At 59.7% G+C, this 53,825-nt stretch carries 64 protein-coding genes and 2 tRNA genes (2 of these 66 running past the window's edge); 34 read left to right on the top strand and 32 right to left on the bottom strand.

The features are described from left to right. The 7 genes from P3C29_RS02715 to P3C29_RS02685 form a co-directional block, all read left to right on the top strand. Window positions 1-416, top strand: partial view of an XRE family transcriptional regulator gene (locus P3C29_RS02715; protein ID WP_275963856.1) — the 3' portion only. It extends 349 nt beyond the left edge of the window; only the last 416 of its 765 coding nucleotides appear in the window; the start codon falls outside the window, past its left edge; it ends in the stop codon at window positions 414-416. A gap of 81 nt (window positions 417-497) precedes the next feature. Next, window positions 498-803, top strand: a complete 306-nt coding sequence (locus P3C29_RS02710) for a helix-turn-helix transcriptional regulator (protein ID WP_275963855.1) — start codon at window positions 498-500, stop codon at window positions 801-803. 65 nt (window positions 804-868) lie between these two features. After that, window positions 869-1,219 carry a hypothetical protein gene (locus P3C29_RS02705; protein WP_275963854.1) on the top strand — a complete coding sequence of 117 codons (351 nt, stop codon included), beginning with the start codon at window positions 869-871 and terminating at the stop codon, window positions 1,217-1,219. Continuing rightward, window positions 1,216-1,383 carry a hypothetical protein gene (locus tag P3C29_RS02700; RefSeq protein ID WP_275963853.1) on the top strand — a complete coding sequence of 56 codons (168 nt, stop codon included), beginning with the start codon at window positions 1,216-1,218 and terminating at the stop codon, window positions 1,381-1,383. The genes P3C29_RS02705 and P3C29_RS02700 overlap by 4 nt, the downstream gene beginning before the upstream one ends. Continuing rightward, window positions 1,376-1,906 carry a hypothetical protein gene (locus P3C29_RS02695; protein ID WP_275963852.1) on the top strand — a complete coding sequence of 177 codons (531 nt, stop codon included), beginning with the start codon at window positions 1,376-1,378 and terminating at the stop codon, window positions 1,904-1,906. The genes P3C29_RS02700 and P3C29_RS02695 overlap by 8 nt, the downstream gene beginning before the upstream one ends. 2 nt (window positions 1,907-1,908) lie before the next feature. After that, complete coding sequence (locus P3C29_RS02690; protein WP_275963851.1) at window positions 1,909-2,121, top strand: hypothetical protein; 213 nt, start codon at window positions 1,909-1,911, stop codon at window positions 2,119-2,121. Further along, entirely contained in the window at window positions 2,121-3,233 is a 1,113-nt protein-coding gene (locus tag P3C29_RS02685) for a phage integrase Arm DNA-binding domain-containing protein (RefSeq protein WP_275963869.1), read from the top strand. Before P3C29_RS02690 ends, P3C29_RS02685 begins: the two co-directional genes overlap by 1 nt. 89 nt (window positions 3,234-3,322) lie before the next feature. Here the strand turns inward: P3C29_RS02685 and P3C29_RS02680 are convergent. The 9 genes from P3C29_RS02680 to thrS form a co-directional block, all read right to left on the bottom strand. Continuing rightward, window positions 3,323-3,399 (bottom strand) — tRNA-Pro (locus P3C29_RS02680). 90 nt (window positions 3,400-3,489) lie between these two features. Further along, window positions 3,490-3,846: a MerR family transcriptional regulator gene (locus P3C29_RS02675; protein ID WP_003219935.1), complete on the bottom strand. Its 357-nt coding sequence runs from the start codon at window positions 3,844-3,846 to the stop codon at window positions 3,490-3,492. Next, on the bottom strand, window positions 3,827-4,129 hold the full coding sequence (gene ihfA, locus P3C29_RS02670) for an integration host factor subunit alpha (RefSeq protein ID WP_002553164.1): 303 nt from the start codon (window positions 4,127-4,129) through the stop codon (window positions 3,827-3,829). Before ihfA ends, P3C29_RS02675 begins: the two co-directional genes overlap by 20 nt. A 3-nt stretch (window positions 4,130-4,132) precedes the next feature. Then, entirely contained in the window at window positions 4,133-6,511 is a 2,379-nt protein-coding gene (pheT, locus tag P3C29_RS02665) for a phenylalanine--tRNA ligase subunit beta (protein ID WP_275963850.1), read from the bottom strand. A gap of 26 nt (window positions 6,512-6,537) precedes the next feature. Beyond that, window positions 6,538-7,554: a phenylalanine--tRNA ligase subunit alpha gene (gene pheS, locus P3C29_RS02660; RefSeq protein ID WP_003219939.1), complete on the bottom strand. Its 1,017-nt coding sequence runs from the start codon at window positions 7,552-7,554 to the stop codon at window positions 6,538-6,540. A gap of 109 nt (window positions 7,555-7,663) precedes the next feature. Further along, a complete protein-coding gene (gene rplT, locus P3C29_RS02655) occupies window positions 7,664-8,020 on the bottom strand; it encodes a 50S ribosomal protein L20 (RefSeq protein WP_003219940.1) in 357 nt (118 codons plus the stop codon). 28 nt (window positions 8,021-8,048) lie between these two features. Beyond that, window positions 8,049-8,243 (bottom strand): 50S ribosomal protein L35, encoded by a 195-nt coding sequence (gene rpmI, locus P3C29_RS02650; protein WP_002553160.1) that lies wholly within the window; start codon window positions 8,241-8,243, stop codon window positions 8,049-8,051. 59 nt (window positions 8,244-8,302) lie between these two features. Beyond that, window positions 8,303-8,854 (bottom strand): translation initiation factor IF-3, encoded by a 552-nt coding sequence (gene infC, locus P3C29_RS02645; RefSeq protein WP_169875357.1) that lies wholly within the window; start codon window positions 8,852-8,854, stop codon window positions 8,303-8,305. Then, complete coding sequence (gene thrS / locus P3C29_RS02640; protein WP_010175631.1) at window positions 8,854-10,776, bottom strand: threonine--tRNA ligase; 1,923 nt, start codon at window positions 10,774-10,776, stop codon at window positions 8,854-8,856. The genes infC and thrS overlap by 1 nt, the downstream gene beginning before the upstream one ends. Before the next feature lie 364 nt (window positions 10,777-11,140). Between thrS and P3C29_RS02635 the strand changes: the two genes are divergently transcribed. Together P3C29_RS02635 and P3C29_RS02630 are read left to right on the top strand one after the other, a co-directional pair. Next, window positions 11,141-11,455 carry a hypothetical protein gene (locus P3C29_RS02635; RefSeq protein WP_201126144.1) on the top strand — a complete coding sequence of 105 codons (315 nt, stop codon included), beginning with the start codon at window positions 11,141-11,143 and terminating at the stop codon, window positions 11,453-11,455. Between the two features lie 289 nt (window positions 11,456-11,744). Next, complete coding sequence (locus P3C29_RS02630; protein ID WP_003179963.1) at window positions 11,745-11,957, top strand: cold-shock protein; 213 nt, start codon at window positions 11,745-11,747, stop codon at window positions 11,955-11,957. Between the two features lie 73 nt (window positions 11,958-12,030). Here the strand turns inward: P3C29_RS02630 and P3C29_RS02625 are convergent, their stop codons facing one another. Then, window positions 12,031-12,351 carry an I78 family peptidase inhibitor gene (locus P3C29_RS02625; RefSeq protein WP_010175633.1) on the bottom strand — a complete coding sequence of 107 codons (321 nt, stop codon included), beginning with the start codon at window positions 12,349-12,351 and terminating at the stop codon, window positions 12,031-12,033. Window positions 12,352-12,498: 147 nt separating this feature from the next. Further along, entirely contained in the window at window positions 12,499-12,804 is a 306-nt protein-coding gene (locus P3C29_RS02620; protein WP_275963849.1) for a hypothetical protein, read from the bottom strand. Between the two features lie 146 nt (window positions 12,805-12,950). Between P3C29_RS02620 and P3C29_RS02615 the strand changes: the two genes are divergently transcribed. Beyond that, on the top strand, window positions 12,951-13,163 hold the full coding sequence (locus P3C29_RS02615; protein ID WP_010175634.1) for a hypothetical protein: 213 nt from the start codon (window positions 12,951-12,953) through the stop codon (window positions 13,161-13,163). A gap of 33 nt (window positions 13,164-13,196) precedes the next feature. On the opposite strand, the gene P3C29_RS02610 is transcribed toward P3C29_RS02615, so the two are convergent. Genes P3C29_RS02610 through P3C29_RS02580 form a run of 7 tightly spaced genes read right to left on the bottom strand, consistent with a single transcriptional unit; the run spans window position 13,197 to window position 20,165 of the window. After that, window positions 13,197-14,225: a nucleoside hydrolase gene (locus P3C29_RS02610; RefSeq protein WP_275963848.1), complete on the bottom strand. Its 1,029-nt coding sequence runs from the start codon at window positions 14,223-14,225 to the stop codon at window positions 13,197-13,199. 26 nt (window positions 14,226-14,251) lie between these two features. Continuing rightward, window positions 14,252-14,656, bottom strand: coding sequence for a D-ribose pyranase (gene rbsD / locus P3C29_RS02605; protein ID WP_010175637.1), 405 nt, complete (start codon window positions 14,654-14,656; stop codon window positions 14,252-14,254). After that, a complete protein-coding gene (rbsK, locus tag P3C29_RS02600) occupies window positions 14,653-15,570 on the bottom strand; it encodes a ribokinase (protein WP_201122798.1) in 918 nt (305 codons plus the stop codon). The genes rbsD and rbsK overlap by 4 nt, the downstream gene beginning before the upstream one ends. A 23-nt stretch (window positions 15,571-15,593) precedes the next feature. After that, a complete protein-coding gene (locus P3C29_RS02595; protein ID WP_275963847.1) occupies window positions 15,594-16,616 on the bottom strand; it encodes a LacI family DNA-binding transcriptional regulator in 1,023 nt (340 codons plus the stop codon). A gap of 3 nt (window positions 16,617-16,619) precedes the next feature. Further along, the gene (locus P3C29_RS02590) at window positions 16,620-17,597 is read right to left on the bottom strand and encodes an ABC transporter permease (protein WP_003219960.1); all 978 of its coding nucleotides are present in this window, start codon (window positions 17,595-17,597) and stop codon (window positions 16,620-16,622) included. Next, window positions 17,594-19,147: a sugar ABC transporter ATP-binding protein gene (locus P3C29_RS02585; protein ID WP_275963846.1), complete on the bottom strand. Its 1,554-nt coding sequence runs from the start codon at window positions 19,145-19,147 to the stop codon at window positions 17,594-17,596. Before P3C29_RS02585 ends, P3C29_RS02590 begins: the two co-directional genes overlap by 4 nt. A gap of 58 nt (window positions 19,148-19,205) precedes the next feature. Then, on the bottom strand, window positions 19,206-20,165 hold the full coding sequence (locus P3C29_RS02580) for a sugar ABC transporter substrate-binding protein (protein WP_201122794.1): 960 nt from the start codon (window positions 20,163-20,165) through the stop codon (window positions 19,206-19,208). 568 nt (window positions 20,166-20,733) lie between these two features. Between P3C29_RS02580 and P3C29_RS02575 the strand changes: the two genes are divergently transcribed. The 3 genes from P3C29_RS02575 (at window position 20,734) to P3C29_RS02565 (ending at window position 22,997) form a co-directional block, all read left to right on the top strand. Continuing rightward, on the top strand, window positions 20,734-21,822 hold the full coding sequence (locus P3C29_RS02575; protein WP_010175648.1) for an asparaginase: 1,089 nt from the start codon (window positions 20,734-20,736) through the stop codon (window positions 21,820-21,822). A 229-nt stretch (window positions 21,823-22,051) separates the two neighbouring features. Next, entirely contained in the window at window positions 22,052-22,303 is a 252-nt protein-coding gene (locus P3C29_RS02570; protein WP_010175649.1) for a DUF1654 domain-containing protein, read from the top strand. A gap of 4 nt (window positions 22,304-22,307) precedes the next feature. Next, window positions 22,308-22,997, top strand: coding sequence for an endonuclease I family protein (locus tag P3C29_RS02565; protein WP_201122792.1), 690 nt, complete (start codon window positions 22,308-22,310; stop codon window positions 22,995-22,997). 42 nt (window positions 22,998-23,039) lie between these two features. On the opposite strand, the gene P3C29_RS02560 is transcribed toward P3C29_RS02565, so the two are convergent. Next, window positions 23,040-23,432: a hypothetical protein gene (locus tag P3C29_RS02560; RefSeq protein WP_010175653.1), complete on the bottom strand. Its 393-nt coding sequence runs from the start codon at window positions 23,430-23,432 to the stop codon at window positions 23,040-23,042. 247 nt (window positions 23,433-23,679) lie between these two features. On the opposite strand from P3C29_RS02560, the gene csrA reads away from it, so the two are divergent. Further along, the gene (csrA, locus tag P3C29_RS02555) at window positions 23,680-23,874 is read left to right on the top strand and encodes a carbon storage regulator CsrA (protein WP_003192511.1); all 195 of its coding nucleotides are present in this window, start codon (window positions 23,680-23,682) and stop codon (window positions 23,872-23,874) included. Window positions 23,875-23,993: 119 nt separating this feature from the next. Here csrA and P3C29_RS02550 read toward each other — a convergent pair whose 3' ends face one another. After that, entirely contained in the window at window positions 23,994-24,452 is a 459-nt protein-coding gene (locus P3C29_RS02550; RefSeq protein ID WP_201122790.1) for a DUF2214 family protein, read from the bottom strand. Window positions 24,453-24,622: 170 nt separating this feature from the next. Here P3C29_RS02550 and P3C29_RS02545 point away from each other — a divergent pair, with 170 nt between their 5' ends. Further along, window positions 24,623-24,880 carry a hypothetical protein gene (locus tag P3C29_RS02545; RefSeq protein ID WP_275963845.1) on the top strand — a complete coding sequence of 86 codons (258 nt, stop codon included), beginning with the start codon at window positions 24,623-24,625 and terminating at the stop codon, window positions 24,878-24,880. Between the two features lie 116 nt (window positions 24,881-24,996). Next, window positions 24,997-25,311 (top strand): hypothetical protein, encoded by a 315-nt coding sequence (locus P3C29_RS02540; RefSeq protein ID WP_275963844.1) that lies wholly within the window; start codon window positions 24,997-24,999, stop codon window positions 25,309-25,311. Between the two features lie 16 nt (window positions 25,312-25,327). Here P3C29_RS02540 and P3C29_RS02535 read toward each other — a convergent pair whose 3' ends face one another. Continuing rightward, window positions 25,328-26,002, bottom strand: coding sequence for an HAD-IA family hydrolase (locus P3C29_RS02535; protein WP_275963843.1), 675 nt, complete (start codon window positions 26,000-26,002; stop codon window positions 25,328-25,330). 244 nt (window positions 26,003-26,246) lie between these two features. Here P3C29_RS02535 and P3C29_RS02530 point away from each other — a divergent pair, with 244 nt between their 5' ends. From P3C29_RS02530 to P3C29_RS02500, 7 genes are all read left to right on the top strand, one after another. Continuing rightward, a complete protein-coding gene (locus P3C29_RS02530) occupies window positions 26,247-26,498 on the top strand; it encodes a hypothetical protein (protein WP_010175664.1) in 252 nt (83 codons plus the stop codon). Window positions 26,499-26,667: 169 nt separating this feature from the next. Then, window positions 26,668-27,438, top strand: coding sequence for an alpha/beta hydrolase (locus P3C29_RS02525; protein WP_010175667.1), 771 nt, complete (start codon window positions 26,668-26,670; stop codon window positions 27,436-27,438). A gap of 111 nt (window positions 27,439-27,549) precedes the next feature. Next, window positions 27,550-27,807, top strand: coding sequence for a DUF2790 domain-containing protein (locus P3C29_RS02520; RefSeq protein WP_275963842.1), 258 nt, complete (start codon window positions 27,550-27,552; stop codon window positions 27,805-27,807). Window positions 27,808-27,858: 51 nt separating this feature from the next. Next, a complete protein-coding gene (locus P3C29_RS02515; RefSeq protein WP_010175671.1) occupies window positions 27,859-28,530 on the top strand; it encodes a heavy metal response regulator transcription factor in 672 nt (223 codons plus the stop codon). Further along, the gene (locus tag P3C29_RS02510) at window positions 28,527-29,927 is read left to right on the top strand and encodes a heavy metal sensor histidine kinase (protein WP_010175673.1); all 1,401 of its coding nucleotides are present in this window, start codon (window positions 28,527-28,529) and stop codon (window positions 29,925-29,927) included. Before P3C29_RS02515 ends, P3C29_RS02510 begins: the two co-directional genes overlap by 4 nt. 94 nt (window positions 29,928-30,021) lie before the next feature. Next, the gene (locus P3C29_RS02505; RefSeq protein ID WP_201122778.1) at window positions 30,022-30,567 is read left to right on the top strand and encodes a DUF4410 domain-containing protein; all 546 of its coding nucleotides are present in this window, start codon (window positions 30,022-30,024) and stop codon (window positions 30,565-30,567) included. 103 nt (window positions 30,568-30,670) lie between these two features. Next, on the top strand, window positions 30,671-31,174 hold the full coding sequence (locus P3C29_RS02500) for a zinc ribbon domain-containing protein (protein WP_201122776.1): 504 nt from the start codon (window positions 30,671-30,673) through the stop codon (window positions 31,172-31,174). 3 nt (window positions 31,175-31,177) lie between these two features. On the opposite strand, the gene P3C29_RS02495 is transcribed toward P3C29_RS02500, so the two are convergent. From P3C29_RS02495 to P3C29_RS02475, 5 genes are all read right to left on the bottom strand, one after another. After that, window positions 31,178-31,603, bottom strand: a complete 426-nt coding sequence (locus tag P3C29_RS02495) for a GNAT family N-acetyltransferase (RefSeq protein ID WP_201122774.1) — start codon at window positions 31,601-31,603, stop codon at window positions 31,178-31,180. 51 nt (window positions 31,604-31,654) lie between these two features. Further along, window positions 31,655-32,419, bottom strand: a complete 765-nt coding sequence (locus tag P3C29_RS02490) for an IclR family transcriptional regulator (RefSeq protein ID WP_201122772.1) — start codon at window positions 32,417-32,419, stop codon at window positions 31,655-31,657. A 117-nt stretch (window positions 32,420-32,536) separates the two neighbouring features. Continuing rightward, window positions 32,537-33,856 carry an MFS transporter gene (locus tag P3C29_RS02485; RefSeq protein ID WP_275963841.1) on the bottom strand — a complete coding sequence of 440 codons (1,320 nt, stop codon included), beginning with the start codon at window positions 33,854-33,856 and terminating at the stop codon, window positions 32,537-32,539. Window positions 33,857-33,903: 47 nt separating this feature from the next. Further along, window positions 33,904-35,103 (bottom strand): CaiB/BaiF CoA-transferase family protein, encoded by a 1,200-nt coding sequence (locus P3C29_RS02480; RefSeq protein ID WP_169387659.1) that lies wholly within the window; start codon window positions 35,101-35,103, stop codon window positions 33,904-33,906. Then, window positions 35,100-36,041 carry a hydroxymethylglutaryl-CoA lyase gene (locus P3C29_RS02475; protein WP_201122768.1) on the bottom strand — a complete coding sequence of 314 codons (942 nt, stop codon included), beginning with the start codon at window positions 36,039-36,041 and terminating at the stop codon, window positions 35,100-35,102. Before P3C29_RS02475 ends, P3C29_RS02480 begins: the two co-directional genes overlap by 4 nt. Window positions 36,042-36,361: 320 nt before the next feature. Between P3C29_RS02475 and P3C29_RS02470 the strand changes: the two genes are divergently transcribed. The 3 genes from P3C29_RS02470 (at window position 36,362) to P3C29_RS02460 (ending at window position 39,723) form a co-directional block, all read left to right on the top strand. Continuing rightward, the gene (locus P3C29_RS02470) at window positions 36,362-37,288 is read left to right on the top strand and encodes an SMP-30/gluconolactonase/LRE family protein (RefSeq protein WP_275963840.1); all 927 of its coding nucleotides are present in this window, start codon (window positions 36,362-36,364) and stop codon (window positions 37,286-37,288) included. A 110-nt stretch (window positions 37,289-37,398) separates the two neighbouring features. Next, complete coding sequence (locus tag P3C29_RS02465) at window positions 37,399-38,685, top strand: citrate:proton symporter (RefSeq protein WP_275963839.1); 1,287 nt, start codon at window positions 37,399-37,401, stop codon at window positions 38,683-38,685. A gap of 117 nt (window positions 38,686-38,802) precedes the next feature. Then, window positions 38,803-39,723, top strand: coding sequence for an SGNH/GDSL hydrolase family protein (locus tag P3C29_RS02460; RefSeq protein WP_275963838.1), 921 nt, complete (start codon window positions 38,803-38,805; stop codon window positions 39,721-39,723). A gap of 24 nt (window positions 39,724-39,747) precedes the next feature. Here P3C29_RS02460 and P3C29_RS02455 read toward each other — a convergent pair whose 3' ends face one another. Together P3C29_RS02455 and P3C29_RS02450 are read right to left on the bottom strand one after the other, a co-directional pair. Further along, window positions 39,748-40,224 (bottom strand): hypothetical protein, encoded by a 477-nt coding sequence (locus P3C29_RS02455; RefSeq protein WP_275963837.1) that lies wholly within the window; start codon window positions 40,222-40,224, stop codon window positions 39,748-39,750. Between the two features lie 74 nt (window positions 40,225-40,298). Continuing rightward, window positions 40,299-41,075 carry an AraC family transcriptional regulator gene (locus tag P3C29_RS02450; protein ID WP_010175685.1) on the bottom strand — a complete coding sequence of 259 codons (777 nt, stop codon included), beginning with the start codon at window positions 41,073-41,075 and terminating at the stop codon, window positions 40,299-40,301. A gap of 210 nt (window positions 41,076-41,285) precedes the next feature. Here P3C29_RS02450 and P3C29_RS02445 point away from each other — a divergent pair, with 210 nt between their 5' ends. From P3C29_RS02445 to P3C29_RS02425, 5 genes are all read left to right on the top strand, one after another. Further along, window positions 41,286-42,902, top strand: a complete 1,617-nt coding sequence (locus tag P3C29_RS02445; RefSeq protein ID WP_169387653.1) for an APC family permease — start codon at window positions 41,286-41,288, stop codon at window positions 42,900-42,902. 30 nt (window positions 42,903-42,932) lie between these two features. Further along, window positions 42,933-43,859, top strand: a complete 927-nt coding sequence (locus P3C29_RS02440; protein ID WP_275963836.1) for a 4-hydroxyproline epimerase — start codon at window positions 42,933-42,935, stop codon at window positions 43,857-43,859. A gap of 38 nt (window positions 43,860-43,897) precedes the next feature. Further along, the gene (locus P3C29_RS02435; RefSeq protein WP_275963835.1) at window positions 43,898-44,845 is read left to right on the top strand and encodes a dihydrodipicolinate synthase family protein; all 948 of its coding nucleotides are present in this window, start codon (window positions 43,898-43,900) and stop codon (window positions 44,843-44,845) included. A gap of 178 nt (window positions 44,846-45,023) precedes the next feature. Beyond that, entirely contained in the window at window positions 45,024-46,595 is a 1,572-nt protein-coding gene (locus tag P3C29_RS02430) for an aldehyde dehydrogenase (NADP(+)) (protein ID WP_275963834.1), read from the top strand. A 3-nt stretch (window positions 46,596-46,598) separates the two neighbouring features. Beyond that, window positions 46,599-47,858, top strand: a complete 1,260-nt coding sequence (locus P3C29_RS02425; RefSeq protein ID WP_275963833.1) for an FAD-dependent oxidoreductase — start codon at window positions 46,599-46,601, stop codon at window positions 47,856-47,858. Window positions 47,859-47,903: 45 nt separating this feature from the next. Here the strand turns inward: P3C29_RS02425 and P3C29_RS02420 are convergent, their stop codons facing one another. Next, window positions 47,904-48,995 carry an NADH:flavin oxidoreductase/NADH oxidase gene (locus P3C29_RS02420; RefSeq protein ID WP_275963832.1) on the bottom strand — a complete coding sequence of 364 codons (1,092 nt, stop codon included), beginning with the start codon at window positions 48,993-48,995 and terminating at the stop codon, window positions 47,904-47,906. Window positions 48,996-49,052: 57 nt separating this feature from the next. Between P3C29_RS02420 and P3C29_RS02415 the strand changes: the two genes are divergently transcribed. Together P3C29_RS02415 and P3C29_RS02410 are read left to right on the top strand one after the other, a co-directional pair. Beyond that, entirely contained in the window at window positions 49,053-49,388 is a 336-nt protein-coding gene (locus tag P3C29_RS02415) for a helix-turn-helix domain-containing protein (RefSeq protein ID WP_201126142.1), read from the top strand. A gap of 244 nt (window positions 49,389-49,632) precedes the next feature. After that, window positions 49,633-50,736: an alpha/beta fold hydrolase gene (locus tag P3C29_RS02410; protein ID WP_275963868.1), complete on the top strand. Its 1,104-nt coding sequence runs from the start codon at window positions 49,633-49,635 to the stop codon at window positions 50,734-50,736. 251 nt (window positions 50,737-50,987) lie between these two features. Here the strand turns inward: P3C29_RS02410 and P3C29_RS02405 are convergent, their stop codons facing one another. The 3 genes from P3C29_RS02405 to P3C29_RS02395 all read right to left on the bottom strand — a co-directional run bounded on the left by P3C29_RS02405 (window position 50,988) and on the right by P3C29_RS02395 (window position 53,183). Beyond that, window positions 50,988-52,451: a hypothetical protein gene (locus tag P3C29_RS02405; protein ID WP_275963831.1), complete on the bottom strand. Its 1,464-nt coding sequence runs from the start codon at window positions 52,449-52,451 to the stop codon at window positions 50,988-50,990. A gap of 1 nt (window position 52,452) precedes the next feature. Further along, complete coding sequence (locus tag P3C29_RS02400; protein WP_275963830.1) at window positions 52,453-52,785, bottom strand: hypothetical protein; 333 nt, start codon at window positions 52,783-52,785, stop codon at window positions 52,453-52,455. 321 nt (window positions 52,786-53,106) lie between these two features. Continuing rightward, window positions 53,107-53,183 (bottom strand) — tRNA-Val (locus P3C29_RS02395). Window positions 53,184-53,367: 184 nt separating this feature from the next. Here P3C29_RS02395 and P3C29_RS02390 point away from each other — a divergent pair. Continuing rightward, window positions 53,368-53,825, top strand: partial view of an FAD-binding oxidoreductase gene (locus tag P3C29_RS02390; protein WP_275963829.1) — the 5' portion only. 826 nt of this gene lie beyond the right edge of the window; 458 of the gene's 1,284 nt are visible here — the first part of the coding sequence; the start codon lies at window positions 53,368-53,370; its stop codon lies off the right edge, out of view.

Genomic DNA, 53,825 nt, shown 5'->3' with positions numbered 1-53,825 from the left:
AAGTACACGTCACTGCATCGGCCTACCCCTTAACGTCCTGGGGAGGTCACCGCATGAGGGATCCTTCTAGCGATCAAATTGAAGGCGAGAACGACCCAAACTTTATTGGCAGTACGGAACAGGCCGGAGCCAATGGTTACTGGGTTGCTATGCAAGGGACTTCGATGTCGAGAGCTATCGCCCCCTGCTTCCCTCCAGGAACATACGTACTCATAAATCCAGACGTTTATGAGTTTCAAAGCGGTAAGTTTTACCTTGCGCGCCACTCGGATGGCGACTACGCGATCCGCCAATACATGAGGGAAGCAGGTGCAGATTACCTCGTAGCTCTCAATCCCGCCTTCCCTACAATAGCCCTCAGTCCTGAGTGGTCAATAGTTGGGTTAATCGTCGACGCACGCATGCCCGACTTATAAAAATAGTCCCGCAGGGATTGACAGACAAAAATCCCGCTAGCATTATAGCTCCATCTTCTACGAGATCTGGAGCTTCACATCATGGAAATTGTCACCTGCGGTTCTCTCTTCGGAAAGCTCGGAAGCGTACTCGCCGAGCGTGAGCTTCGGTGCCTTCTCGCAATCGCAAATGGCGGCACTGATAAAGAGATCGCCAAGCGCGATGGCGTCTCTCCTCGCTCAGTCAAAGGTCGCATCGAATCGGTCATGTACAAGCTCGGCGTTTTCAAGCGTCCATCTCTTGTTGCCGAAGCTATACGACTTGGCTTGATTGGCTTCTGCTGCAACATGAATCCCGCGCCCCAGCATCACAACCAACCCCCTCATGACGGTGTCTTCCTCGCCTAACTGCTAAGGCATAGGCAAGGTGTGCCTAAGCGAGGGATCAGGTCAGTACCTACTAAAGCTTAGCGATGTTTTCCGAAAGTCAAATTATCGGCCGGGATTCGTTCGGCCTGGAGAAAGTGAAGCCAATGAATCGACGCCAGTTAAGCCGTACGGCGCTACAAGCAGTAGCCCTATCCCTGATCGCCGGCCAAGCCTTCGCCATTGAGCAAATCATAAACGTCCAGCACGACAGCGTGCGCAGCGTCACCTGCTGGATCTTGAACGACACCGGGATCAGTTGCTTGCCGGACAGTTCGCTCCTACAACAGGCCACCTCCTCAAGTGAGGCGGGACGAGCTTCTCAGGCCAGCTCAGTGCCGGAAAACGGGTTACAGCAGGCCTCCCCGCTCCCACAGAAAAAGGGGTTCCAGCTATGAGCCGCCGCAACGGTACCAAGGGCCAGCGCCTGATCGAGCTGTTCAACGCCCTGCAGCGCCGGGAGACCACGTTCGGCCAGATCTACGCAATGTCGGCGTCGTGCGGTATCGATGCACGCCGGGTGCTGGTTGATCACTTTCAGCGTGGAGCAAGCCATGAGTAAACAAGGTGACTCGATCCTTATGAGTGGCCAAACGCCAGAAGTCGCGTCTGCATTCCGCGCCCTGCTGGCCGAACGCAATTCGCTGGCCTTCCTGCTTAAGCGTTTCGTGGATGGAGAGCACGACCAAGGCGAGAATCAAGGCGAGCGCCACATGTACCACGACGAAGCCGAGGCTCTACTGGCTTACCTGGGCGGCGAGGTACAGGGGCACACCCTGGTTCCGGACGACCTGCTTCGCGCTGAACATGAGAGGAAGAAGGCGTTGGTCGCTGATTCCGATAGGTACCAGTTCATCGCTGACAGCGCTTGCGACGTGAGCTTCTACGTGGACAACACAGATCTTGGCGATGGCGACACTGCGCCTGGCCCGCGCGTCGGGCTCACTCCGGACCAGTACCCCGTGGAAATGTTCGGTAGCAGCAAGGCGAAGCTGGACTTCGCGGTTGACGTGCTGATGGCGTCCAAAAATTTCGCGACACCATCCACGGATAACGAAAACGTGTCGCGACACGAAGGGAGGTAACTATGCGAAAAGAACTCATCAAGATCAGCGAATTCCAGCGACGGCGCTGGGGTGAAAACGGCACCCCGCCCTGCTCCCAGGCAATTCGCAATCACATCCGCAACGGCATGGTGCCTGGCGAGCAGATCGGGAAACTCTGGTACGTTGACTGGATCGCCTTCACCCGCTCGGACGGCAACGACCTGGTGGCGATGGTATTGAAAGGAGCTGCATGATGGCGCCTCGGCCGCGGAACAAGGCGAATAAGAGCCTCCCGCAGAACCTGTACTTCGATGCAAGACGGTCGACATACCGCTACCGTCGGCCAACTGATGGAAAGTGGTTCCAGTTCGGTGGCGACCGCATCAAAGCGATCGATGCTGCCAAGCAGTTGAATCTGGAGTTTATGCGCGGTGCCGACTTGGTCGGCGCCGTGCTCTCTGTCTCGTCAGAATCGTTCGCCACATTCCTCGATACCTACGAGCGTGACGTACTTCCCCCGCGCGAGCTGGCAAAAGGGACCCTGGGCCTTTATGCCGTGCACTTCCGCCGCTTCCGGAAGCAGTTCGAAGGCAAAGCGGTCGACCAAATCACGATCCGCATGATCGCAGAGATGCTGGACGCTATTACACCGCGATCGGCCAACCAGTGCCGGGCGCTGCTGATCGACATTTTTAACCATGCAGCCGCCAAAGGCCTGTGCCCAGACAACCCAGCGGCCAGCACCATCAACCGGATCGAGAAAAAACAGCGCAAACGGCACACCGTCGAGGGGCTGAAAGCGATCAGGGAGAAGTCGCCAGCGTGGCTACAGAATGCAATCGACCTGGCACTGATCACCGCCCAGCGCCGCACAGACATCTTGGACATGCGCTTTGATGGGGGCCGGGAAGGCTTCCTGTACGTCGTGCAGAAGAAAACGGCCAAGGCGACAGACGCAGCCTGGATTCGATTCCGGGTAACGCCCGAGCTGCAGGCTGTCATTAGCCGGTGCCGCGACGATGTAGTGTCCCCGTACCTGGTGCACCGCAAGCCGGATCGATTGAAACAGAAGCAGGCACAGACAAAGGATCACTGGACGAAGGTTGAAGAGCGGTATTTGACGCGAGCATTCAAGGAAGCCAGGGATGCGGCAAACTGCTACGCAGGATGGAAGGAAGAAGAGATGCCTGGTTTCCATGAAGTGCGAGCGCTGTCTCTGCACCTGTACAAGAAAGCCGGAAAGGATGGGCAGAAGATCGCAGGCCATGCGAGCGAGGGCATGACGAAGAACTACCAGCGGGACCACGAGGAAATCATCTGGTCCGAGGCCGTTCCGGACCTGAATATCAGCGAAATCACCGGGTAGTTTTGCGCCAATTTTGCGCGGGTTTTGCGCAGGCACAAAAAAGCCGATCTATCTGATCGGCTTAAGAGTCTGATTTTACTCAGGAATAATGGTCGGGACGGAGTGATTCGAACACTCGACCCCTAGCACCCCATGCTAGTGCGCTACCGGACTGCGCTACGCCCCGACTAGGCGTGTTACTGGGTTCGCTTCGCAACGAAGCGATCAGGAATATACCGCAAGCTTTTGAAATGTGGAAGTATTTTAAAAGCCGGAATTACTTCTTCAAAACCACCAGCACATCTTCGAGTTCGGAGATCATCTGGCGGATCATTTGCTTGTATTGGGTGGTGTCGTCTTTGGCTTCATCACCGGACATACGCTGGCGCGCGCCGCTGATGGTGAACCCCTGGTCGTACAGCAATGCGCGGATCTGTCGGATCATCAGCACATCCTGGCGCTGATAATACCGACGGTTCCCGGTGCGTTTGACGGGGTTGAGTTGAGGAAACTCCTGCTCCCAATAGCGCAGCACGTGCGGCTTTACCGCACAGAGCTCGCTGACTTCACCAATGGTGAAGTAGCGTTTGCCTGGGATGACGGGCAGTTCGTCGTTATGACTTGGTTCCAGCATAAGCCTCAACTCGGGCCTTCAACTTCTGCCCTGGACGAAAGGTGACCACACGGCGAGCCGTGATCGGGATTTCTTCTCCCGTTTTTGGATTGCGGCCAGGCCGCTGGCGTTTGTCCCGCAGGTCAAAATTGCCGAAACCGGACAATTTGACCTGTTCGTTGTCTTCAAGAGCGTGCCTGATTTCTTCAAAGAACAGCTCGACCAATTCCTTGGCCTCGCGCTTGTTCAGGCCCAGCTCTTCATACAGACGTTCCGCCATCTCAGCTTTCGTCAAAGCCCCCATACGTCACTTCCTTAACGTGGCGTTCAACCTTTGTTCGAGCGAGGTGAGGATATTTTGCGTCGTCGTATTCACCTCATCGTCATTAAGAGTGCGCGATGGATGCTGCCAGGTCAAGCCAACTGCAAGGCTTTTTCTATGCGGATCAATGCCTTTACCCTGATAAACGTCAAATAGCCTGAGGTCTGTCAGCCATTCCCCTGCATTTTCACGGATTACGTCCAGAACAGCACTGGCCGCCACTCCCTGATCGGCGATCAACGCCAAGTCACGTCGTACTTCAGGGAAACGCGACAACTCGCTGAATTTAGGCATTTTGCCCGAGGCGACTTCAGCCAAGACTAGCTCAAAAACGAAGACTGGACGGTCCAGCCCCAAAGTTTTCGACAGTTCAGGGTGAATCGCGCCAACGAAGCCCACCAGGCGACCTTCACGTTCGATACGCGCGGTCTGGCCCGGGTGCAACGCAGGGTGTTTGCCCGGGGTAAAAGTGAAGGCATCCAGCGCACCGGCAAAGCCCAGCACCGCTTCCACATCGGCCTTGACGTCGAAGAAGTCGACGGTGTCGCGACCTTGTGCCCAGCCTTCCGGCAAACGGCTGCCGCAGACGACGCCAGCCAGCATCGGCTCTTGCTTCAGGCCATCCAGTTGACCGACAAAACGCAGGCCGCTTTCGAACATGCGCACGCGGTCTTGCTGACGATTCAGGTTATGGGACAGCGCTTTCACCAGGCCCGGCCACAGCGACGAGCGCATGGCGGCCATGTCGTTGGAGATCGGGTTAGCCAGCAACAGCGGCTCGACACCTGGGTTGAACAGTTCGAACTGCTTTGGATCGATGAAGCTATAGGTCACCGCTTCCTGATAACCACGGGCAACCAGCAGGCGACGCAGTTCCGGCAGGTGTGCACGGGCTTCGGCTTTCGGCTGCGGCGCCAGGCGCGCTTGCGGGTAACGAACCGGCAGGCGGTTGTAGCCGTACAGGCGGGCCAGCTCTTCGATCAGGTCGACTTCCAGGCTGATATCGAAGCGATGGCTTGGCACTTCTACGTGCCACTGCCCTGCTTCGCCGGCGGAAATGCCGAGGCCGAGTGCCGACAGCAGGCGCTCGATTTCAACCGGGTCGATCACCAGGCCGAGCATTTGCTCAACGGCCTTGGCACGCAGGACGATTGGCGCAACCGACGGCAGGTGCTGCTCGCTGACGGTTTCGATGATCGGGCCGGCTTCGCCGCCCGTGATTTCCAGCAGCAGGCCAGTGGCGCGCTCCATGGCTTCACGGGCCAGTTGCCAGTCCACGCCACGCTCGTAGCGGTGCGAGGCATCGGTGTGCAGGCCGTAGGAACGGGCCTTGCCAGCGATGGCGATCTGATCGAAGAAGGCGCTTTCGAGGAAAATGTCGCGGGTGGTTGCGGACACGCCGCTGTGCTCGCCACCCATCACGCCGGCAATCGCCAGGGCGCGGGAGTGGTCAGCAATCACCAGGGTGTCGGCGCGCAGGCTGACTTCCTGGCCGTCGAGCAGCACCAGCTTCTCGCCTTCCTCGGCCATGCGCACGCGGATGCCGCCGTTGATTTCGGCGAGATCGAATGCGTGCAGCGGTTGGCCCAGCTCCAGCATCACGTAGTTGGTGATGTCGACGGCAGCATCAATGCTGCGCACTTCGGAGCGACGCAGACGCTCAACCATCCACAGCGGGGTTGGCTTCGACAGGTCGACATTACGGATCACACGCCCCAGGTAACGCGGGCAGGCGTTGGGTGCCAGCACTTCGATGGAACGTACTTCGTCGTGCACGGCAGGTACCGCTGCAACTGCCGGACGGGTGACGGTCGCGGCGTACAGGGCGCCGACTTCACGCGCCAGGCCAGCCAGGGACAGGCAGTCGCCGCGGTTCGGGGTCAGGTCGACCTCGATGCTGGCGTCTTCCAGCTCCAGGTAGACACGGATGTCCTGGCCCACTGGCGCGTCGGCCGGCAGCTCCATCAGGCCATCATTGCCTTCACCGACCTGCAGCTCTGCCTGGGAACACAGCATGCCGTTGGATTCAACGCCACGCAGCTTGGCCTTCTTGATCTTGAAGTCGCCCGGCAGCTCGGCACCGATCATGGCGAACGGGATTTTCAGGCCCGGGCGCACGTTGGGCGCTCCGCACACGACCTGGAAAGTTTCCGCGCCATTGCTGACCTGGCATACACGCAATTTGTCGGCGTCAGGGTGCTGCTCGGTGCTCAGCACCTCGCCCACTACCACGCCACTGAAAACACCGGCGGCCGGCGTAACGCTATCGACCTCAAGGCCGGCCATCGACAGACGGGCAACCAGCTCGTCGCGACTTACCTGCGGGCTTACCCAGCCACGCAGCCATTGTTCACTGAATTTCATCCTGCTCTCCTAAAGATCCGTTACGACTAGCGAAATTGCGCGAGGAACCGCAAGTCGTTGTCGAAGAACAGACGCAAGTCGTTCACGCCGTAACGCAGCATGGCCAGACGCTCAACGCCCATGCCGAAGGCAAAGCCCGAGAATTCTTCCGGGTCGATCCCGGACATGCGCAGCACGTTGGGGTGAACCATGCCGCAACCCATCACTTCCAGCCAGCCGGTCTGTTTGCAGACGCGGCAGCCTTTACCGCTGCACATCACGCATTCCATGTCGACTTCAGCGGATGGCTCGGTGAACGGGAAGAACGATGGACGGAAACGCACCGCCAGCTCTTTCTCGAAGAACACCCGCAGGAACTCTTCGATGGTGCCTTTGAGGTCGGCGAAGTTGATGTCGCGATCAACCAGCAGGCCTTCGACCTGGTGGAACATCGGCGAGTGGGTGATATCGGAGTCGCTGCGGTACACACGGCCTGGGCAGACGATGCGGATCGGCGGCTTCTGCGATTCCATGGTGCGGACCTGTACCGGCGAGGTATGGGTGCGCAGCAGCATGTTCGCATTGAAATAGAAGGTGTCATGCATCGACCGGGCCGGGTGATGGCCTGGGATGTTGAGCGCCTCGAAGTTGTGATAGTCGTCTTCGACCTCAGGGCCTTCGGCAATGCCGTAGCCGATGTGGGTGAAGAACTGCTCGATACGTTCCAGAGTCCGGGTAATCGGATGCAGACCGCCCGAGGTCTGGCCACGGCCAGGCAGGGTCACGTCAATGGACTCGGCGGCGAGTTTGGCCGCAAGATCGGCCTCCTCGAGCGACGCCTTGCGCGCATTGAGAACCTCTGTAACACGCTCCTTGGCCACGTTGATCAGCGCGCCGACTTGCGGACGCTCTTCAGCCGGCAAATTCCCCAGGGTCTTCATCACCTGAGTCAATTCACCCTTTTTGCCAAGGTAGTGAACCCGGATTTGCTCCAGGGCATTGATATCTTCTGCGCTTTGCACAGCCTCTAGTGCTTGAGAGACCAGCGCATCCAGGTTTTCCATGTACAGACTCCAGATACAAAATAGGGGAAGAGCTTGAAGGCTCTTCCCCTATTTAAGACGTTTAACACCTTGGGCCACGAAAGCGGCCCAGGGTGACTGTCGGGGGTACTTAAGCCAAGGTGGCTTTAGCTTTCTCGACAATCGCAGCAAACGCCGCTTTTTCGTTCACTGCCAGATCAGCCAGAACCTTACGGTCGATCTCGATGGACGCTTTCTTCAGGCCAGCAATGAAACGGCTGTAGGACAGACCGTTAACACGTGCACCGGCGTTGATACGAGCGATCCACAGAGCGCGGAACTGACGTTTTTTCTGACGACGGTCACGGTAGGCGTATTGGCCAGCCTTAATAACCGCTTGCTTGGCAACACGGAATACGCGTGAACGCGCGCCGTAGTAGCCTTTAGCAAGTTTCAGAATTTTCTTGTGGCGCTTACGCGCCATGACGCCACGCTTTACACGAGCCATGAGTTACTTCCTCTATTCTTGACTAAAATTAACGAAGGCGCAGCATGCGCTCGACTTTTGCCACGTCAGACGGATGCAGCAAGCTGCTACCGCGCAGTTGACGCTTACGCTTGGTCGACATTTTAGTCAGGATGTGGCTCTTGAAAGCGTGCTTGTGCTTGATACCGTTAGCAGTTTTCAGAAACCGCTTAGCAGCACCACTTTTAGTTTTCATCTTTGGCATGTTCGGTACTCCGCATTCAGTTGATAAACATAATCAGAAGGCCTGCCGTGCCCTATTGATTACTTCTTCTTTTTCGGGGCGATGACCATAATAAGCTGGCGTCCTTCCATCTTAGGATGCTGTTCGACCGAACCGTACTCGAGCAGGTCAGCTTCAACCCGCTTGAGGAGTTCCATCCCCAGCTCCTGGTGGGCCATCTCACGGCCGCGGAATCGCAAGGATACCTTGGCCCTGTCCCCATCACTCAGGAAACGTACCAGGTTGCGCAGTTTTACCTGGTAATCCCCTTCCTCCGTCCCTGGACGAAACTTGATTTCTTTTACTTGAATCTGCTTCTGGTTCTTCTTCGCCGCGGCAATCTGCTTCTTCTTTTCGAAGATCGACTTGCCGTAGTCCATCACCCGGCAAACGGGCGGGATTGCGTCGGCGGAGATTTCCACCAGGTCCAATTTGGACTCTTCAGCAATACGAAGCGCTTCATCAATCGAGACGATGCCAATCTGCTCGCCGTCAGCGCCAATTAACCGAACCTCGCGTGCCGAGATATTCTCGTTGATCGGGGCTTTCGGTGCAGCTCGTTTATCTTGTCTCATTTCACGCTTAATAATAATTACTCCGAATCTGGGCGACCACGCCGGGAAACCGCTTGCGCGAGGAACTCAGCGAACTGGGCGACGGGCATCGAGCCCAGGTCAGCACCTTCACGAGTACGCACAGCGACAGTCTGCATCTCGACTTCCCGATCTCCGATAACCAAAAGATAGGGAACCTTGAGCAAAGTATGCTCGCGGATTTTAAAGCCGATCTTTTCATTTCTCAAGTCGGACTTGGCACGAAACCCGCTTTCATTGAGAGTTTTTTCAACTTCAGCGGCAAAATCTGCCTGTTTATCAGTGATATTCATGATCACTGCCTGGGTCGGAGCCAGCCACGCAGGGAATGCACCCTCGTAGTGCTCGATCAGGATCCCGACGAACCGTTCGAACGAGCCGAGGATCGCCCGGTGCAGCATAACCGGGTGTTTACGGCTGTTGTCTTCGGAGACGTATTCGGCTCCCAAACGGATCGGCAGGTTAAAATCGAGCTGCAGGGTACCACACTGCCAGACACGACCAAGGCAATCTTTCAGCGAGAACTCGATCTTCGGACCGTAGAACGCGCCCTCGCCCGGCTGCAGGTCGTACGCAAGCCCCGCACTGTCGAGCGCTGCAGCCAGTGCCGACTCGGCGCGATCCCACAGTTCGTCGGAACCGACGCGTTTTTCCGGACGAGTGGACAGCTTCATTTCGACTTCAGTGAAGCCGAAATCGCGGTACACGTCCATGGTCAGCTTGATGAACGCAGCGGATTCAGCCTGCATCTGCTCTTCGGTGCAGAAGATGTGGGCGTCATCCTGAGTGAAGCCGCGCACACGCATGATGCCGTGCAGTGCACCCGACGGCTCGTTACGGTGGCAGGCACCGAACTCGGCCAGACGCATCGGCAACTCGCGGTAGCTCTTCAGGCCCTGGTTGAACACCTGTACGTGGCACGGGCAGTTCATCGGCTTGATGGCGTAGTCGCGGTTTTCCGACTGGGTGGTGAACATGTTGTCGGCGTAGTTGGCCCAGTGCCCGGATTTTTCCCACAGGCTGCGGTCAACGACTTGCGGCGTCTTGATTTCCAGGTAGCCGTTGTCGCGCTGAACCTTGCGCATGTACTGCTCGAGCACCTGGTACAGGGTCCAGCCGTTCGGGTGCCAGAACACCATGCCCGGCGCTTCTTCCTGGAGATGGAACAGGTTCAGGCGCTTGCCGATCTTGCGGTGGTCGCGTTTTTCGGCTTCTTCGATGCGCTGGATGTAGGCCGCCAGCTGCTTCTTGTCAGCCCAGGCAGTGCCGTAGATCCGCTGCAGTTGTTCATTCTTAGCGTCACCGCGCCAGTAGGCACCCGACAGCTTGGTCAGTTTGAACGACTTGAGGAAGCGCGTGTTCGGCACGTGCGGGCCACGGCACATGTCGACGTATTCTTCGTGGTAATACAGGCCCATGGCCTGCTCGTCCGGCATGTCTTCCACCAGGCGCAGCTTGTAGTCTTCGCCGCGGGCAGTGAACACGTCGATCACTTCGGCACGCGGAGTGACTTTCTTGATGACGTCGTAATCTTTCTCGATCAGCGCGTGCATGCGCTGCTCGATGGCCGCCAGGTCGTCCGGAGTGAAAGGACGCTCGTAGGCGATGTCGTAATAGAAGCCTTCGTCGATGACCGGGCCGATGACCATCTTCGCGGTGGGGTACAGCTGCTTGACCGCGTGGCCAATCAGGTGCGCGCAAGAGTGGCGAATGATCTCCAGCCCCTCTTGATCCTTGGGCGTAATGATTTGCAGGCTGGCATCGCCGGTGATCAGGTCGCTGGCGTCCACCAGCTTGCCGTCGACTTTACCGGCCACGGTGGCCTTGGCCAGGCCGGCACCAATGGATGCGGCGACCTCGGCTACGGAAACCGAATGATCGAATGAACGTTGACTGCCGTCGGGAAGAGTAATAGTTGGCATGGCGCCTCCTCTCCTAGTGGTGACCCCTACCAAAGGTCACGTGGGTTGGGATGAGCCAGTACAAGATCCAATACCAGGCCGTTCAGTGATGAACGCCTGCCTTACAGCGGCAGGAGCCTTTCGGCCAACCGATAATCGAACCAGAGTGACTGGAGTTAAACAAAAAAGACCTTGGCAAGGCGGCAAAGGGCGCGCCGGAAAATAGCCAAGCGAAAGATGCTAGCACAGATGAACGGTCATGGCGCCGGCTCAGCTTCACGAAACGCAAATTCCCGGATTTTAGGGGCAAAAGTGAACTTGAACTGTACGGCGAGCCTCAAACACACCGAGAATCGCCGTTCGTCCACGACTCCAGGAGCATTTAATTATGCGTTTTACCTCGACTTTCGCCCTCGCTGCATCCCTGACCCTCATGTCCCTTGGCGCGCACGCCGCTGCCCCTTCGAACTGGCCTGCCGGTGCCCGGGACGGATTCATCAAGGATTGCAGCGCAGCCGCCCAGCAAAGTGTTGATGCCAAAACCGCCAAAGACCATTGCGAATGTGGCGCAGACAAAATCAATGCCGAGTTGAGCAGTGCCGAGATCAAAGAGCTGATGACCAACCAGAACGCGGATCCTGCGCTCAAGAACAAGGCCGTCGCCGCTATTTCGTCTTGCAAGGTCGTGAAGAAAAAGTAATTTTTACGCCCCGCCAGACCGGCTAAAGGGCCAAAAAACGCCCCGAAAACTGCCATTTCTCACAAATTACGCAGCTTTTACGGCTTTTTTTAACAGCTGATATTTCACCTGAAAGCCCCGTAGATCGGGGCTTTCAGCCAGCCAAGGCATGAAACACAACGCGTTTGATTAGCAAACAATGACTTGGGGGGGCTCCCAAGCCGAACATTTCGACTATGATAGCTCGGTGTGCCCAGTTGGCCTGAGCAGCACAGCACTACTGAAAATATATGTTTCTTGGAGATACACCATGTCTAATCGCCAAACCGGCACCGTTAAATGGTTCAACGATGAAAAAGGCTTCGGCTTCATCACTCCTCAAGGTGGCGGTGACGACCTGTTCGTACACTTCAAAGCTATCGAAAGCGACGGTTTCAAAAGCCTGAAAGAAGGCCAAACCGTTTCCTTCGTGGCTGAGAAAGGCCAAAAGGGTATGCAAGCTGCACAGGTTCGCCCAGAGTAATTTCTGCGCTGATCTAAAAAACCCCGTCCATGTGACGGGGTTTTTTATGGCCTGGATAAAAGCGCTGAAGCAATCAGCCGCAATTAACCCGGTTGATCACCAGATTGTCATCGGTGTTGAGGTTCAGGCGATCCGAGCGGTATTCCAGGGTGACCATGTCGTCTGGCTTGAGAATGCGTGCGTTCTGCGCACCGGCGCGGCTACGGGCCTGTTCCAGCAGTTGCGGCGAAGCCTTCTGGCCGATTGCGAACTCGGCAGCCTTCGCCTCACAGCGGCTGTGACCAGCATCGGCCACGGCAGTGTCTTTGGCTGGCTCAGAGGTACCCGGGGTACTGCAACCCGTCAAGGCGAGCGCAGCCAACAAAGTACCGAATGATGCGAGCTTCCAAGGCATGAAGCCTCCTTTGAGAAAAAATGGACAGAGATCGTGCGACCGTGGTTTGGCCGATTGGTTTCAGAATTGTCACAATTGGCCGTGGGCCAGTCTGCCTGAGTCGACCCTTCACACTGGCGAATCAATCGTCACCAGATATGAGCGCACTCAGTAAATGTCGATGTAATCGAACGGCGGATTTGGCCAGTTCTGCTTGAGTGCGTTGAAAATCTGCATCACCCACACCTCATCGCTGGCCGCGACGTTGCCGACGTAACCGGAGCCCGCCGCCCAGGTCTCCAGACGGAACAACAGGCCGTCGATATCAACGCCGCCCACCACGCCGGAAGAGATGTAGGCAATGCCGGCCTTGGTGACGCGCAATTGGGTGTGAACGTTGTCACTGGCGGAGGCAAGCAGCTGTCGCACAGCGTCCAGTGTCAGGTTCTCGGGGTTGTTCAAATCGATCTGCACGCGGTTTGCCCTGGCAATTAAACAGGCGGACAGTGTCGCACAGCCCTCCCCTCATGCCTAAGTAGCAGTGCCAAACGCCGCGCAAAATGGTTAACTCCCCACGCCAGATAAACGCACCAGCCGCCTTTCAGCCTCGCGAGACACCCATGACCATCGTGACGATCCACGCCGACATCAAAGCCAAGTGGCCCCACGGGCAGAGTTCCTACAGCCCGGGCAGCCCGGAGGAGTTGGCAATCATCGGTATCGACCTGTTGGTCAAGGAGATGGGGACACAGGCTGCGCAGGCATTTATCGGCCAGGTATTCGAGAAATACCCGGCCGATCACATGGGGGCACCAGACCCCGAGCGCGAATAAGACCCGGCCGACGAACGCCGACCGGTAAACCGCTTACTTCAGGCGGCCAAGACGTTCGGTCAGCAGATCGAAGAAGCCCTGGGCATCGCCGTTTTCAACCCAGAACGCGTTCTTCGGTTGTTTCAGGCCGTCGTACCAATCGACGATGGTCTGGCCGAAGGTCGGGCCTTCACGGCTGTCCACCACCACATTGACCTCGCGGCCACTGAACAGCGAAGGCTTGAGCAGGTAGGCAATCACGGTAGCGTCGTGCACCGGGCCGCCTGGAATACCGTAGTGCTCCATGTCGCCCTTGACGTATTCATTGAGAATGTCGCCAACCACCTTGCTCGCGTTGTTGTTCAGCGAAGCGATTTGCTTCAGGCGTGCGTCGCTGGTCAGGACCTTGTGGGTCACGTCCAACGGCAGGTAAGTCAGCTTGACGCCGCTTTTGAGCACGATCTCGGCCGCGATAGGGTCCGCGAACAGGTTGAACTCGGCCACCGGCGTAATGTTGCCGCCGTTGAAGTGCGCGCCACCCATCACCACCACTTCCTTGATGCCTTGAGTGATCTCCGGTGCCTGGGTCAATGCCAGCGCCAGGTTGGTCTGCGGGCCGAGCATGGCGATGGTGATGCTGTGGGGCTTGGCGTTGCTGAGGGTCTTGATCAGGTAATCAACAGCATTGCCTTCGGCCAGGCCTTTTTTCGGCTCATGCACGGTAACGCCGGAGATGCCTTCCTTGCCGTGGATGTTTTCGGCATAGATCGGCGTGCGCAGCATGGGTTTTGGTGCACCGGCGTACACCGGGATTTCTTCGCGCCCTGCCCACTCGCGGGCCAGCCGCGCATTGCGGGAGGTCTTGTCCAGCCGCACGTTGCCGGCGACGGTGGTCAGCGCACGGATCTTCAGCTCATCGGGCGAAGCCATGGCGAACAGCAAGGCCACTACGTCGTCGGCACCGGGGTCGGTATCGATGATCAGGTCGATTTTTTCCGCCCCGTGGGCGCTTGCAGCGGTTAGCACGGACAAAAGCAGCACACTCCGGAACAGGTGTCGCAGGGTTTGGGTACCACGTTGCATGACGCACTCCTTGTCGTTGGGAAATTCTAGAACGTTACGCCGGAAACCAGCGCGATATTGCAGTAAGGCTGGCACTCGCCCGTGCGCACCACCGCCCTCGCTTTGCGGCTGAGCTGCTTGAACTCTTCATGACTGACCAGGCGGCGCTCACCGAGGGCAGCCTGTTCGGTCAGGGCATTGAGGTCAGTCAGGGCCGGCGGTTGCTTGAGCAGGATTTCCTCAGCGAGCACGTGACTTTCCACCTGCATTTCGCTGAGCACGATGCGCAGGGTGCTGACGAAATCCGGGATGCCTTTGGTCAGCGCCAGGTCGATCAACTCGACGCCCGGCGGCACCGGCAGGCCGGCATCGCCGATCACCAGAATGTCGCCATGACCAAGGGATGCAATCACCCGCGACAGCGCGATATTGAGCAAGGGAGTCTTTTTCATGAGGGCACAAAACCTTGGACGTCATGCAATGTAGGAATGGAGGGTTGCGCACCGGCACGGGTCACGGACAACGCCGCCGCCACCTGGCCAAAACGAATGGCCTCGGCCTCGCTTTTGCCGTTGGCCAGCGCCGCCGCAAAACCACCGACGAAGGTGTCACCGGCAGCCGTGGTATCGACCGCCTTGACCTTGGGCGCCACCAGGTGCTCAAAGCCTTGGCCATCGGCGAACAACGCGCCCTCGGAGCCGAGGGTAATGATCACTTTACCGGCACCGGCCTTGATCAGGCGCGTGGCGGCGACCTTGGCGCTGTCCAGTGAGTCGACCACCACACCACTCAAGGCCGAGGCTTCGCTTTCGTTGGGAATCAGGTAATCGATGGCGGCGTACCAGTCCTCAGGCAACGGACCGCTGGCGGGTGCCGGGTTGAGGATCACCGTCTTGCCCAGTTCGCGGCCGCGCTTGAGGGCATGGCCGACGGTGTCCATCGGTGTCTCAAGCTGACAGACGATGACGTCGGCAGCCTGCAGCACACTGTCAAATGTCTGTAATTTGGCCGGGGTCAATTCGCCATTGCTGCCGGCGACGATCACGATCGCATTCTGGCTGCTGTCATCCACCACGATCAGCGCCACGCCGCTGGAACCGTCGACGGTGCTGACGGACTGGCAATCGATACCTTCCACCACCAACGCGTCGCGCAATTGCACGCCATAGGCATCGGTGCCTACACAGCCGACCATCGCGACCTCGGCCCCAAGACGCGCCGAAGCGACCGCCTGGTTCGCGCCCTTGCCGCCCGGGACGGTGGAAAATGATTGGCCGATCAGGGTTTCACCGGCGCGGGGCAGCCGGCTGGCCCGGGTGACCAGGTCCATGTTCAGGCTGCCTATTACCACTACTTTTGCTGGCATACATCAGTACTCATCAATTCGGTTCAGCGGTATTGGGCAAATACACCGGCCAACGGCGCCGTCGACTCGCGCAGAACAATACTCGGCGTCACGATGCGTTGATCGATCGGCAATTGGGGTGTCGCAATTCGTCGCAGTAAAAGCTCGGCCGCCATCTCTCCCAGTTGCAGGATCGACTGGCCCACCGTGGTCAGCGCCGGGTACACGTACTGGCTCATCTGGATATCGTCAAAGCCGATCACCGACAACTCGCCGGGCACGCGGATATTGCGCTCGGCAGCCGCGCGTAACACGCCGAAGCCGATCATGTCGTTGCCGGCAAAAATCGCGCTGGGGGGATTATCCGCCAGCAATTGCGCTGCAGCCGCATAGCCACCGGTGCTGGTGAAATCACTTTCCAGTACCCGCCCGGCCGACACCTCAACCCCGGCTTCGGCCAGGGCTCGGTAGTAACCCGCCGTACGCATCTGCGCCACGCGGGTGTGGCTCGGGCCGCCAATGCAGGCAATGTCGCGGTGGCCCAGATCAAGCAAGTGCCGGGTCGCCAGGTAAGCGCCCTGTTCGTGGTCGATGCGCACCAGGTCGACATCGATTCCGTCCAGTGCACGGTCGACGATGACCATGGGGGTACGCACCGCTTTCAGGCCCGTTGCCAGGCCGCTGTCATCGCCGCCCACCGAGGTCACGATCAAACCGTCGATGCGCTTTTCCAGCAGCACCCGCAGGTAGCTGCGCTGCTTTTCGGCATTGTCATCGGAGTTGCAGAGGATCACGCAATAGCCGTTACGCTCGCAATAATCCTCGATGCCCCGGGCCAGCTCCGCAAAGTACGGGTTGAGGCTGTTGGGCACCAACAGGCCGATGGTCGCGGTGGTCTTGGCCTTCAGTGACCGTGCGACCGCACTGGGCACATAGTCGAGCTGCTTGATGGCCGCCTCGACCTTGATTCGTACAGGCTCGCTGACCGGGCGCGTCTTGTTCACCACATGGGACACCGTGGTGTAGGAGATCCCCGCCAGCGCGGCCACGTCCTTGATCGTTGCCATGGTTCAGGCTCGCCGACTGGCGCGCTGGCTGCGGTACGTATCCAGCACGACCGCGATCACGATCACGGCACCGGTGATGATACGTTTGGTCGGTTCGGTGGCGCCAATCTGCGCCAGCCCTGCCGCCAATACCGAGATAATCAGTACGCCGAAGAACGTGCTGATGACCGAGCCACGCCCGCCCATCAGGCTGGTGCCGCCGATGACAACGGCAGCGATCACTTGCAGCTCCAGGCCGGAACCGGCGTTGGGATCTGCCGCTTCCAGGCGCGAAATCTGGAACAGTGCCGCCACGCCGGCCAACAGGCCCATCAGGCTGAACACCAAAATCTTGTAGGGCTTTGGATTGATCCCCGCCAGACGCACGGCCTCTTCGTTGGTACCGATGCCGATCAGGTAGCGACCGAACACGGTACGCGTCAGCACAAGCTGCGCGGCGATGATCACCAGCAACGCGATGATGAACGAGGGCGAAATACCGAAGGCCACCGGGTTGGACAGCCAGGCAAACGAATCACCGATATAGGCGGTGCGCGAGCCGGTCATCTGGTAGGCCACACCCCGGGCCATTTCCAGCACGCCGAGGGACACGATGAACGACGGGATGCGCCAGGCCACGGTGATCGAACCGGTAATGGTACCGGCCAGCGCGGCGCAGCCCATGCCCAGCACGGCGGCCGGCAACACACTCCAGCCCCAGCCGAGAATCGCCACGCTGACAGCTGATGCAGCGAGGGCCAGCACCGAGCCCACCGACAGGTCGATGCCGCCGATGATCAGCACGAAGGTCATGCCGACCGCCAACACCATCAGGTCAGGAATCTGGTTGGCCAGGGTGCTGAAGGTGTCGTACGAGAGGAAGTGGTCGCTCAGGAACGAGAACAGCGCAATCATCGCCAGCAACGCGCCGGCCAGGCCCAGGTAAGTACCCAGGCCGTAGAAGTTGCCGCCACGTTTTGCGGGGGAGGAAGTGGTTTTCATGGGGTATTCCTAGGCGCTGCATCGTTGAGCAACGCATCACGTTTCTGATAGCCGGCAAAAGCAGCGGCAAGCAATTCGTCCTGGGTCCAGCTCTCGCGCTCGAAGGTCTCGATCAGGCGCCCGGCGGAAAGCACGCCGATACGGTCGCAGATCAGCATCAACTCACGCAGGTCGCTGGACACCACCACCAGCGCCTTGCCCTGGCGGGTCAGGTCGCCGAGCAAGGCATAAATATCGAATTTGGCGCCGACGTCGATGCCCCGGGTCGGCTCATCGAACAGCATCACCGCGCAGTCGCGCTCCAGCCAGCGGCCAATCACCACCTTCTGCTGGTTACCGCCCGACAGCTCGGACACCAACTGCGCCGGGCTGGAGCTACGGATGCGCATGGCGTCGACCTGGCGCTTGGCCAGGGCCGTTTCGTCACGACTGTTCACCAGGCCGGCGCTGGACACCTTCGGCATGTTGCCCAAGGCGATATTGGCGCCGATGGATTGGGTCAACAGCAGGCCTTCACCTTTACGGTCCTCGGTGATCAGGGCGATGCCATGACCCACCGCGTCGGCGGGCGAGCGAATGCTGACGACTTGCGCAGGTGTGCCCAGGGCCACGGTGCCGCTGTCGGCCAGGTCGGCACCGAAGATCAGGCGCAGCAATTCTGTGCGACCGGCACCGATCAGGCCGGAGATGCCGTAGATTTCGCCGGCACGCACTTCAAACGAGACATCGCGGACCTTGTCCGAGCGGGTCAGGCCTTTTACGGTCAACAGCGGCGCACCGATGGTGCGGGGGCCCAGGTCGATTTTCTCGCCCAGCTCGCGACCCACCATCAGCGTGACCAGTTGCTCACTGTTGTAGTTGGCCATCGGCTCGACACACACCAGCTTGCCGTCCCGCAATACCGCAATGCGCTGGGCGACACGGGCGAGTTCTTCGAGCCGGTGGGAAATATAGATGATCGCCACGCCCCGGGCCTGCAGGCGGGTGATTTGCTCAAACAGCATCTCGACCTCACGGGCAGTCAACATCGCCGTGGGTTCGTCGAGGATCAATACATGGCAATCGCCAATCAGGTTGCGGGCAATCTCGACCATCTGTTGGTGGCCGATGCCGAGGCTGCCGACCAGCGTGTCCGGGTCGATGGCGTCCAGGCCAACCTGGGCCATGGCTTCAATGGCAGCCTTGCGCAGTTGCTTGCGGCTGATCCAGCCACCGTGGCTGGGCAGGTTATCAAGGAACAGGTTTTCGGCGACAGTCAGGGTCGGCAGCAGGTTGAGCTCCTGCATGACCATGCGGATGCCCTGCTCTTCTGCCTGGGTCCGGCTGCCCGGCGTGTAGGCCTGGCCATTGAACTGCATGTGGCCGTCGGTCGGTGTGACCAGCCCGCCGATGATCTTCGACAGGGTGCTTTTCCCCGCGCCATTCTCACCGGTAAGCGCCAACACTTCCCCACGATTGAGCGTCAGGGTGATGTCGGACAGAACCGGTTGGGCATAGGTCTTGCCGATACCGCTGACCGAGAGGACAGCGTTCGGTGCGGAAGATGACATAGGAACGTCTCCAGGCGTCCGCTCAGGGTGAGCGGACGCTGTTTTGTGCTGCCGGGAATTACTTCTTGAGGATGAGTTCGACCGGGGTTTCGATCATGCCATCCACGGCATCGACTTTTTCACCCTTGACCAGCTTCAGAGCATTCTGGATACCGAAAACGGCTTGCTGGGCAGCGGCCTGGTCGGCGGTGGCCAGGACACGGCCATCCTGAAGCATCGGCTTGATCGCTTCGATGTTGTCGTAGCCGACCACGAGCACCTTGCCCGCCTTGCCAGCGCCACGCACAGCGGAGACTGCACCCAGTGCCATGTTGTCGTTACCGGCCAGCAGCGCCTTGATGTTCGGGTTTGCCTGGAGCATCGCAGCGGCAATCGCGTTGCCCTTGTCGATTTCCCACTCGCCGGACTGGGTGGAGACGATCTTCATGCCGGCGGCGTCCATCGCGTCTTTGAAGCCAGCGGTACGCTGCTGGGCGTTGGTGGTGGTAGACACACCTTCGATGATGCCAACCTGATCACCCTTGGTGAGGTGCTTGGCCAGTTCTTCGCCCACCAGGCGTGCGCCCTTGCGGTTGTCCGGGCCTACGAACGGGATATTCAGGGATTTGCTTTTCAGCACATCGACGTCGAGGCGGTTGTCGATGTTGACGATCTTGATGCCTTTGTCCGAGGCCTTCTTCAGCACGGTGACCAAGGCTTTCGAATCAGCCGGAGCAATGACGATGGCGTCAACTTTGGACAGGATCATCTGGTTGACGATATCGATCTGCGCAGCGGTATCGGTTTCGTTCTTGATCCCGTTGGTGATCATGTCGAAATCGGCGGCGTGGGCCTTCTGGTATTCCTTGGCACCGTCTTGCATGGTGACGAAGAATTCGTTGGCGAGGGATTTCATGACCAGGCCGACCTTGGGTTTGGCGGCGGTCTCGGCGGCAAATGCAGAGGAAAGAGGCAGGGCAGCGGATGCGGCAGCAAGCACAGCGACAGCAAGAAGACGTCCAGCGAATGGCAGCTTCATGGGTTCACTCCGATCTTATGATTATTGTGAGCAACGCTTGCACCGAAGAACGCTTCGGCAGCCATCCCACCCGGGCGACTGATACGAGCTTTCACGACACTCAAGGAGCACCCCGTGAAACATCTCGCAAACGTTTGCGTTAGATCAAACTATGAGAAGCTTGTCGAGATTTGTCAACGGGAGAAAACAGCCTTTTCATGAATCCGCTCTACCCCCTGCCCTCGCGGCCATTGGCGGCCCTCATTAAACATCGACGCCAATTGATCGTTCTCTGAAACGACGGGTCGCGGTGTGCCTGCCACGTATTACTCCATCACTTTTCCGTCATCCCTTTCGGACAACCGAACACCAACCCGCCGCTTTGTTCGGAAAGCCGGACACGAAGCGGAAACCCACACCTGAAAATCAAATATAAATAGATATAAATCAATAAGTTAAATTCTATTGAATAACAAAATACCGCTGGTACAAATCCTGCTCTTACTCAGCACCTCGTGGCGTTCAGAACCGCCCGGGTGTTTCTAGATGAACCTGCATCAGCACTCATCAAAAACTAGAGAGAAGAATAATGAAATCTGCGTTGAAAACTTTCGTCCCGGGCGCGTTAGCCCTCCTGCTGTTGTTCCCTGTTGCCGCTCAGGCAAAAGAAGCTGAAACCAAGCAAAAACTGTCCAACGTGGTGATCCTCGCCACCGGTGGCACCATCGCCGGCGCTGGCGCCAGCGCGGCCAACAGTGCGACCTACCAGGCCGCCAAAGTCGGCATCGAACAACTGATTGCCGGCGTTCCTGAGCTTAGCCAGATCGCTAATGTTCGCGGCGAGCAAGTGTTGCAAATTGCCTCCGAAAGCATCACCAACGAAAACCTGCTGCAACTGGGTCGCCGCGTTGCGGAGCTGGCCGACAGCAAGGACGTCGATGGCATCGTGATCACCCACGGCACCGACACCCTGGAAGAGACCGCCTACTTCCTCAACCTGGTGGAAAAGACCGACAAGCCAATCGTCGTGGTCGGCTCGATGCGCCCAGGCACCGCCATGTCGGCTGACGGCATGCTCAACCTGTACAACGCCGTTGCCGTAGCCGGCAGCAAAGACGCTCGCGGCAAAGGCGTACTGGTGACCATGAATGACGAGATCCAGTCGGGTCGCGATGTCAGCAAGATGATCAACATCAAGACTGAAGCGTTCAAGAGCCCGTGGGGCCCGCTGGGCATGGTGGTTGAAGGCAAATCCTACTGGTTCCGGCTGCCAGCCAAGCGCCACACCATGAACTCGGAATTCGACATCAAGACCATCAAAAGTCTGCCGGACGTCGAAATCGCCTACTCCTACGGCAACGTAAGCGACACCGCCTACAAAGCCCTGGCACAGGCCGGCGCGAAAGCCATCATCCACGCGGGTACCGGCAATGGTTCGGTGTCTTCCAAGGTGGTGCCAGCCCTGCAGGAACTGCGCAAGCAAGGCGTGCAGATCATTCGTTCTTCCCACGTGAATGCCGGCGGTTTCGTTCTGCGTAACGCCGAACAACCAGACGACAAATACGACTGGGTGGTTGCTCACGACCTGAACCCGCAGAAAGCCCGCATCCTGGCAATGGTCGCACTGACCAAGACCCAGGACAGCAAAGAGCTGCAACGGATGTTCTGGGAATATTGATCGCTCCCAGGCCTGACCGGTAACGGTTAGGCCATCCCGCTCGTGGCTCACCGCGAGCGGGTCCAGCCTCCCCCGCTTTACCCCCCGCGCAAAAAGTCCTTGAAAAACAAAGCCCTCCTACACCAAACCAGCAAAATCACTGTCAGAAGAACTTCTTGAATTTTAAGCAGTTGCGAAATTGCCCACAGTTAAATACTGTATGCACGTACAGCCCAATAAGGAATGCTCCGTGGCAAAGCCCTCTTCCGCAGCACCCACAGCTCCCGACGCCTACCAACGCCTGGCCGTTCGCGTGCAGAAAATCATCAATTCCACCAACGCTCAAAAAAACAAGGCGGCGTTGATTTTTCGTCTGCCGGAGGAACCGGAAGACGAGTGGGCACGACTACTGGAGGAAATTGCAGAAAACGATAACGTCACCCTCGCCTATCGCGATGACGGTGGCGTGCAGATTTTCTGGGTTGTGCCGAAGGAAGATTGAGTCAATGAGTGTCCGTTTTATCAGTGTTTTGTTTGTGTTTTTTGCTGTTACCGCTCACGCGCAAGCCCCCAGAACCTTCAGTGAAGCCAAGAAAATCGCCTGGAAGCTATACGAGCCGCAATCCACGGAATTTTACTGCGGCTGCAAATACACCGGTAACCGGGTGGACCTGAAAGCCTGCGGCTATATCCCGCGCAAGAACGCCAACCGGGCAGCGCGTATCGAGTGGGAGCACATTGTTCCTGCCTGGCAGATCGGCCATCAGCGCCAGTGCTGGCAGGACGGCGGGCGCAAGAATTGCACCCGCAAGGACGCGGTATACAAGCGCGCCGAGGCGGACCTGCATAACCTGGTGCCGAGCATCGGTGAGGTCAATGGCGACCGTAATAACTTCAGTTTTGGCTGGCTGCCGGTGCAGAGCGGGCAATATGGCTCGTGCCTGACCCAGGTGGACTTCAAGGCCAAGAAGGTCATGCCCCGCCCGTCCATTCGCGGGATGATCGCCCGCACGTACTTCTATATGAGCAAGCAGTATGGCTTGCGCCTGTCAAAACAGGATCGCCAACTCTACGAAGCCTGGAACAAGACTTACCCGGTACAACCCTGGGAGCGCCAGCGTAATCAAACCGTGGCGTGCGTGATGGGCCGCGGCAATGAGTTTGTCGGCCCGGTGAACTTGAAAGCCTGCGGCTGAATAAAAAAGCGGGAGTGCTACTGCCTCCCGCTGGCCGGTATCTTACTGTGCAACCTTGTGTTCGATGACCTCGGATACCGTGTCATTTTTCTTCGCGGTGACCAGCTTCTGGGTCAACTGCGCCTGCTTCGCTTCAGCCTCGGCCTTGGTGCTGAAAGGCCCCAGCAGTACCTGGTCCTTACCGTCTTCCTTCACCAGATAGAAACTGAAACCGTGCTCGAGCAACCACGCGGTCAGGTCAGTCATCGCCTGGAGCTTGTGATCCGGCGGTCCCACCCATACATCCCACTCCTGGGAGGCGATCGCACCGACCGCAGGTTGGCCCTGAGCGGGGGCCTCGGCAACGGCGGGCCTGGCCTTGGGAGCATCGACGTTTTTGCCTTCACCGCAACCGGCCAATGCCAACACCGCAATTGCCATCGCTACTTTACGCACTACCCTGCTCCTTAGAGGATCAAAGAGGCGACTTTATCATTCACTGTCTATTCTGGCCGTCATAAACGTTGGCTTAAACAATGCGAATGATGTATCGCAGACCTGTATGATGGCGTCATGGGAATTAATGCTGCCTCTATGCGTCCTAAAAGAGGCAGCCACAGGGAAGCGCTTCGCAGTAAGCTACACACATCCGACATCTGCCCTGTCTGAACATGTGCCTTTCAAAGCAATCAAGGAGAAGTCCATGCTGATACTCACCCGCAAAGTCGGTGAAAGCATAAACATCGGTGATGACATTACGATCACCATTCTGGGCGTTAGCGGCCAGCAAGTAAGAATCGGCATCAATGCTCCAAAGGACGTTGCCGTGCATCGCGAGGAGATCTACCAACGTATCCAGGCGGGCCTGACGGCTCCGGATAAAAACCAGACACCTTGAAGCGCCTCCAGTAGCCAGCCCTTTCGTTCACTGTAACGGCTGGCGAAAACCTCTTTGGCCTGCTCGCGGCTTTCCGCGGCCAGCGCGCCCTATTCCCTTATCCCAGCGCCAGGCTAGCGTCACCCCAGGCCGACGCCGCGCGCCATACCCGTCGCCGCAATCATCATCAGCACAACCAGCAGCGCCTGCAGGTGGCTGATGCGTGCAAAAAGACCGGCCTGGTGCAGATCCAGACGCGTGCCCCGAACCAAGCCGATACGCCATTTGATAAAGCGGATCATCGGCGCGAGTTCCAATAACAAAATTAATACCAGCAGCGTCATCTTCACGTGAAACAACGGCTGGTGCAGGTAATAATCACTGCCCTTTTCGTAGCCGCCAAAGGCCCGCAGGCCACCGGTTACCAGCAACACCAGAGCGCTGATTCCCCAGATGTTGTCCGCGATCAACACCCCGCGCAGGGTTGAGGGGTCAATATCCGAAACACTGCGCAAGGCCTTGCCCCGGGCAAGCACTGCCGACAATGCCAGGGCGAATGCCAGTAAATGGGTTGCAGCGAGGAACCACTGAACGAACATAAGGCGTACTCCTTTTTGTTTAAGACATGGCAGGAACACTTCTCAGTAATAGCCGCAGGCTGCCTTCTGTGCATGAAACAACTCGCGCACAGCAGGAACTTGTCGAATATTCGAGGGCCGAATCCTGTTACAGCCCCGCTACAGTCTGCGACGCGCTCAGGAGCACGTTGATGAGACGACCTGGCAAACAGCCGTACTTATCCCGGTCCTGGATGATCGCCGCGTTGATCGGCCTGGCCTTTGCGGGGCTGGAGTATGGCTTGCGCTTTGAGTTCGAAGGCACCGGCAAAGCCCACTCCAAGCTGGACCTTGCGCTGCTCCTGGGTGCGTACTTGTTTTTCTTTTGTCTCAAGCCGATCCAGGCCACCATTCATCGAAAACTGTGCAGGCGTGCTCCTCGCCGCGAACGCCGGAAAGCGTCCTCCTGACCCCAGGCAGGACACTGTTGAAGCCCCGTTGAACCGCTATCAGATCGCCGGTATTTACAGCCGCGCACCACAACCTATGCTAGGGCATGCACGGTCAGTGAAAGGTTGTAGCGCGGATGGACACTCTGAGTAAAACCGAAATCGAAGCGGCACTGGCAGCGCGCCTGCCGAGCTACAAAATCGTCTGCACCCTGCATGCCGACGGCACGCTCTCCGCGATCCTCAGCGGCCCTGAAGCTGATCACTTTGCGATAACCGGCATCGTCCGGGCGCACCATCGAGGGCCGGAAGCGATCGCCAAACTCGCCAGCGAAATTCTCAAGGAAATGGTGTTGTCTCGGCAGGGGATCAAGGGCACCCGCCTCCAGACACTGGCTGATGACAATCCCCCTGCTGAATCCTCCGCTTACAAAGAAGGCCGATCCGCTTAACCGGATCGGCTTTTTTTCACGGCAGGCGCTGCAGGTGCAGCAGCCCGGCTTCATCCCGCCGAACCTGCAGATGCTCGTACCCGGCAATCGACGGGTGCTCTGTGACCATGGGCGCCAGGTGCGTCGACGTCACCACCATCACATCGGCACCCGCCGCCTCACCGGCGCGAATCCCGACGCTGGCATCTTCAAACACCAGGCAGTCCTGTACCGGCACGCCCAGCCGTTGCGCACCGAGCACATAACACGCCGGATCCGGCTTGCCGCTGGCGACATCCTCCGCCGTTACCAACACCGCCGGCGGGTTGATGCCGGCGGCCTGCATGCGACGCAGGGCCAGCGCCTTGGGCGCAGAGGTGACCAGCGCCCACTGGTCGCCGGGCAGCGTGTTGAGAAACGCCACCGCGCCGGCAATGGCCACCACCCCTTCCACATCGTCGAGTTCAGCCTCGGTAATCCACTGCGCCTCAGCCTGTGCATCCACACCGGGCAACGCCTGGCGGGTGATGGTATCGATGGCCCGGGCGCCATGGATGGTCTTCAGGAACGCCGCGACATCCAGCCCATGGCGTTCAGCCCAGGTGGCCCAGACGCGCTCGGCGGCGGCAATGGAGTTCAAGAGTGTGCCGTCCATATCGAACAGGAAGGCGCGGTAACGGTTGGCGAATACAGCTGAATCGCGGGTGGACACTGCTCGGCTTCCTCTTGCTTTCGTCACCCGGTCTTGGGTGCTGACGAATCACGTGCCTGGTGCAATCTACGGATCAGCCCAAACGCTGTAAACCTTCCCGTGGTTTTGTATCGGACTGTATGGAAACCCTCCCCGGATACGCGAACCCGCATTTCACCCCGCACGGGCACACATGGCGGATACACCCCGGCGATTAACTACAGCCACCAGCCAATCCGGCTGACTCACTCGCAGGAGCACCACCATGTTCAATTTCTCGAAAGCGTCGTCCCTGGTATTCGGCCTGGCTGTAGTCGCAGGGCTCGGGCTGGCATCCGTGGCGTCAGCCAACCCTCATGCCGCCGTGGTCAAGAGCCAACCGTCACACCTGCTCGTCGAGGGCGGCGCAGATCGCCTGCAACAAAACCGGGTCGCTGAAGGCGGTGCTGATCGCCTGCATGAACTCGGCCTGGCGGAAGGTGGCGCTGAACGCGTACGAGAAGCCCGCACGGTGTAATGCATCACTGCCCCCCATTGAATCCGGGCAGCCTCCAGGCTGCCCATTGCATTACAAACTTGTCATTAAGCTGTCAGTGTTGCCAGCACCCTCACTTCATACAGTGAAGTCGTCAGTCACCCACAGCGGGTGACTCAACTTCCCACTGACAATGAAGCGAGCCCGCCCCATGAAACCTGCAAGCAAACTCTGCCTGATCGCCGCCAGCCTGTTGATGCTGGGCACCGGCGCCGCCGTGGCCGGCCCGATTGCACCGGTGAAAGCCAACAACGTGGTCCTGGTACACGGTTCCTGGGCTGACGGTTCCAGCTGGTCCGAAGTGATCACCCGCCTGCAGGCCGCCGGTTTGCATGTCACCGCCGTGCAAAACCCGCTGACCTCGGTGGCAGATGACGTCGCCGCCACCAACCGCGTACTCGATCAACAGGACGGCCCTACCGTGCTGGTGGGTCATTCCTACGCCGGTACCGTGGTCAGCGACGCCGGGGTCAATCCGAAGGTCAGCTCCCTGGTGTACGTCGCCGCCCGCGCCCCGGACGCCAACGAAGACTTCGTCGCGCTGTCCGCCAAGTACCCGACCACCCCCGTGCGCGCCGGTGTGGTGGAACATGACGGTTACCTGACCCTGAACCAGGATGCCTTCCTCAAGTACTTCGCCGCCGACGTGCCCCGCGCCAAGGCCATGGAGCTGTACGCCGTACAACAACCGATCGCCAAGACCCTGTTCAGCGGCCGCACCGTCAACGCCGCGTGGCACACCAAGCCGTCCTGGTATGCGGTGTCCAGCAACGACCAGACCATCAACCCGGACCTGGAGCGCTTCCTGGCCAAGCGCATGAACGCCACCACCATCGAGGTGCCGTCGAGCCACTTGTCGTTGGTTTCCCACGCCAAGGAAATCACCGACCTGATCCTCGAAGCCTCCGGCCGCCAGCCTTAAGCCCTTCATTACAACCTTGTCATCATCCTGTTGGTTGGCTGTTTGTGTCGCCTGGTTACTGTGAACTCACTGCCGAAGACCGGCAGCCAACCCTTAAAGAGAGATACCGCCATGAAACTGTTTATCCTCGGCTTTGCTGCCCTCCTCGCCACCGGTTCGGCCTTTGCCGACACCACCGCAGCTACCTCGGTGATCCACGACAAACCCGGCTTCTTCATGCACATGGACGTGGCCAAGGTGCTGTCCAGCACTGACACCTACGGCCAGTGCGGCATCGTCCCCGCCCGCCTCGACTACCTGGACAGCCAGGGCCGCGAACACGTGCTGGACTACCAGGTACAAGGCATCGGCTGCCCCAATGACAATTGATCGGGCTACACTTGCGCCACCAAAGACCTGCACATCACCAGGGCAAACCCCATGAATATCCTCGTAGTCGAAGACGAGCCCAAGGCGGGCAACTACCTGCTTAACGGCCTGCAGGAACTGGGCTACTCCGTGAGCCTCGCCCGCGACGGCGTGGACGGTTTGCACCTGGCCCTCGAAACCCCGTTCGACGTGATCGTGCTGGACGTGATGATGCCGAAGATGGACGGCTGGGAAGTGTTGCGTCGCCTGCGCAAGGAAGCCGATACACCCGTGCTGTTCCTCACCGCCCGGGACGACATTGCCGACCGCATCAAGGGTCTGGAACTGGGCGCCGATGATTACCTGATCAAGCCGTTTTCCTTCGCCGAACTGGTGGCGCGCCTGCGCACCCTGACCCGGCGCGGGCCAAGCCGGGAAGAAGAACAACTGCAGATCGCCGACCTGCAGATCGACGTGCTCAAACGCCGCGTCACCCGCGGCGGCGTACGCATCACCCTGACCAACAAGGAGTTCGCCCTGTTGCACCTGTTTGCCACCCACCAGGACCAGGTGCTGTCGCGCTCGCTGATCGCCTCGCGGGTATGGGACATGAACTTCGACAGCGACACCAACGTGGTCGACGTGGCCGTGCGCCGCCTGCGCCTGAAAATCGACGACCCGTTCCAGCTCAAGCTGATCCACAGCGTGCGCGGCATCGGCTACCGCTTCGATACCCAACCATGAGCAAGCCCCGGCATTACTCCCTGACCCTGCGCCTGGCGCTGATCTTCGCCTTGCTGGCGTTTGCCCTGCTGGCCACCCTCGGCGTGGCGCTGTACCGCGAGCTTGAGCGCGAACTGATCCACCGGGACGACGCCGCGCTGATCTACCGCGTCGACCAACTGCGCAACCTGCTGAACGACAGCAACACCCTGGACCTGATCAAGACCAAGCCGGAGCTGTTCCAGAACATGCTGGGCAACCGCGAATCCGTGCTGAGCATCGCCGCGCCCGGGCAGAAGCCGTTGCTGGAAGTGAACCCCGGCAATATCGACATGCCCGACGTTGCACCGGTGCCCAGGGACCACACCCTGGAATTCGCCGACGTGCAGCACTTGCCGGGCGTCAATGGCGTGCCCTTCTCCACCCTGGCCGCCACCATCGACTCGGGCGACCTGGGCAGCCTGCAAGTCACCACCGGGCGACTGATGACCGAGCGCACCGCCGTGCTCGCCAGCTATCGGCTGAGTGTGTATATCCTCGCCAGCATCGCGGCGTTGGTACTGGCGGTGGTCGGCTACCTGATGGTGCATCGCGGCTTGCTGCCATTACGGCGCCTGGCGGTGCACGCCCAGGGCATTGGCGTCGGCAACCTCGCCGCACGCCTCGACAGCCACGGCGCGCCGAAAGAGCTGCTGCCGATGATTGATTCGTTCAACACCATGCTCGAACGCCTGGCGAAGGGCTTTGTGCAATTGGGCCAGGTCTCCACCGACATGGCCCACGAACTGCGCACGCCGATCAACAATTTGCTGGGGGAAACCCAGGTGGCGTTGCAGCAACACCGCAGCGTCGAGGCCTACCAGCAACTGCTGGCCTCCAACGTCGAAGAACTCGAACGCCTGGCGCGCATGCTCGACAACATGCTGTTCCTGGCCCGCACCGACCCTGCCAGCGCCCTGCGCCAACGCCAGGAACTGGACGCGGCCGACGAAGTGGAACGCATGGCCGACTACTTCGAAGGGCTGGCGGGCGATGTCGACATCAGCATCCTCCCCCAGGGTGCCGGTGTGATCTGGGCCGAACCGATGCTGCTGCGCCGCGCCCTGGCCAACCTGTGTGCCAACGCCATCAAATACGGCGCGCCAGGTTCTGAACTATTGATCCAGGCCACGCCCAGCGCCGAGGGCATCAGCCTGACCGTGACCAATCACGGTACGACCATCCCGGCCGAGCACTTGCCCCGATTGTTCGAGCGGTTTTATCGCGTGGATGAGTCCCGGGAGCGCTCGGCCCATTCCAATGGATTGGGGTTGTCGATTGTCGCGACCATCATGCAGCTGCATAACGGCCGATACAGCGTGAGCAGTGAAGACGGCATAACGTGCTTTGAGCTGTTTTTTCCGGGGCGGGAGGCATAGCTGCTTGCTATGGAGCGGGGTGTTCAAGCATCGTAGCGCCCCCATCCGATGCGGTGGCTTCCCCTCTCTCTTAATCTGTGGATACGGAAATTCAATGAAAACCTCCAAGGCCTTGTATGCCCTGTCTTTTGCTGTCGCCCTTTCGATGCTGGGTGGTTGCGCAGCCAAGGTAAAGAGCGGCGGTACAGACGCGCTGGCCATTCCGGAATCGGCCAAACAAAACCTGGTGGTGAGCTTTAAAGGCAACACCACGGTCGAGCAAAACCAGGACTGGCCACTGCTCAAGCAACAATGGGGCGCGGCCCTGCAAACCGAAGCGCAGCAGGCCGGTTATAGCCTCAAGGAAACGCCAACCATCAACACCGGCAGTGCCGACGGCGTGGGCATCACCATCAACGTCAGCAAGTTCCGCTACCTGACCGCGGGCACCCGCTACGCCGCCGGTGCGCTGGTGGGCAACGCCTGGGTCTTCTCGAAAGCCGATTTTTCCGACTTGAAATCCGGCGCACCGCTGGGCGCGCGCACCTATGAAACCGAGTCGTCGGCCTGGGAAGGCGTGGCGTCGGCCATGACCCAGAAGCAGGTCCAGGCGATTGCCAAACAAGTAATCGCGGATATCAAGAACGCCAAGGCGCAGTAACCCCCTGGCGGGTATCCCTGTCGTCAGCGCTGCGGGTGCCGACGCGGGCCATACCGGCCCAGCGTCGGCATTGCGCTCGCAAAATAAATACAAGGACGAATAAATGAGCATCTACCCTGCCCTGTTGCTGGCACTCGCCATTGTGACCGCCTACGTGGCCAGTCAGCGCGGCCGATCAGGCCCAAGATGGTTTGCGATAGCCGTATTCGTGCCCGTGGTCCCGCTGATTGTCCTCCTGCTGCTGCCACGCATTCCCAAGACCGGTGTTGACGCTTTGGTGCACGAAGACCTGCGGCCCTGCCCTGCCTGCACAAACCCCATCAACGCCGCCGCTGCCCAATGCAAACACTGTGGCGCCGAGGTGCAACCCATCGCCCTGAAAGACCGCAGCGGCTGGGTCGTGCGTATCACCGCCGATACCGATGAAGGGTTTGGCCTGCTGGTGGCGCAACTGAAAGAGCTCGATGTGCCCACCGTTCTCGATGAACCGCCTCACGCGTTTGTAGGCCCGTTTGAAGAAAAGGCCCAGGCGCAGAATGTGCTCAGGTATTTGAAGTCCGATCAGGGCTTGGACGGCCTGGTGACCTGGCGGTCGGTGACCCGCTAGCCCTCAGGCCAGGTGCTTCTGGAAAAAGTGACGCGCGTGCCCAGGCGGGTAGTCGGCGATATGCCCGAACTCGCTGAAGCCCAGTTTTCGATAGAACCCGGGAGCCTGGAAGCTGAAGGTATCCAGCCAGATCCCGGTGCACTTTTTCTCCCGCGCCAGGTCCTCGGCCGCCTGCATCAGCTTTGAACCGGTGCCTTGAGTGCGCATCGATTCAGGCACGCTCAACAGTTCAACGAACATCCAGCCATAAGAGATTTTCCCGTAGAGACCGCCCACCACGTCCTGGCGGACGGGATCACGCAGCAACAACCCGAAGGTTTCAAACGGGTTCTCGCCGCATTGGCTGATGTTGTAGGCCCTCAGCGGCTGGAGGATGGCCTGGCGCTCTTGCTCGGTTACCTCAAACGACAGTTCCATTGCCACGTCCATCTTGATCGTCCTGTGTTGAATTCCAGATCACCCGACAGAAGCGCCAACCCCTCAAGGGTTGAGTTTTTCCAGGGCTGCTCGCAGTTCGGTATTGTTGCCGCCCAACGCGCTGGTGGCGATTGCTGCGTTGCGCAGCAGGATCGACGCCGCGTGAGGGACGTGTTCTTTGAGCAACCGGTCGGAAGGCCCCGACAGCGTCAGCGCACCTTTAAGCTCACCGCCCATTGCAAACACGGGAACGGAGACGGCGGTGGTTTCCGGGTCGCGCTCGCCAAACGAGCAGGCCCAGCAGCGCTCACGCTCCTGCGGCAGTGTGGCGTCCCCCTGGCGCGAGAACGCACGCAGGACCTTGCCGGAAGCCCCGGCATGCAGCGGGAACCGCGCGCCTTCCAGCACCGAAACCCGCACCGCGCGCTTGGGTTCGACACGGAACAACACCACCCGGCTGCCGTTTTCATAGACGTAGAAAGACGACGTCTCGCCGCTCTCTTCGGTGATGGACTCCAGCAGCGGCAGGATCACATCTCGCAAGCGGAACGACGCTTGATACAGCTGGGACAGGCGCAGCGGTTCAGGCCCGACCGCGTATTGGCCGTCACTCAAGCGCCGCACGAAGCCGGCTTTTTCCAGCGAGGTGATCAGGCGCAGGATGGTGCTTTTATACAAGCCGGTGCGCCGTGCGATCTCCGCCAGGCTCAAGCTCTCCTGATCGATATTGAAGGCCGCGAGAATGGAAAACGCGCGGTCTACTGCAGCAACGCCGCCTTCCGGACTGCCGGCTTGATCAGCAAGACTGTTGTTGGGTTCGGTACTCATGGCCACTCGTTGGGTATTCATCGCCGGCGCGAGCGGCAGCATCATTGCCGTCCCGGTCGCGCCAGACACGTTCAGTCGCCGTAACATACCCTTTTGCGCCGGGGTGCAGCCACCGCATTATGCTTCCCGCAGGAAAAGCCGCAGCGACACCACCATCGCGGCCGCGACAAACATGATGCACCCCATCACCATCAAGCCCGCCGTGAACGAGCCGGTGTAGTCCTTGAGAAACCCCATCAGGTACGGCCCGACAAAGCCACCAAAGGCCCCAATCGAGTTGATCAGGGCGATGCCGCCGGCAGCGGCCTGGCCACGCAGGAACTTGCCGGGCAAGGTGTAGAAAATGGTCTTGCCGGCGATCGTCCCCACCAGCGCCAGGGTGATCCCGGCCAAGGCGGCCACCAGTGTGTCCATCTGCAAGGCGACCAACAACGCCAGGCCGGCCAGCAGCATGGCCAGGGTCAGGTTGAGAATCCCCTTGCCGGTGCGGTCCACGTGTTTTGCCCACACCAACAGGCCAATGGTTGCAAAAAAGTAGGGAATTGCCGCCACCCAACCGATCATGCTGATTTCGACACCATGGCCCTTGAGCATCTGCGGCAACCAGATGCCGATGCCGTAGGAGCCCAGGGTAAAGCTGAAGGTGATTGAGCTGAGGATCCACACCCGCGGGTCTTTCAAGGCCGCCTTGAAGCCGTGGCGGTGTTGGCCCTGGCTCTGCTCTTCAGCCAGCAAGCCGGTGAGCACGGCACGTTCCTGCGCCGACAACCATTTGGCCTCGGAAGGCTGGTTGGTCAACACCTTCAGGGTGATCAGGCCGAGGAGGCACGCCGGGATGCCCTCGATCAGAAACATCCATTGCCACCCCGCCAGCCCCCAGATGCCATGCATTTGCAGGAGCCACACCGACAACGGCCCACCCACCAGGAACGAAATCGGCGTGGCGGCGGTAAACCACGCCAGCACTCGGGTGCGGTACTGCGCCGGAAACCACAGGGTCAGGAAAAAGATCACCCCGGGAAAGAATCCGGCCTCGGCCACACCCAGCACCAGGCGCATGGCGTAGAAACTGTAAGGGCCAACCACCCAGGCCGTGGCCGCCGCCGCAATCCCCCAGGTAATCATGATGCGTGCCATCCAGCGCCGGGCGCCAAAGCGGTACATCGCCAGGTTGCTCGGCACCTCACACAGGCAATAGCCGACGAACATGATCCCCGCCCCCAGGCCGAATTGCGTGGCGGTCAAACCCAGTTGCTCGGTCATTTGCAACGCGGCATAGCCGACGCTGGTGCGGTCCAGGTAGTTGAAAAAGTAAGCCAGGGCGAGCAGCGGGATCAGGCGCCAGGCGGCCTTGTGCAGGACGCGGGTCTGCTCTGCATCCAGCGCGACGGCGCTGATGGCTGGGGTGCCTGATGCAGGTGTCGTGACAATTGCCATGACGGGTTTCCTCGACATTATTGTTATTGGAATGGCGACAAAAGGGCCTAGCGGACCACGCCACGTGCACGCAAGGCGTCGACATCCCTGGCGGCATAACCCAGCTCTTCAAGTAACGCCTGCGAGTGGCTGCCCAGTTGCGGCACGTTCAGACGCGTATCGAAACGCCGGCCATTCATTTCAAACGGCAGCATGGGCACCTTCACTTCCTCGCCGTTATCCAGCGTCAGATGCGCCAGGCCACCGGAGGCATTCAGGTGCACATCATCAAACAAATCCTGGGGCCGCTGGATCGGCGAGAACGGCAAGCCGGCCTGCTCGCACATGTCCATGATTTGCTGCTTGGGCAGCGTGGCCAGCCGTTCCCGCACCAACGGCAGGATTTTCGAGCGGGCGTGCACACGCTGGGTGTTGCGCGCCAGCTCGGGGTCGCTGCCCAACTGTTCAAACCCAAACGCCTGGCAGAAGCTCAGCCACTGGCTGTCACTCACCACCCCCATGAACACTTGCTCGTCATCGCGGGTGTTGAACACGTCGTAGATCGCCCACGCAGAAAGACGGCTGGGCATCGGCGCCGCCGGCTGGCCGGTGGTCGCCATCTGCATCATGTGTTGGCCAACCAGGAACGCAGAATTCTCGAACAGCCCGGTCTGTACAAACTGGCCCTCCCCGGTCGCCTTGCGTTGCCACAGCGCGGCCAGGATCGAGATGGCGCTGAACATGCCGCCCATCACATCGTTCACCGACGCACCGGCGCGCAGCGGGCGGCCTTCGGGACCGGTCATGTACGCCAGCCCGGACATCATCTGCACCACTTCATCCAGCGCGGTGCGGTGTTCGTAGGGGCCCGGCAGAAAACCTTTCATGGAGCTGTAGATAATGTCGGGCTTGATCGCCTTGACCTGCTCGAAGCCCAGGCCGAGCTTTTCCATGGCACCGGGACGAAAGTTCTCGGTGACCACGTCAGCGCTTTCGATCAACTTGCGCACCGCCGCCATACCTTCCTCGGTCTTGATGTCGACGGCGAAGCTTTTCTTGTTGCGGTTGTAGGTCATCCAGTAACCGGCGCCCGAGCCGGTCAAGCGCCGGGTGTTGTCGCCGGCCGGCGTCGGTTCGACCTTGATCACTTCCGCGCCGAGATCAGCCAGCACCAGCCCGCAGGTCGGGCCCATGACCATGTGCACAAACTCGACCACCCGAATGCCGGCCAACGGCAGCGCCTGGATCTTTTGATTCTGCGTGCTCATCGTGCGGCCCCTGCGTAGTGAAAGTTCTTGCCCACGCCGGCGTCCGGAATGAACCCGTAAAGCGGCTCGCCAGGCAGGCCTTTTTGCAGCCACTCACGTGCTGCCACCAGCTTGTCGATATCGACACCGGTACGCAGGCCCATGGATTCGAGCAGGTAAACCAGGTCTTCGGTCACGATATTGCCCGACGCGCCCGGCGCATAAGGACAGCCGCCAATCCCGCCCTGGGAGGCGTCGAACGTGGTCACGCCGACGTCCAGCGCCGCCAGCACATTCGCCAGCCCCTGGCCGCGGGTGTTGTGGAAATGCGCACTGCCGGCCCTCGCGCCGATTTCGCTGCGCAAGCGGATAAACGCCCGGCGCACCTGGGCCGGGTTGGCGTAGCCGACGGTGTCCGCCAGACCGACCTCATCCACGCCGAGCTCGGCCATGTGCAGCGCCATGCGAATCACGTCGTCTTCAGGCACTTCGCCCTGGATCGTACAACCGAATACCGTCGACAAACCGGCCTCCACTTGCACCTGCGGGAAGTGTTCGTTACGCAAGGCAATGACCTGGCGGACCTCCTCAAACACCTGTTGATGGGTTTTGCGGATATTGGCCAGGGAATGCGGCTCGCTGACGGAGATGGGCAGCGTGATTTTCTGCACGCCGGCGTCGAAGGCCGCCTGCGCGCCCTTGAGGTTCGGCACCAGTGCAGTGACGAATACGTCCGGGCGTTGACGCATATGCGTCACTAACTGCGCGGCATCGGCCATCTGCGGCAACAGCTTGGGAGACACAAAGGAACCAATCTCGATTTCCTGGAGGCCAGCGTCGGCCAGGGCCGTCAGCCACTGCAGTTTGAGGGCGGTGGGCATCGTCGCGGCGACGCTTTGCAGGCCGTCACGCGGGCCTACCTCACTGATCAGAATGTCGATGTTTTTATTAGGGGTCATCACCGGGCCTTTGAAGGTCAATCCATAATTGTTCTATCTGATAGAACGGTGTTCTGAAATAAATAATGAGCGCGTTGATTTTCGCTGTCAACGTCCGAAAAGCAGTCCGCGATTTTTATTGGAATCTGGTGAGTCATCGGCAGAGCGAATCCATCGCCTGGGTCCGACCCGGCAAAAGACAGGGTTGACAGTCTCAAAAATAACCTCGACATTTGTTCTATTAGAAAGCACATCGTTCTATCTAGCAGAACAAAAACAACAACGCAGCAAGGCTCAACCCTTTTGGGAGGTGCCTTGCCCGCCCCGTAGGAGTTAATCCTGTGAGCCTGTATGCCCCGCCTCGTGATTTGCCCACTCGCGTTTTCAGCACATTGCCGCAGGTTTTCTGGAAGGACGGAGACTCCGACTGGGTGCGCGCCAACAAGCCCGGCCAGCGGGTGAAAAGCTTCCTCGAAGGGCCGTCCTTCGATCTGCAGGGCAATCTCTATGTCACGGACATCCCTTACGGCCGAATTTTCCGCATCGACCCGCACGGCCACTGGACGCTGGTGGTGCAATACGACGGCTGGCCCAACGGCCTGAAGATCCATCGCGACGGGCGTATTTTCATTGCCGACTACAAGCACGGCATCCTGACCCTGGATCCTGCCAGCGGCGTCATCACGCCGTTTCTGACTCACCACCGCAGCGAAGGCTTCAAGGGTGTGAACGACCTGTTTTTCGACGCCGGCGGCAAGCTCTACTTCACCGACCAGGGGCAGACCGGCCAACAGGATCCCACCGGTCGTGTGTTCGCCTACGACCTGGAGAACCAGAGGCTCACCCGCCTGATCGACAACGGCCCGAGCCCCAACGGGCTGGTCATGGACCTGGCGCAAAACGCGCTGTTCGTCGCCATGACCCGGGGCAACGCGGTGTGGCGCCTGCCGATCCAGCGCGACGGCGGCACCAGCAAAGTCGGGATCTTTACCGCACTGGCAGGCGGCGTGAGCGGCGCCGACGGCATGGCCCTCGACGTGCTCGGCAACCTCTACGTGTGTGATGCCGGCAATGCCTGCGTCTGGGTATTCGACCCCCACGCCGTACCGCTCTATCGCATCCGCAGCTGCACCGAGGGCCGCACCCTGACCAACCTGGCGTTCGGCGGCGAGGGCAACCGGCAACTGTTCATCACCGATTCATCGACCAGTTCGATCCTGGTCGCCGACCTGGAGCACGCCGGCCAACCGATGTTTTCCCACCGCTGAATTAAACCGCCACTGAACGCTGCGAGCAGCACGCAGGGGCTTCGTTCGCCCTGAAAAAAGCCGGCAGTCACTTGCCTGGCGCCCTATAAGACCAACAAAAAGGCACACCCATGTTGATATTCCTGAGCTACGCCATGATCGTCTGCTTCATGTACCTGATCATGAGCAAGCGCCTGTCACCGCTGGTGGCGCTGCTGCTGGTCCCGATCGTTTTCGGCTGCCTGGCTGGCTTCGCCCCGCAACTGGGCGGCATGATGTACGACGGCCTGAAGATGCTCGCCCCCACGGGCATCATGCTGACGTTCGCGATCCTGTATTTCTGCCTGATGACCGACGCGGGCCTGTTCAACCCGCTGATCAAAGTGATCCTGCGCCTGGTCAAGGGTGACCCGCGCAAGATCGTGGTCGGCACCGCCGTGCTAGGCCTGTGTGTGGGCCTGGATGGCGACGGCGCCACCACGTACATCATCGCCACCGCTGCGTTTTTGCCGCTGTACCGGCTGACCGGCATTCGCCTGCAAGTCATGGCCACCGTGCTGCTGATGTCGATTGGCGTGATGAATATCCTGCCGTGGGGCGGGCCGTTTTCCCGGGCGGCCAGCGCCATGCACGTGGACATCACCGAACTGTTTGTGAGCATGGTGCCAATCATGGTGGCCGGCGCCGTGTGGGTGTTGTTCGCCGCCTGGTGGCTGGGACGCATGGAGTTTCGCCGCCTGGGCAAAGTGAGCATCAGCGAGGATGAAGTGCTCAAGGGTTATGCGCACATCCGCCTGGGCGACCCGCGCTTTCTGTTCAACGTGGTGCTGACCATCGCCCTGATCACCTGCATGATGATCAGCCTGATGCCGTTGCCGATCCTGTTCATGATCGCCTTCGGCCTGGCCTGCCTGGTCAATTTCCCGTCCATCAAACAGCAGAAGGAAGTCATCGCACGGCATGCCGACAACGTGATGGCGGTGACCTTGCTGATCTTCGCCGCGGGGATTTTTGTCGGGATCATGGGCGGCACCGGTATGGTCAAGGCGATCTCCGACAACCTGATCGCGCTGCTGCCGCAACAGTCCGGGCCTTACCTGTCGGTGATCACCGCGCTGCTGAGCATGCCGTTCACCTATGTGCTGTCCAATGATGCGTTCTATTTCGGCGTGCTGCCGATCTGGGCACAGACCGCCGCCCACTATGGAATTGATGCAAAGGAGATGGCGATTGCCTCGCTGATCGGCCAGCCGGTGCACCTGCTCAGCCCGCTGGTAGCCTCGACTTACCTGCTGTGCGGCCTGCTGGATATCGACTACGGCGACAACCAGCGCGTCTCGCTGAAATGGACCGTGGGCACGGTGATGGTGATGTTGCTGGCCGCGATTGCGATTGGTGCAATCACCGTCTTCAACTGAGGGGCGACTGTCGCGGGCGGGACAGACGTTGCGCCCTCAGCTATACGCAGGTCGCAACCGCCCCAGGGCAACTACATCGCCGGCGGTACTCTGGGATGACCACCCGGGAGATTTCCAATGACTCTACGCGCTTGCTTGGCCGCTCTATTGGTACTGACCGCCTCCACCGCCTTTGCCGCCCCGCGCTACGATCACCTGTATGCATTCGGTGACAGCTACTCCGACAACGGTGCGGGTGAACGCTTCACCAAAACCCTGGCCGCGCAGAAGGTCAAGGATGCGCAGGAACTGCCCGGCTCGCTGTATTGGAAAGGCCGCTGGAGCAACGGCCCGACGGCCGTCGAGAACCTGGCTCACGCTTTGAAAACGCCCTTGACCGACTACGCAGTGGGCGGCGCCAAGAGTGGCAACGGCAACTACTACGCCTGGATGCAACCGGCACGCGACACCGGCGTTTCGGGCCAGATCGCCGACTACCTGAAATCCGCCCAGGCACACAAGGCAGACCCGAACGCGCTGTATTTCATTTTCATCTCGGCCAACGACTTTTTTGAATGGGCCGACTTCTCGCACCCGGAGTCGGTTGCCGTGCTCAGCCAGAACAGCGTGGCGAACATTCAAAAAGCCACCGAGACGCTGCTTGCCGCAGGCGCCAAACACGTGATGGTAGTCGGCACCACGGATTTGAGTCATGTGCCGGCCGTGGTGCAAGGCAATCAAGTCGAGAATGCAAGAAGCTACCAACAGGCGCTCGAACAGAAATTGCCGGTAGTGCTGAGCACATTGGCTAAAACCCACCAGGTCAGCATCCGCTACTTCGACCACGTGGCCTTCAGCGACAAGCTGCGCGCGGCTCCGGACGTTGCCGGGTTGAAAGACCTGGATACGCCCTGCCAACACACCTATCCGGACGTGAAGCCTGCGTGTGAAAACCCGGACGCACATTACTACTGGGATGAATGGCACCCGACGCGCAAGGTGCATGCACTGGCGGCGGAGGCAATGTTTGAAACGTTGAAGGCTGGTCAGGGTATTTGAACAAGGTCACACGGCCCTATTGAATCAAGGCGAACACCCACCGACGACCGCTTCTCTTCTGAAGGATTCAGGCGCCCGCCCGGTACTTTTGTCGGTGATCTCCACCACGCAGCCACTCACGGGAACCGCCTGGACGATTTGATAAGTCGCGCCAACGGCGGGGATAAAACTGGCGATGTTGGCGCAACTGCGAAAATAGTTTTCGCCTTCCTTGTTGGCGCCACCGCTGCTCATGACGTTGACGTAGATGCGCCGGTCGGGGATCAGTAAAAACCGCTCGCTGACCTCATTTTTGCGAGTACCCAGCACGCCGGTCTCGGCCGTGTCATTACAGCCCGGGTCGTAGTAGGCCCAATACATTTGCACGCCACCGTTCAACAGGGTGTTAGTGCCCGGGATGGCTTCGAGCGTTGCATGAGGCGCGCTGGAGGCTGGCTGTTGGTAAAAACCGACACAACCTGTCGCCAGGCTGCAGAACAGTGCCAATAAGACCTTTTTCAAAGACAAACTCCCTGTAAACCAGACAGGCCAACGGCGGCCATGGGCGATTGTACGCAGACAATATCAATTAGACATCACTGCACGCTCGTCGCCTGCCGATACTGCCGCGGCGTAAACCCGGTCAGGGCCTTGAACTGCCGGGTAAACGCACTGTGGTCGGTATACCCGCACTGCAACGCCACCTCAGTGATCGGCATCTCGGTATGCAGCAGCCGGTGCGCATGTTCCAGGCGCACTTTCTGGATCATCTGGCGTGGCGTCAGGTGGAACACGCGCTTGCAGTAGCGCTCCAGTTGCGCCACTGAAATCCCGGCGATCCGCGTCAGTTCACCCAACGTGACACGCCGGTTGAAATGCGCCCGAATATGCTCATCCACTGCCGCCAACCGTTGATAGCCCGGATGGGTTTCACTGGCGGTCTGCAGGTCGACCGAGATCCCCGCCAGGCCGATGATTGCACCGTCGCGGTTATACAGCGGCCATTTGTGCGTCAGGCACCAACCCGGCTCGCGGGTGCCGTAGAGGTGCAATTCCAGCTGGTCTTCCAGCACAAACCCCTGCTCCAGCACCCGCCGATCCTGTTCGGTATAACCGGGGCCCAATTGCGCGGGGAACACCTCGGCGCTGGTTTTTCCCAGCAACGGTTGCAAGTGCTTCAAGCCGCACCGTTGCACCAGGGTGCGGTTGGCCAATACGTAGCGCGCCTGCACGTCCTTGATAAAAATCGCGGCGTTGGGAATCACGTCCAGCATCGGCAACAACAGCCCCACCCCTGCCAATAATTCTTCAATGGTGTGCGGGCGGTGGGACTCGCTCCCTTGGCATAGGGTGGCGAACGCGCTCTGCATCATGACGCTCTCTCCTGCATTTTGCGGACAGGCCAGGCGCCCGGCGGGCGGTGCCTGGCGAGCAGATTGCCGCATGGCGGTGGCCATGTCGAGCACTCGAAACTGTGCTGATTTCGTCATCACAGCCTGCGCAAAACATCAATCGCGGCGCCGTTGATGGGTTCACTGTATGGCACTGCATGCCTATCCAATAACCCACAAGAAGGCGCCGCTATGTCAGCCCAAGGCAAGTTCAAGAAACAGCTTTCATTGATCGACCTCACCTTTATCGGACTGGGAGCGATCTTCGGTTCGGGCTGGCTGTTCGCGGCCAGTCACGTCTCTGCCATTGCCGGTCCGGCGGGGATTTTTTCCTGGTTGCTGGGCGGCTTCGCCGTACTGCTGCTGGGCATTGTGTATTGCGAATTGGGGGCGGCATTGCCCCGCGCCGGTGGCGTGGTGCGCTACCCGGTTTACTCACATGGCCCACTGCTGGGCTACCTGATGGGCTTCATCACGCTGATCGCGTTTTCGAGCCTGGTGGCGATTGAAGTGGTCGCCTCGCGCCAATACGCCGCAGCGTGGTTTCCCGAGTTGACGCAAGCGGGCTCCAGCAACCCCACCGTCCTCGGCTGGTTCGTGCAGTTTGCGCTGCTCTCGCTGTTTTTCGCCCTCAACTACCGCAGCGTGAAGACCTTCGCCATGGCCAATAACCTGGTCAGCGTGTTCAAGTTCATCGTGCCGCTGCTGGTGATCGGCGTGCTGTTCACCTTCTTCAAGCCGGAGAATTTCCACAGCCAGGGCTTTGCGCCGTTCGGCCTCTCGGGGATTGAAATGGCGGTGTCCGCCGGCGGGGTGATTTTCGCTTACCTGGGCCTGACGCCGATCATCTCGGTGGCCAGCGAAGTGAAAAACCCGCAACGCACGATTCCGATTGCACTGATCCTGTCGGTGCTGCTCTCCACTGCGATCTACGTGCTGTTGCAGACCGCTTTCCTCGGCGGCATCCCCACCGAAATGCTCGCCAACGGCTGGGCTGGCGTCGCCAAGGAACTGGCCCTGCCGTACCGCGATATCGCCCTCGCCCTGGGTGTGGGTTGGCTGGCCTATCTGGTGGTCGCCGACGCGGTGATCTCCCCCAGCGGTTGCGGCAACATCTACATGAACGCCACGCCACGGGTGATCTATGGCTGGGCGCAAACCGGGACCTTCTTCAAGGTCTTCACCCGCATCGATGAAAAGTCCGGCATCCCGCGCCCGGCGCTGTGGCTGACCTTTGGCCTGTCGGTGTTCTGGACCCTGCCCTTCCCGTCGTGGGAAGCGCTGATCAACGTGGTGTCCGCCGCGCTGGTGCTGAGCTACGCCGTGGCGCCGGTGTCCGTTGCCGCCCTGCGCCGCAATGCGCCTGACCTGCCGCGCCCGTTCCGGGTCAAGTGGATGGGTCTGCTCGGCCCGCTGTCATTCATCATCGCCGCGCTGATCGTCTACTGGTCGGGCTGGAGCACCGTGTCGTGGCTGCTCGGCCTGCAAATCCTGATGTTTGTGGTGTACCTGCTGTGCGGCCGTTTTGTGCCGACCCTGCACCTCAGCCTGGGCCGCCAGGTGCGCTCTTCCGCCTGGCTGATCGGCTTCTACGCCGTGACCATCATCCTGTCGAAACTCGGCAGCTTCGGCGGCCTGGGCATCCTCAGCCATCCGTTCGACACCGTGGTCGTCGCCGCCTGCGCGCTGGGTATTTATTACTGGGGCGCGGCCACCGGCGTGCCGGCCCATCTGGTTCGCCTGGAAACCGAAGACGATGAAAGCGAAGCCCCTGAGCCCGACATGGGCCGGGCGCAGCTTGCTTCCTGAACGTCAGCCCACTCCTGAATGGATAGCGATATGAAACGAGTCCACATCATTGACTCCCACACCGGCGGCGAACCCACTCGCCTGGTGATGAGCGGTTTCCCCGAGCTTGCCGGCGAGACCATGCTCGACAAGCTCGACGACCTGCGCACCCGGCATGACCCATGGCGCAGGGCGTGCCTGCTGGAACCCCGTGGCAACGATGTGCTGGTGGGCGCGCTGTATTGCGCGCCGGTCTCGGCCGATGCCACCTGCGGCGTGATTTTCTTCAACAACGCCGGCTACCTCGGCATGTGCGGCCACGGCACCATCGGCCTGGTTGCCTCGCTGCATCACCTGGGCCGAATCGCCCCGGGAGTGCACAAGATCGACACGCCCGTCGGCCCGGTCAGCGCCACGCTGCATGCAGACGGCGCGGTAACCCTGCGCAACGTGCCCGCCTATCGCTATCGCCAACAGGTGCCGGTGGATGTGCCCGGGTATGGCCGGGTCTACGGCGACATCGCCTGGGGCGGCAACTGGTTCTTCCTCGTCTCCGAGCACGGGCACGTGCTGCAAATGGACAACGTCGAAGCCCTGACCGATTACACCTGGGCCATGCTCAAGGCCCTTGAGGCACAGGGCATCCACGGCGAAGACAGCGCACTGATCGATCATATCGAACTGTTCGCCGACGACGCCCGGGCCGACAGCCGCAACTTCGTCATGTGCCCGGGCAAAGCCTACGACCGCTCGCCCTGCGGCACCGGCACCAGCGCCAAGCTGGCGTGCCTGGCGGCCGACGGAAAACTCGCCGCCGGTGAACCCTGGGTGCAGGCGAGCATCACCGGCAGCCAATTCGAAGGCAGCTATGAATGGGAAGGCGACCGTGTGCGCCCTTCCATCACCGGCCGCGCCTACATGACCGCCGACAGCACCTTGCTGATCGACGAACAGGATCCCTTCGCGTGGGGCATCTGAACCGCCCCCGCCCCTTCAATCAAACTGGAGCTGAAACCATGAACACCCACATTTTCACCGGCTGCATCCCCGCCCTGATGACCCCGTGCACCGCCGAGCGCAAACCGGACTTCGACGCACTGGTCGCCAAGGGTCGCGAACTGATCGATATCGGCATGAGCGCGGTGGTGTACTGCGGCTCCATGGGCGACTGGCCGCTGCTGACCGAGGCCGAGCGCCAGGAAGGCGTGGCGCGCCTGGTGGCCGCCGGCGTACCGACCATCGTCGGCACCGGCGCGGTCAACAGCCGTGAAGCCGTGGCCCACGCGGCGCACGCAGCGAAAGTCGGGGCCCACGGCTTGATGGTCATCCCGCGCGTGCTGTCCCGTGGCGCTTCGGCGACTGCGCAAAAGGATCACTTTGCGGCCATCCTCAAGGCAGCGCCGAACCTGCCGGCGGTGATCTACAACAGCCCTTATTACGGCTTCGCCACCCGCGCCGACCTGTTCTTCGAACTGCGCCGCGAGTACCCGAACCTGATCGGTTTCAAGGAATTCGGCGGCGCTGCCGACCTGCGTTACGCGGCAGAGCACATCACGTCAAGGGACGATGACGTGACCCTGATGGTGGGCGTGGATACCCAGGTGGTCCACGGTTTCGTCAACTGCAACGCCACTGGCGCGATCACGGGTATCGGCAATGCATTGCCACGGGAAGTGCTGCAACTGGTGGCCCTGAGCAAGAAAGCCGCCAAGGGCGACGCCACCGCACGCCGCCAGGCCCGGGAGCTGGAGTCGGCGCTGGCAGTGCTGTCGTCCTACGACGAAGGCTGCGACCTGGTGCTGTTCTACAAGCACCTGATGGTGCTCAACGGCGACAAGGAATACACCCTGCACTTCAACGAAACCGATGCCCTGAGCGATGCCCAGCGTCGTTATGCCGAGAACCAGTACGCGCTGTTCCGCCAGTGGTACGCCAACTGGTCGGCCGAGCAGAACGTCGCTTAACACTACTGTCGGCAACAAAAATCAAATGTGGGAGCTGTCGAGCTCGGGCGAGGCTGCAATGGGATCACCGCGCAGTGCCTGCCAGACCGCAGCGCCTGCATCGCAGCCTCGCTCGGGCTCGACAGCTCCCACAGTCGATTTTCTTTTCCAGGCCTATCTTTACTTTCAGGACTACGCCATGACTCTGAAGGGCACCATGCTGATTGGTCAGCACTCCATTCCAGGCAGCCGCGAGGCCATCCGGGCGATCAATCCTGCCACCAACCTTGCGTTGGAACCCGCCTACGCCGGCGGCACCGCCGAACATGTCGAACACGCCTGTGCGTTGGCGTGGAGCGCCTTCGATAACTATCGCGAAACGTCGTTGGCGACTCGCGCCGAATTCCTTGAAACCATCGCCCGCGAAATCGAAGCCTTGGGCGATGAACTGATTGAACGGGCGATGACCGAGACCGGCCTGCCGCGCCCACGCATCCAGGGCGAGCGCGGACGCACCTGCCAGCAGTTGCGTACCTTTGCCCGTACCGTGCGCGCCGGTGAATGGCTGGATGTGCGGGTCGATTCTGCGCAGCCGGATCGCCAACCGCTGCCCCGCTCGGACCTGCGTCAGCGCCAGGTGCCGCTGGGGCCCGTGGCAGTCTTTGGCGCGAGTAATTTTCCGCTGGCATTCTCGGTGGCCGGCGGTGATACCGCGTCGGCACTGGCGGCCGGTTGCCCGGTGATCGTGAAGGCTCACGGCGCGCATCCTGGCACCAGCGAACTGGTGGGCCGCGCGGTGGCCAAGGCCGTTCAGCACTGTGGCCTGCCGGAGGGGGTGTTTTCGCTGCTGTACGGCTCGGGCCGCGAAGTGGGCATTGCGCTGGTCTGCGACCCGCGTATCAAGGCCGTGGGTTTTACCGGTTCGCGCAGCGGCGGCATCGCCTTGTGCCAGGCAGCCCAGGCGCGTCCCGAGCCGATTCCGGTGTATGCGGAAATGAGTTCGATCAATCCGGTTTATCTGTTTCCGGCGGCACTGAGCACGCGGGGCGAAGCATTGGCGCAGGGATTTATCGCGTCCCTCACCCAGGGTGCCGGCCAGTTCTGCACCAACCCCGGCCTGGTGATTGCCGTCGCCGGGCAAGCGCTGGACCACTTCATCGACAGCGCCACCCATTGGCTTCAACGCAGCGCTGCCCAGACCATGCTCACACCGGGGATCTTCAAGGCTTACGAAGACGGCGTCAGCGAGTTTGCCAAGCACGCTCAGGTCGCGGGTACAGGTTTGCCGGCAGCGGGCCCCAACCAGGGCCGAGCCCATCTGTTCGTGACCCAGGCCCGGGACTTCCTCGCCAATCACAACCTGCAGGCCGAGATCTTCGGCGCCGCCTCGTTGATTGTGCAATGCGCCAATGCCGATGAAATCCGCCAGGTCAGCGAACATCTGGAAGGCCAACTCACCGCCACCCTGCACCTGGATGACGACGATCTGGAAACCGCTCGCGCATTGCTGCCAACCCTGGAGCTCAAGGCCGGCCGCCTGCTCGTCAACGGCTGGCCGACCGGCGTGGAAGTGTGTGATGCGATGGTGCATGGCGGGCCTTTCCCGGCCACCTCGGACTCGCGCACCACCTCGGTGGGCACGGCCGCGATCCTGCGATTCCTGCGGCCGGTGTGCTATCAGGACTTCCCGGATGGCTTGCTGCCGACGGCGCTGCAACACGGCAATCCATTGCTGTTGCGGCGCTTGCTCGACGGTCAGAGAGAAGCCTAGGCCATGTCCGATAACGTCATGCCTGATATCGCCGTAGTGGGCGCCGGAATCATTGGCGTTGCCTGCGCGCTGCAACTGGCCCGCCAGGGGCGGCACGTGGTGATCATTGACCAGCAGGAACCCGGCCATGGCGCCTCGTTCGGCAACGCCGGGCACCTGGCGACCGAACAGGTGTTCCCTATCGCGGACGCGTCGATCCTGACGCGCTTGCCCGCCATGCTCATGGACCCGATGGGCCCGTTGCGCCTGGACTGGAAATACATGCCGCGCGCGCTGCCATGGTTTACCCGCCTGCTGTTGAACCTGCGCCCGGCGGCATTCCAGCGCACGGTCGCCGGCATTCGCGCCCTTAATGAAAGCAGCCTGGGCGCATGGCACCGGCTGCTGGGCAGTATTGATCGCACCGAACTGATGCGCGAAGACGGCTCGCTGCTGGTCTTCGAACGCCCCGCGTCGCGGCAAGCCATCGACGCCGTGCAGGCCCGCATGCGCCAGCAACAAGTGCCGGTGGATTATTGGCAAGCCAGTGCGGTGCAGAATGTGGCGCCGCAACTCAGCGAAAGCATTCAGGGCGGGTTGTTCTTTCCGCGTACCGGCCATTTTCTCGATCCCTACCGGGTGGTTTGCGAGCTGATGGACGCAGCCAAGGCCAACGGGGTGCAGTTTCTCAAGCGACAAGTCGTAGGCGGCAAGCTGGACGCACACGGCGTCTCGTTGATGACCGACCAAGGCACAGTGGCGGCGCGCCAGGTATTGATTGCCTGCGGCGCGCATTCGGCCAAATTGACCGCGGCGCTCACGGGCCACAAGGTCCCGCTGGACACCGAGCGCGGCTATCACCTGATGCTGCCCCATGAGCATGAGCGACTGCCGTTTGCCGTCACCTCACTGGAGCGCAAGTTCATCATGACGCCCATGGCCGAAGGACTGCGGTTGGCCGGCACGGTGGAGTTCGCGGGCCTTGATCGACCACCGAACATGCAGCGCGCCTGGCAGTTGCACCGGCTGAGTCATGGGTTGTTTCGGCGTAATTTGAGTGCAGAGGACGCAACGCCATGGATGGGGTTTCGCCCTTCCCTGCCGGACTCGTTGCCGATTATCGACAAGGTGTGCGATGGCAAGGTGTTGCTTGCGTTTGGGCATCAGCACCTGGGGCTGACGCAGGCCGCGGTGACAGCCGAATTGATTGGCCAACTGGTGTCACCCGCGTTTTTCAGCCAGGACTTGCCGGCGCTGGAGCCCTATCGGCTGAGCCGTTTCTGAAAGGAGCGGCACCCGAACTCGGTGCCGCCCGTCTGTTGGCGCTACTTAGCGATAACGTTCCAGCCAGTGAGCGTAAGGCGCGGGCAAGGTCCAGGATGACTTATCGATCCCCAGTTCCTTGGCCGCAAAGTACGCCCAATGGGGATCGGCCAAATGGGCGCGCCCTACCGATACCAAGTCGAGTTGCCCGGCCTGCAACGCACCTTCTGCCAGTTGCGGAGTACCAAAGCCCCAGGCAGAAGTCACCGGCAAACCGGCCTCGCGACGCACACGCTCGGCGATCGGCCCCATAAATGCAGGGCCCCACGGAATGTTGGCATCGGGCGTGGAAAAACCGACGCTGACGCTCAGCAAGTCCAGGCCACCGGCCTTGAAACGACGGGCAAGCTCGATGGATTCCGTCAGGGTCTGCTCGTCACGACCGTCATATTCGATCACGCCAAACCGTGCGGTCAGTGGCAGGTTTTCTGGCCATACCTCGCGCACTGCGGCAAGGGTTTCCAACAGGAAGCGACTACGGTTATCGAAGCTGCCACCGTAGGCATCGGTGCGTTGGTTGGAATGCTCGGAGAAAAAGCTCTGGCCCAGGTAACCGTGGGCGAAATGCAATTCGATCCATTCAAAACCGGCGTCACGGGCACGACGAGCAGCATCGACGAAGTCCTGGCGAACCCGCGCGATATCTTCCAGGGTCATGGCGCGTGGGACATTCGGCAGGTGTGCGCCAAAAGGGATGGCCGAGGGTGCAATGGTCTGCCAGGACCGGGCATCGGAAGCCGGGATATGGTCATCGCCTTCCCACGGACGATTGGAACTGGCCTTACGACCGGCGTGACCAATCTGGATGCCAGGGACCGAACCTGCGGCCTTGATGGCTTTGACCATGGGCACGAAGGCTTGCGCATGCGCGTCGCTCCAGATCCCCGCGCAGCCAGGTGTGATGCGCCCTTCAGGCGCTACAGCGGTCGCCTCGACCACCAGCAGACCCGCGCCTCCACGGGCCATACTGGCGAGATGCACGTGGTGCCAGTCGTTGACCATGCCGTCGTCAGCCTGGTACTGGCACATCGGCGGGATAGCGATCCGGTTGCGCAACGTCACGTCTTTCAGCTTGTAGGGTTCGAACAATGCAGCCATGAAAAGTCTCCTGAAGCGAAGGTGGGTAATTTTCGATTGTTCGATGTTAATCGAACTATGGTGTTAAGCGATAGCCCTGTTATCATTCGCCTCATGCGAGCCTTCAAACACCCCAATGCCGAAGACCTGATTCTCGAACGCGTGCTCTACGCGTTAAGTGACCCTGTTCGACTGGAAATCGTTCGCTGCCTGGCTGGCGTCACCGAGGCCACCTGCGGCGAGCTGGACGGCGGACGGCCGAAATCCAGTGTCTCCCATCACTTCCGGGTGTTAAGGGATGCGGGGCTTGTTCACACCCGCAGTGTTGGCACGACCCACATGAACTCGTTGCGCACTGATGTAATGGACAGCCGGTTTCCAGGGCTGGTCCAGGCGATTCTTTCCCAGCAGTGAGCATGCCGGCTGCGGTGGCGCCTTTTCCTGCGCCGGCCAGCGCTACAGGCGAAATGTCTTGCGACTGTTTTGCACTACCAGCAGCGGCAGCCCGGTGATTATCGTGCCTGACTTTACGGTTACGCGACGCCGGGAACCCGCCTTGAACAACACCCACTTCTTCTCCATGCGCACGATGCTGCGAAGCGCCGCCTTCGCGATCATTGCCCTTCTATTTGCCAATACCGCCATCGCCGAATCGGCCATGCCTTTGGGCCAGAAATCGTTCGAGTCGTATCGCCTCGATACCTTGCAGTGGCTGCGGGAGTATCGCGACTTCCAGGGCACCGACAAGGAAGCCGAACTCAACTGGAACGCGCCGCAGGAATGGCGCCCGGCTGGAACACCCAAACGCGGGATCATTCTCGTGCACGGGCTGGGCGACTCTCCGTGGTCGTTTCACGATATCGGCAGCGCACTGGCTGCGCGCGGGTTCCTGGCAAGGACCGTGCTGCTTCCCGGCCACGGCACGCAACCGGCCGACATGCTGCAAGTACGTATGGAAGACTGGCGCCGGGTGGTGGACGAACAGGCCGCGATACTTCGCGCAGAAGTGGGCGAGATTTACCTCGGCGGCTTCTCCACCGGTGCCAACCTGGTCCTCGACTACGCCTACAAACACGACGACGTCGCCGGGCTGCTGCTGTTCTCCCCCGCTTTCCAGTCCAGTATGACCTACGACTGGCTGACCCCCCTTATCAGTTGGGCCCGCCCGTGGCTGCTGGCGCCAGACGCCAGCCGGCCACAGCAGAGCCTGGTGCGCTACATGACCGTCCCCACCAATGGCTTCGCCCAGTTCTACCGCAGCAGCCGAGTGGCCCGCCAGGACCTGGAGCGTCGTCCCTACGACAAACCAGTGTTCATTGCCGTAGCCGCGCACGACTCAGTGCTCGATACGAACTATGTGCTGGAGACCTTCCAACAGCGCTTCAGTCATCCACACAGCCGCCTGGCCTGGTACGGAACACTGCCGGAGAGCGCCTGGGATACGCAGCGGGTCAAAGCGCGCACCGACTACGTGCCGGAACTGCGGATCAGCCAGTTCTCACACATGGGGTTGTTGTTCTCACCCGACAACCCGCTCTACGGCGAACAGGGCAGCCTACGGTTTTGCTGGAACGGCCAGACGGAAGACGCCACCCGCGCCTGCGAACAAGGGTCAGAGGTCTGGTATTCGGACTGGGGTTATCGTGAGCCGGGCAAGATGCACGCGCGGTTGACGTTCAATCCGTACTTCAACTGGCAGCTTGGGCTGATTGATGAGGTGCTGGGTAACCTTGCCGTGGCGGGCGGGAACGGTAAGCACTGAATCGTGTGTTGAGTGAGGGATTTTCAGCGGGTTCACAAATGCCAGGCAACAAAAAAGGGCCCACCTTTCGGTGAGCCCTTCTAGGCCGCCCAGCAGAGCGGTTATTGTGCGGTAGGCACTGGCGCCGTGATTACTCGACCTTTTTCAGTCAACCTTACCGACGTAGGCAATCGTGCAAGAACTTTGAAATTCACGCATAACCTGATACTAAGCGGCAATACGCTGAATGATCGCGCATCGCCGACAAAGGATTAGTTCAGTGAAGGAACAGTTGCTACAACCTGCTCTTTCGCCTGCTTCTGCAAAAATACCGCCACAGCGATAAAAACCAGCACCAGGATCAAGCCGATCTGGTAAACGGTCATGGACATCCATGGCCCCTGTCGGCCGAAATAAAATTGCCATTGGTAGCTTTGAAAACTTAAACCAGTGGTCGCTGCCATTCCCACGTAGCCCTTAATCCACAAAGACGGCGCAAACACTACGACCGAACTCGCCAGGCACCACACACGTGTTAGCCAGGCAAAGTCTGAAACGGCAAAAATTATCACTGCGATAGGCAGCACACCGATCCACTGCCGAGTTTCAGAGCCATAGGCCAGCAACGGTAGGAAGGCAAAGCAGATAACGATCAATGCCTTGGGGATCGAGGATCTACGCCCGAGGGACCAGGCCAGGCAAGCAGATATGGCAAGTAATATAACGGGTCCAAAACTGATGAAGTGGGAAATGATCGGCTTAAAAGGAGCAGCAAGCGACTGATAAAACAGAAAATCTAATAGCGGCGGCCCTTTGAAACCTCCGTTCCAATCAAAACAAGTCTTGATTAAGACGGCGGACACTATAAATGACAACCCTCCCCAAAAAAGGCCACTGAAGCTTATCGAGCGCCAAGTCACAGGATCCAGTAACAGATTGACACCCAGCCACACAATCAACAACAGTGAAACCAGCATGGCACTGACCGACAACAAAATCATGTCGAGGCTGGAGGTTGCACCGATCACAGTGGCACCATGCGCAACCACTTCTGATAACGGTACTTTATAAATCATGAACAGCATCGCAACAGAAGCCGGTAAAGCGATCACTGCAAACAACCACAAAGACAACTTAGAACTGATAAGTCCGCTCTCGGACTTTAGAGTAGGCTCATGGGGAAACGTGGCCAGTATCAAGGGAATCAGAAACAGCCCAGGCATCAACCAAGTAAAATATGAACAGAAAGCGTACAGAGCCCAACGATATGAACGAACCCAGCACCACAGGCAAACGCAGACCATGGCTAACGCGACGTGGTCGCTAAGGATCGGATAGAACATCGGCATGCACAAAAACACCCAACTGCAGGTCAAAATCGCTACAGATATTGTGGCAACCGATTTTTTAACGTTGAGCCGTAACAGGGTGTCGTGAAGCAATGCAGCGCCTACCGACAGCATGACTACGTTTAGTAAAAGCTGAACCCAGATCAGTCCTGCCTTGGACGCGCCCAGAGCAGATGCCAGTATCAGAGGCAGGAATCCCGAAATACGAATAGACCGGTAAGGGTCACCCAGAACAGGATTTCCCTGGCTCAGGCTTTGAATATATTGAACATATACTCCACCGTCCCATCCTGCGCCATCGCCAACTGGCATAAAGCCAACCACGAGATGGACCAGCAGAAGCAAACCTGCAACGGCCAATCCATTTAATAAAGAAACCCTGTTCAAGTTATCGCTCCAGGTAATTTAAATTTTCCGAGTAAATTTTCTTCGATAGTAGAAAGTCAACAGGCACCCTCAATACGATACCTACAAGCAACGCTAATCGCTCGCTCAGGTCGAACTGGAAAGCCAAACCGAACAACAATTCTCCTGCTCCGCCTACATGTATCAACAGGCGAATTGGCAAATCAGTAAATGCAAATATTCTGTCCATCATGTAATTATGTTCTTGCGAAACGGCCAGATAGACACGCCATGCTCCCGTTTTTGGCGCGTGTACTTTACCGTAGTCTGTCGAAATATCAGCCAGAAAATTTTCGAATTCAGCGATCTTTCCCACCCCTCTAGCGCAAGCACTGTAACGCGAAAAGGCTTGTTGCAGGCGAACATATCTACTCCGTCTCGCGGCATTTCAGAAGCCACGTAACGACGATTACGAGCAACAGAAATTCCCACAGCAATACATCCAGGCGCTCATGGGGCACGCGGACGAGAAGATGACGAAGCACTATCAGGAGGGACACGACGAAAAGAAGATCGGCACCTGGAGGTGGGCGCCGAATGGGTGTTCTGAGGTGGGAGTTTTGCAAATCGCAGGCAACAAAAAAGGGCCCACCTTTCGGTGAGCCCTTCTAGACCGCCCAGCAGAGCGGATTTTGTTTGGTAGGCGCGATTGGACTCGAACCAACGACCCCCACCATGTCAAGGTGGTGCTCTAACCAACTGAGCTACGTGCCTGCTGTGAGGCGGCATTCTACGGAATTCCCGAGGGGTGTCAACACCTTTTTTGCAGCTAAGCCTATGAATATGCGAATTTTTTATTTGTGGGCAGCACAGCCGTATTTTTCCGGTGGCTGGCAGCGGATTTTCAACTCAGGTAGGATCGACGCACTCGTAAAAAATATAAAACAGAGGTTCCAGGATGGCGAACACCCCCTACCCCCAGTCGTATTACGCCGCGTCTGCGAATGCGGTACCTGCTCGCCCGGAGCTGCAAGGTGAAGTCGAAACCGATGTGTGTGTGATCGGCGCCGGTTATACCGGGCTTTCCAGCGCGCTGTTCCTGTTGGAGAACGGTTTTCGCGTGACGGTACTGGAAGCCGCCAAGGTGGGTTTTGGCGCGTCGGGCCGTAACGGCGGGCAGATCGTCAACAGCTATAGCCGTGACATCGATGTGATCGAGCGCAGTGTCGGCCCCAAGCAGGCGCAATTGTTGGGCGACATGGCGTTTGAAGGCGGCAGAATCATTCGGGACCGGGTGGCCAAGTATCAGATCCAGTGTGACCTGAAGGACGGCGGAGTGTTCGCCGCGCTGAACGGCAAGCACATGGGCCATCTGGAGTCGCAGAAGCGCCTGTGGGAGCGCTACGGCCACACCCA

Source organism: Pseudomonas sp. 1912-s (genome assembly GCF_029269205.1).
Lineage (GTDB): Bacteria > Pseudomonadota > Gammaproteobacteria > Pseudomonadales > Pseudomonadaceae > Aquipseudomonas.
The sequence above is the reverse complement of the archived record's forward strand: the minus strand, read 5'-3'. Positions and strand labels throughout refer to the sequence as shown.

Excerpts from the sequence above, each read along its gene's own strand:
- P3C29_RS02695 (WP_275963852.1), top strand. The coding sequence starts at position 1,376 with ATGAGTAAACAAGGTGACTCGATCCTTATGAGTGGCCAAACGCCAGAA.
- P3C29_RS02690 (WP_275963851.1), top strand. The coding sequence starts at position 1,909 with ATGCGAAAAGAACTCATCAAGATCAGCGAATTCCAGCGACGGCGCTGG.
- P3C29_RS02550 (WP_201122790.1), bottom strand. The coding sequence starts at position 24,452 with ATGTTCGTTCAGTGGTTCCTCGCTGCAACCCATTTACTGGCATTCGCC.
- P3C29_RS02700 (WP_275963853.1), top strand. The coding sequence starts at position 1,216 with ATGAGCCGCCGCAACGGTACCAAGGGCCAGCGCCTGATCGAGCTGTTC.
- ihfA (WP_002553164.1), bottom strand. The coding sequence starts at position 4,129 with ATGGGGGCTTTGACGAAAGCTGAGATGGCGGAACGTCTGTATGAAGAG.
- P3C29_RS02430 (WP_275963834.1), top strand. The coding sequence starts at position 45,024 with ATGACTCTGAAGGGCACCATGCTGATTGGTCAGCACTCCATTCCAGGC.
- P3C29_RS02610 (WP_275963848.1), bottom strand. The coding sequence starts at position 14,225 with ATGCAACGTGGTACCCAAACCCTGCGACACCTGTTCCGGAGTGTGCTG.
- P3C29_RS02510 (WP_010175673.1), top strand. The coding sequence starts at position 28,527 with ATGAGCAAGCCCCGGCATTACTCCCTGACCCTGCGCCTGGCGCTGATC.
- P3C29_RS02465 (WP_275963839.1), top strand. The coding sequence starts at position 37,399 with ATGTTGATATTCCTGAGCTACGCCATGATCGTCTGCTTCATGTACCTG.
- P3C29_RS02420 (WP_275963832.1), bottom strand. The coding sequence starts at position 48,995 with ATGGCTGCATTGTTCGAACCCTACAAGCTGAAAGACGTGACGTTGCGC.
- thrS (WP_010175631.1), bottom strand. The coding sequence starts at position 10,776 with ATGCCAACTATTACTCTTCCCGACGGCAGTCAACGTTCATTCGATCAT.
- P3C29_RS02575 (WP_010175648.1), top strand. The coding sequence starts at position 20,734 with ATGAAATCTGCGTTGAAAACTTTCGTCCCGGGCGCGTTAGCCCTCCTG.
- P3C29_RS02415 (WP_201126142.1), top strand. The coding sequence starts at position 49,053 with ATGGTGTTAAGCGATAGCCCTGTTATCATTCGCCTCATGCGAGCCTTC.
- P3C29_RS02500 (WP_201122776.1), top strand. The coding sequence starts at position 30,671 with ATGAGCATCTACCCTGCCCTGTTGCTGGCACTCGCCATTGTGACCGCC.
- P3C29_RS02615 (WP_010175634.1), top strand. The coding sequence starts at position 12,951 with ATGACCATCGTGACGATCCACGCCGACATCAAAGCCAAGTGGCCCCAC.
- P3C29_RS02530 (WP_010175664.1), top strand. The coding sequence starts at position 26,247 with ATGTTCAATTTCTCGAAAGCGTCGTCCCTGGTATTCGGCCTGGCTGTA.
- pheS (WP_003219939.1), bottom strand. The coding sequence starts at position 7,554 with ATGGAAAACCTGGATGCGCTGGTCTCTCAAGCACTAGAGGCTGTGCAA.
- P3C29_RS02445 (WP_169387653.1), top strand. The coding sequence starts at position 41,286 with ATGTCAGCCCAAGGCAAGTTCAAGAAACAGCTTTCATTGATCGACCTC.
- P3C29_RS02545 (WP_275963845.1), top strand. The coding sequence starts at position 24,623 with ATGAGACGACCTGGCAAACAGCCGTACTTATCCCGGTCCTGGATGATC.
- P3C29_RS02475 (WP_201122768.1), bottom strand. The coding sequence starts at position 36,041 with ATGACCCCTAATAAAAACATCGACATTCTGATCAGTGAGGTAGGCCCG.
- P3C29_RS02480 (WP_169387659.1), bottom strand. The coding sequence starts at position 35,103 with ATGAGCACGCAGAATCAAAAGATCCAGGCGCTGCCGTTGGCCGGCATT.
- P3C29_RS02440 (WP_275963836.1), top strand. The coding sequence starts at position 42,933 with ATGAAACGAGTCCACATCATTGACTCCCACACCGGCGGCGAACCCACT.
- P3C29_RS02505 (WP_201122778.1), top strand. The coding sequence starts at position 30,022 with ATGAAAACCTCCAAGGCCTTGTATGCCCTGTCTTTTGCTGTCGCCCTT.
- P3C29_RS02450 (WP_010175685.1), bottom strand. The coding sequence starts at position 41,075 with ATGATGCAGAGCGCGTTCGCCACCCTATGCCAAGGGAGCGAGTCCCAC.
- P3C29_RS02675 (WP_003219935.1), bottom strand. The coding sequence starts at position 3,846 with ATGCTGGAACCAAGTCATAACGACGAACTGCCCGTCATCCCAGGCAAA.
- P3C29_RS02565 (WP_201122792.1), top strand. The coding sequence starts at position 22,308 with ATGAGTGTCCGTTTTATCAGTGTTTTGTTTGTGTTTTTTGCTGTTACC.
- P3C29_RS02540 (WP_275963844.1), top strand. The coding sequence starts at position 24,997 with ATGGACACTCTGAGTAAAACCGAAATCGAAGCGGCACTGGCAGCGCGC.
- P3C29_RS02460 (WP_275963838.1), top strand. The coding sequence starts at position 38,803 with ATGACTCTACGCGCTTGCTTGGCCGCTCTATTGGTACTGACCGCCTCC.
- rbsK (WP_201122798.1), bottom strand. The coding sequence starts at position 15,570 with ATGCCAGCAAAAGTAGTGGTAATAGGCAGCCTGAACATGGACCTGGTC.
- rbsD (WP_010175637.1), bottom strand. The coding sequence starts at position 14,656 with ATGAAAAAGACTCCCTTGCTCAATATCGCGCTGTCGCGGGTGATTGCA.
- P3C29_RS02705 (WP_275963854.1), top strand. The coding sequence starts at position 869 with ATGTTTTCCGAAAGTCAAATTATCGGCCGGGATTCGTTCGGCCTGGAG.
- P3C29_RS02625 (WP_010175633.1), bottom strand. The coding sequence starts at position 12,351 with ATGCCTTGGAAGCTCGCATCATTCGGTACTTTGTTGGCTGCGCTCGCC.
- P3C29_RS02490 (WP_201122772.1), bottom strand. The coding sequence starts at position 32,419 with ATGAGTACCGAACCCAACAACAGTCTTGCTGATCAAGCCGGCAGTCCG.
- P3C29_RS02590 (WP_003219960.1), bottom strand. The coding sequence starts at position 17,597 with ATGAAAACCACTTCCTCCCCCGCAAAACGTGGCGGCAACTTCTACGGC.
- P3C29_RS02525 (WP_010175667.1), top strand. The coding sequence starts at position 26,668 with ATGAAACCTGCAAGCAAACTCTGCCTGATCGCCGCCAGCCTGTTGATG.
- rpmI (WP_002553160.1), bottom strand. The coding sequence starts at position 8,243 with ATGCCAAAGATGAAAACTAAAAGTGGTGCTGCTAAGCGGTTTCTGAAA.
- P3C29_RS02485 (WP_275963841.1), bottom strand. The coding sequence starts at position 33,856 with ATGGCAATTGTCACGACACCTGCATCAGGCACCCCAGCCATCAGCGCC.
- csrA (WP_003192511.1), top strand. The coding sequence starts at position 23,680 with ATGCTGATACTCACCCGCAAAGTCGGTGAAAGCATAAACATCGGTGAT.
- P3C29_RS02520 (WP_275963842.1), top strand. The coding sequence starts at position 27,550 with ATGAAACTGTTTATCCTCGGCTTTGCTGCCCTCCTCGCCACCGGTTCG.
- P3C29_RS02495 (WP_201122774.1), bottom strand. The coding sequence starts at position 31,603 with ATGGACGTGGCAATGGAACTGTCGTTTGAGGTAACCGAGCAAGAGCGC.
- P3C29_RS02410 (WP_275963868.1), top strand. The coding sequence starts at position 49,633 with ATGCCTTTGGGCCAGAAATCGTTCGAGTCGTATCGCCTCGATACCTTG.
- P3C29_RS02580 (WP_201122794.1), bottom strand. The coding sequence starts at position 20,165 with ATGAAGCTGCCATTCGCTGGACGTCTTCTTGCTGTCGCTGTGCTTGCT.
- P3C29_RS02585 (WP_275963846.1), bottom strand. The coding sequence starts at position 19,147 with ATGTCATCTTCCGCACCGAACGCTGTCCTCTCGGTCAGCGGTATCGGC.
- P3C29_RS02630 (WP_003179963.1), top strand. The coding sequence starts at position 11,745 with ATGTCTAATCGCCAAACCGGCACCGTTAAATGGTTCAACGATGAAAAA.
- P3C29_RS02685 (WP_275963869.1), top strand. The coding sequence starts at position 2,121 with ATGGCGCCTCGGCCGCGGAACAAGGCGAATAAGAGCCTCCCGCAGAAC.
- P3C29_RS02710 (WP_275963855.1), top strand. The coding sequence starts at position 498 with ATGGAAATTGTCACCTGCGGTTCTCTCTTCGGAAAGCTCGGAAGCGTA.
- rplT (WP_003219940.1), bottom strand. The coding sequence starts at position 8,020 with ATGGCTCGTGTAAAGCGTGGCGTCATGGCGCGTAAGCGCCACAAGAAA.
- P3C29_RS02515 (WP_010175671.1), top strand. The coding sequence starts at position 27,859 with ATGAATATCCTCGTAGTCGAAGACGAGCCCAAGGCGGGCAACTACCTG.
- P3C29_RS02435 (WP_275963835.1), top strand. The coding sequence starts at position 43,898 with ATGAACACCCACATTTTCACCGGCTGCATCCCCGCCCTGATGACCCCG.
- pheT (WP_275963850.1), bottom strand. The coding sequence starts at position 6,511 with ATGAAATTCAGTGAACAATGGCTGCGTGGCTGGGTAAGCCCGCAGGTA.
- P3C29_RS02595 (WP_275963847.1), bottom strand. The coding sequence starts at position 16,616 with ATGGCAACGATCAAGGACGTGGCCGCGCTGGCGGGGATCTCCTACACC.
- P3C29_RS02425 (WP_275963833.1), top strand. The coding sequence starts at position 46,599 with ATGTCCGATAACGTCATGCCTGATATCGCCGTAGTGGGCGCCGGAATC.